At 41.0% G+C, this 57,671-nt stretch carries 52 protein-coding genes (2 of these 52 cut by a window edge); 16 read left to right on the top strand and 36 right to left on the bottom strand.

What is annotated here, in order from left to right; genetic code table 11:
- The 10 genes in view from CWC04_RS10545 to CWC04_RS10500 are tightly spaced (at most 5 nt apart) and all read right to left on the bottom strand, a layout consistent with a single transcriptional unit that may run on beyond the window.
- Nucleotides 1–450, bottom strand: partial view of an agglutinin biogenesis protein MshB gene (locus tag CWC04_RS10545; RefSeq protein WP_126005698.1) — the 5' portion only. 135 nt of this gene lie to the left of the window's left edge; 450 of the gene's 585 nt are visible here — the first part of the coding sequence; it begins with the start codon at nucleotides 448–450; its stop codon lies beyond the left edge, outside the window.
- A gap of 5 nt (nucleotides 451–455) precedes the next feature.
- On the bottom strand, nucleotides 456–1,673 hold the full coding sequence (locus CWC04_RS10540) for a type II secretion system F family protein (RefSeq protein ID WP_096041080.1): 1,218 nt from the start codon (nucleotides 1,671–1,673) through the stop codon (nucleotides 456–458).
- On the bottom strand, nucleotides 1,660–3,387 hold the full coding sequence (locus tag CWC04_RS10535) for a GspE/PulE family protein (protein ID WP_138685378.1): 1,728 nt from the start codon (nucleotides 3,385–3,387) through the stop codon (nucleotides 1,660–1,662). The genes CWC04_RS10540 and CWC04_RS10535 overlap by 14 nt, the downstream gene beginning before the upstream one ends.
- Nucleotides 3,384–4,574, bottom strand: a complete 1,191-nt coding sequence (locus tag CWC04_RS10530; protein ID WP_138685377.1) for a tetratricopeptide repeat protein — start codon at nucleotides 4,572–4,574, stop codon at nucleotides 3,384–3,386. Before CWC04_RS10530 ends, CWC04_RS10535 begins: the two co-directional genes overlap by 4 nt.
- A complete protein-coding gene (locus CWC04_RS10525; protein WP_138685376.1) occupies nucleotides 4,571–5,473 on the bottom strand; it encodes an ExeA family protein in 903 nt (300 codons plus the stop codon). The genes CWC04_RS10530 and CWC04_RS10525 overlap by 4 nt, the downstream gene beginning before the upstream one ends.
- Before the next feature lie 2 nt (nucleotides 5,474–5,475).
- Nucleotides 5,476–7,134, bottom strand: coding sequence for a pilus (MSHA type) biogenesis protein MshL (gene mshL / locus CWC04_RS10520; protein ID WP_138685375.1), 1,659 nt, complete (start codon nucleotides 7,132–7,134; stop codon nucleotides 5,476–5,478).
- On the bottom strand, nucleotides 7,118–7,441 hold the full coding sequence (locus CWC04_RS10515) for an agglutinin biogenesis protein MshK (RefSeq protein WP_138685374.1): 324 nt from the start codon (nucleotides 7,439–7,441) through the stop codon (nucleotides 7,118–7,120). The genes mshL and CWC04_RS10515 overlap by 17 nt, the downstream gene beginning before the upstream one ends.
- Nucleotides 7,419–8,099 carry a hypothetical protein gene (locus tag CWC04_RS10510; protein ID WP_024032505.1) on the bottom strand — a complete coding sequence of 227 codons (681 nt, stop codon included), beginning with the start codon at nucleotides 8,097–8,099 and terminating at the stop codon, nucleotides 7,419–7,421. The genes CWC04_RS10515 and CWC04_RS10510 overlap by 23 nt, the downstream gene beginning before the upstream one ends.
- Complete coding sequence (locus tag CWC04_RS10505) at nucleotides 8,096–8,695, bottom strand: PilN domain-containing protein (RefSeq protein ID WP_096738994.1); 600 nt, start codon at nucleotides 8,693–8,695, stop codon at nucleotides 8,096–8,098. The genes CWC04_RS10510 and CWC04_RS10505 overlap by 4 nt, the downstream gene beginning before the upstream one ends.
- Nucleotides 8,692–9,624: a hypothetical protein gene (locus tag CWC04_RS10500; protein ID WP_054982911.1), complete on the bottom strand. Its 933-nt coding sequence runs from the start codon at nucleotides 9,622–9,624 to the stop codon at nucleotides 8,692–8,694. Before CWC04_RS10500 ends, CWC04_RS10505 begins: the two co-directional genes overlap by 4 nt.
- 77 nt (nucleotides 9,625–9,701) lie before the next feature.
- On the opposite strand from CWC04_RS10500, the gene CWC04_RS10495 reads away from it, so the two are divergent.
- On the top strand, nucleotides 9,702–10,610 hold the full coding sequence (locus CWC04_RS10495) for a 1-aminocyclopropane-1-carboxylate deaminase/D-cysteine desulfhydrase (protein WP_138685373.1): 909 nt from the start codon (nucleotides 9,702–9,704) through the stop codon (nucleotides 10,608–10,610).
- Between the two features lie 138 nt (nucleotides 10,611–10,748).
- Here the strand turns inward: CWC04_RS10495 and CWC04_RS10490 are convergent, their stop codons facing one another.
- The 6 genes from CWC04_RS10490 to CWC04_RS10465 form a co-directional block, all read right to left on the bottom strand.
- Nucleotides 10,749–12,422, bottom strand: a complete 1,674-nt coding sequence (locus CWC04_RS10490) for an EAL domain-containing protein (protein WP_138685372.1) — start codon at nucleotides 12,420–12,422, stop codon at nucleotides 10,749–10,751.
- Between the two features lie 145 nt (nucleotides 12,423–12,567).
- Nucleotides 12,568–12,984, bottom strand: a complete 417-nt coding sequence (arsC, locus tag CWC04_RS10485; protein ID WP_138685371.1) for an arsenate reductase (glutaredoxin) — start codon at nucleotides 12,982–12,984, stop codon at nucleotides 12,568–12,570.
- 9 nt (nucleotides 12,985–12,993) lie between these two features.
- Nucleotides 12,994–14,010, bottom strand: a complete 1,017-nt coding sequence (arsB, locus tag CWC04_RS10480) for an ACR3 family arsenite efflux transporter (protein WP_029773089.1) — start codon at nucleotides 14,008–14,010, stop codon at nucleotides 12,994–12,996.
- 9 nt (nucleotides 14,011–14,019) lie between these two features.
- Nucleotides 14,020–14,742, bottom strand: coding sequence for an arsenical resistance protein ArsH (gene arsH / locus CWC04_RS10475; RefSeq protein ID WP_024032512.1), 723 nt, complete (start codon nucleotides 14,740–14,742; stop codon nucleotides 14,020–14,022).
- A gap of 171 nt (nucleotides 14,743–14,913) precedes the next feature.
- Nucleotides 14,914–17,640, bottom strand: coding sequence for a response regulator (locus CWC04_RS10470; RefSeq protein ID WP_138685370.1), 2,727 nt, complete (start codon nucleotides 17,638–17,640; stop codon nucleotides 14,914–14,916).
- Nucleotides 17,641–17,810: 170 nt separating this feature from the next.
- The gene (locus CWC04_RS10465) at nucleotides 17,811–18,722 is read right to left on the bottom strand and encodes a LysR family transcriptional regulator (RefSeq protein WP_138685369.1); all 912 of its coding nucleotides are present in this window, start codon (nucleotides 18,720–18,722) and stop codon (nucleotides 17,811–17,813) included.
- Nucleotides 18,723–18,860: 138 nt separating this feature from the next.
- Here CWC04_RS10465 and CWC04_RS10460 point away from each other — a divergent pair, with 138 nt between their 5' ends.
- The 4 genes from CWC04_RS10460 (at nucleotide 18,861) to CWC04_RS10445 (ending at nucleotide 22,271) form a co-directional block, all read left to right on the top strand.
- Entirely contained in the window at nucleotides 18,861–20,033 is a 1,173-nt protein-coding gene (locus CWC04_RS10460) for an MFS transporter (RefSeq protein ID WP_138685368.1), read from the top strand.
- 69 nt (nucleotides 20,034–20,102) lie between these two features.
- Complete coding sequence (locus CWC04_RS10455; RefSeq protein ID WP_138685367.1) at nucleotides 20,103–21,251, top strand: MFS transporter; 1,149 nt, start codon at nucleotides 20,103–20,105, stop codon at nucleotides 21,249–21,251.
- A gap of 164 nt (nucleotides 21,252–21,415) precedes the next feature.
- Nucleotides 21,416–21,796: a redoxin domain-containing protein gene (locus CWC04_RS10450; RefSeq protein WP_249326119.1), complete on the top strand. Its 381-nt coding sequence runs from the start codon at nucleotides 21,416–21,418 to the stop codon at nucleotides 21,794–21,796.
- Between the two features lie 64 nt (nucleotides 21,797–21,860).
- Nucleotides 21,861–22,271 (top strand): hypothetical protein, encoded by a 411-nt coding sequence (locus CWC04_RS10445; RefSeq protein WP_138685365.1) that lies wholly within the window; start codon nucleotides 21,861–21,863, stop codon nucleotides 22,269–22,271.
- Nucleotides 22,272–22,392: 121 nt separating this feature from the next.
- On the opposite strand, the gene ssb is transcribed toward CWC04_RS10445, so the two are convergent.
- Together ssb and CWC04_RS10435 are read right to left on the bottom strand one after the other, a co-directional pair.
- On the bottom strand, nucleotides 22,393–23,097 hold the full coding sequence (gene ssb, locus CWC04_RS10440) for a single-stranded DNA-binding protein (RefSeq protein ID WP_138685364.1): 705 nt from the start codon (nucleotides 23,095–23,097) through the stop codon (nucleotides 22,393–22,395).
- Nucleotides 23,098–23,117: 20 nt separating this feature from the next.
- Complete coding sequence (locus tag CWC04_RS10435) at nucleotides 23,118–24,485, bottom strand: MFS transporter (RefSeq protein WP_024032520.1); 1,368 nt, start codon at nucleotides 24,483–24,485, stop codon at nucleotides 23,118–23,120.
- 163 nt (nucleotides 24,486–24,648) lie between these two features.
- Between CWC04_RS10435 and uvrA the strand changes: the two genes are divergently transcribed.
- Both uvrA and CWC04_RS10425 read left to right on the top strand, forming a co-directional pair.
- Nucleotides 24,649–27,471, top strand: coding sequence for an excinuclease ABC subunit UvrA (uvrA, locus tag CWC04_RS10430; protein WP_138685363.1), 2,823 nt, complete (start codon nucleotides 24,649–24,651; stop codon nucleotides 27,469–27,471).
- 93 nt (nucleotides 27,472–27,564) lie between these two features.
- The gene (locus CWC04_RS10425) at nucleotides 27,565–28,536 is read left to right on the top strand and encodes a hypothetical protein (protein WP_249326117.1); all 972 of its coding nucleotides are present in this window, start codon (nucleotides 27,565–27,567) and stop codon (nucleotides 28,534–28,536) included.
- Between the two features lie 92 nt (nucleotides 28,537–28,628).
- Here the strand turns inward: CWC04_RS10425 and trpS are convergent, their stop codons facing one another.
- Genes trpS through rpe form a run of 3 tightly spaced genes read right to left on the bottom strand, consistent with a single transcriptional unit; the run spans nucleotide 28,629 to nucleotide 31,015 of the window.
- Complete coding sequence (gene trpS / locus CWC04_RS10420; protein WP_029771853.1) at nucleotides 28,629–29,633, bottom strand: tryptophan--tRNA ligase; 1,005 nt, start codon at nucleotides 29,631–29,633, stop codon at nucleotides 28,629–28,631.
- A gap of 33 nt (nucleotides 29,634–29,666) precedes the next feature.
- Complete coding sequence (locus CWC04_RS10415) at nucleotides 29,667–30,332, bottom strand: phosphoglycolate phosphatase (RefSeq protein WP_138685361.1); 666 nt, start codon at nucleotides 30,330–30,332, stop codon at nucleotides 29,667–29,669.
- The gene (rpe, locus tag CWC04_RS10410) at nucleotides 30,332–31,015 is read right to left on the bottom strand and encodes a ribulose-phosphate 3-epimerase (protein ID WP_029771856.1); all 684 of its coding nucleotides are present in this window, start codon (nucleotides 31,013–31,015) and stop codon (nucleotides 30,332–30,334) included. The genes CWC04_RS10415 and rpe overlap by 1 nt, the downstream gene beginning before the upstream one ends.
- Before the next feature lie 425 nt (nucleotides 31,016–31,440).
- Here rpe and CWC04_RS10405 point away from each other — a divergent pair, with 425 nt between their 5' ends.
- Together CWC04_RS10405 and CWC04_RS10400 are read left to right on the top strand one after the other, a co-directional pair.
- Nucleotides 31,441–31,737, top strand: a complete 297-nt coding sequence (locus CWC04_RS10405) for a hypothetical protein (RefSeq protein WP_029771857.1) — start codon at nucleotides 31,441–31,443, stop codon at nucleotides 31,735–31,737.
- 3 nt (nucleotides 31,738–31,740) lie between these two features.
- Nucleotides 31,741–31,926, top strand: a complete 186-nt coding sequence (locus CWC04_RS10400; RefSeq protein ID WP_024032525.1) for a DUF2970 domain-containing protein — start codon at nucleotides 31,741–31,743, stop codon at nucleotides 31,924–31,926.
- On the opposite strand, the gene CWC04_RS10395 is transcribed toward CWC04_RS10400, so the two are convergent.
- From CWC04_RS10395 to CWC04_RS10355, 9 genes are all read right to left on the bottom strand, one after another.
- Nucleotides 31,874–32,740 (bottom strand): Dam family site-specific DNA-(adenine-N6)-methyltransferase, encoded by an 867-nt coding sequence (locus CWC04_RS10395; protein WP_024032526.1) that lies wholly within the window; start codon nucleotides 32,738–32,740, stop codon nucleotides 31,874–31,876. The two genes, CWC04_RS10400 and CWC04_RS10395, sit on opposite strands and share 53 nt — an antisense overlap.
- Nucleotides 32,741–32,793: 53 nt before the next feature.
- On the bottom strand, nucleotides 32,794–34,200 hold the full coding sequence (locus CWC04_RS10390; protein WP_138685360.1) for an AAA family ATPase: 1,407 nt from the start codon (nucleotides 34,198–34,200) through the stop codon (nucleotides 32,794–32,796).
- Nucleotides 34,200–35,270 carry a 3-dehydroquinate synthase gene (gene aroB / locus CWC04_RS10385; RefSeq protein WP_138685359.1) on the bottom strand — a complete coding sequence of 357 codons (1,071 nt, stop codon included), beginning with the start codon at nucleotides 35,268–35,270 and terminating at the stop codon, nucleotides 34,200–34,202. The genes CWC04_RS10390 and aroB overlap by 1 nt, the downstream gene beginning before the upstream one ends.
- A 28-nt stretch (nucleotides 35,271–35,298) precedes the next feature.
- Nucleotides 35,299–35,817, bottom strand: coding sequence for a shikimate kinase AroK (gene aroK / locus CWC04_RS10380; RefSeq protein WP_004589350.1), 519 nt, complete (start codon nucleotides 35,815–35,817; stop codon nucleotides 35,299–35,301).
- Between the two features lie 184 nt (nucleotides 35,818–36,001).
- Nucleotides 36,002–38,092 carry a type IV pilus secretin PilQ gene (locus CWC04_RS10375; RefSeq protein WP_138685358.1) on the bottom strand — a complete coding sequence of 697 codons (2,091 nt, stop codon included), beginning with the start codon at nucleotides 38,090–38,092 and terminating at the stop codon, nucleotides 36,002–36,004.
- On the bottom strand, nucleotides 38,079–38,615 hold the full coding sequence (locus CWC04_RS10370) for a pilus assembly protein PilP (protein ID WP_138685357.1): 537 nt from the start codon (nucleotides 38,613–38,615) through the stop codon (nucleotides 38,079–38,081). Before CWC04_RS10370 ends, CWC04_RS10375 begins: the two co-directional genes overlap by 14 nt.
- Nucleotides 38,612–39,217, bottom strand: a complete 606-nt coding sequence (locus CWC04_RS10365) for a type IV pilus inner membrane component PilO (RefSeq protein ID WP_004589347.1) — start codon at nucleotides 39,215–39,217, stop codon at nucleotides 38,612–38,614. The genes CWC04_RS10370 and CWC04_RS10365 overlap by 4 nt, the downstream gene beginning before the upstream one ends.
- Complete coding sequence (locus tag CWC04_RS10360; protein ID WP_024032531.1) at nucleotides 39,207–39,779, bottom strand: PilN domain-containing protein; 573 nt, start codon at nucleotides 39,777–39,779, stop codon at nucleotides 39,207–39,209. Before CWC04_RS10360 ends, CWC04_RS10365 begins: the two co-directional genes overlap by 11 nt.
- Nucleotides 39,767–40,846 (bottom strand): pilus assembly protein PilM, encoded by a 1,080-nt coding sequence (locus CWC04_RS10355; protein ID WP_004589345.1) that lies wholly within the window; start codon nucleotides 40,844–40,846, stop codon nucleotides 39,767–39,769. Before CWC04_RS10355 ends, CWC04_RS10360 begins: the two co-directional genes overlap by 13 nt.
- 131 nt (nucleotides 40,847–40,977) lie before the next feature.
- Between CWC04_RS10355 and CWC04_RS10350 the strand changes: the two genes are divergently transcribed.
- The gene (locus CWC04_RS10350) at nucleotides 40,978–43,494 is read left to right on the top strand and encodes a penicillin-binding protein 1A (protein ID WP_138685356.1); all 2,517 of its coding nucleotides are present in this window, start codon (nucleotides 40,978–40,980) and stop codon (nucleotides 43,492–43,494) included.
- Nucleotides 43,495–43,548: 54 nt separating this feature from the next.
- On the opposite strand, the gene metL is transcribed toward CWC04_RS10350, so the two are convergent.
- On the bottom strand, nucleotides 43,549–45,894 hold the full coding sequence (gene metL, locus CWC04_RS10345) for a bifunctional aspartate kinase/homoserine dehydrogenase II (protein ID WP_138685355.1): 2,346 nt from the start codon (nucleotides 45,892–45,894) through the stop codon (nucleotides 43,549–43,551).
- A gap of 6 nt (nucleotides 45,895–45,900) precedes the next feature.
- Entirely contained in the window at nucleotides 45,901–47,148 is a 1,248-nt protein-coding gene (gene metB / locus CWC04_RS10340; RefSeq protein ID WP_126005655.1) for a cystathionine gamma-synthase, read from the bottom strand.
- A gap of 268 nt (nucleotides 47,149–47,416) precedes the next feature.
- Here metB and metJ point away from each other — a divergent pair, with 268 nt between their 5' ends.
- Nucleotides 47,417–47,737, top strand: a complete 321-nt coding sequence (metJ, locus tag CWC04_RS10335) for a met regulon transcriptional regulator MetJ (protein WP_004589341.1) — start codon at nucleotides 47,417–47,419, stop codon at nucleotides 47,735–47,737.
- A gap of 61 nt (nucleotides 47,738–47,798) precedes the next feature.
- Here metJ and CWC04_RS10330 read toward each other — a convergent pair whose 3' ends face one another.
- Nucleotides 47,799–49,040 carry a malic enzyme-like NAD(P)-binding protein gene (locus CWC04_RS10330; protein WP_024032535.1) on the bottom strand — a complete coding sequence of 414 codons (1,242 nt, stop codon included), beginning with the start codon at nucleotides 49,038–49,040 and terminating at the stop codon, nucleotides 47,799–47,801.
- A 520-nt stretch (nucleotides 49,041–49,560) separates the two neighbouring features.
- Complete coding sequence (rpmE, locus tag CWC04_RS10325; RefSeq protein WP_004589339.1) at nucleotides 49,561–49,776, bottom strand: 50S ribosomal protein L31; 216 nt, start codon at nucleotides 49,774–49,776, stop codon at nucleotides 49,561–49,563.
- A 232-nt stretch (nucleotides 49,777–50,008) separates the two neighbouring features.
- Between rpmE and priA the strand changes: the two genes are divergently transcribed.
- The 5 genes from priA (at nucleotide 50,009) to CWC04_RS10300 (ending at nucleotide 55,108) form a co-directional block, all read left to right on the top strand.
- Complete coding sequence (gene priA, locus CWC04_RS10320; protein WP_138685354.1) at nucleotides 50,009–52,195, top strand: primosomal protein N'; 2,187 nt, start codon at nucleotides 50,009–50,011, stop codon at nucleotides 52,193–52,195.
- 11 nt (nucleotides 52,196–52,206) lie between these two features.
- A complete protein-coding gene (locus CWC04_RS10315) occupies nucleotides 52,207–52,734 on the top strand; it encodes an SPOR domain-containing protein (protein WP_004589337.1) in 528 nt (175 codons plus the stop codon).
- 79 nt (nucleotides 52,735–52,813) lie between these two features.
- A complete protein-coding gene (gene hslV / locus CWC04_RS10310) occupies nucleotides 52,814–53,332 on the top strand; it encodes an ATP-dependent protease subunit HslV (protein ID WP_004589336.1) in 519 nt (172 codons plus the stop codon).
- Nucleotides 53,333–53,343: 11 nt separating this feature from the next.
- Entirely contained in the window at nucleotides 53,344–54,672 is a 1,329-nt protein-coding gene (gene hslU / locus CWC04_RS10305; protein ID WP_004589335.1) for an ATP-dependent protease ATPase subunit HslU, read from the top strand.
- A gap of 61 nt (nucleotides 54,673–54,733) precedes the next feature.
- Complete coding sequence (locus CWC04_RS10300) at nucleotides 54,734–55,108, top strand: gamma-butyrobetaine hydroxylase family protein (protein ID WP_138685353.1); 375 nt, start codon at nucleotides 54,734–54,736, stop codon at nucleotides 55,106–55,108.
- A 31-nt stretch (nucleotides 55,109–55,139) separates the two neighbouring features.
- On the opposite strand, the gene CWC04_RS10295 is transcribed toward CWC04_RS10300, so the two are convergent.
- Both CWC04_RS10295 and CWC04_RS10290 read right to left on the bottom strand, forming a co-directional pair.
- Nucleotides 55,140–57,020, bottom strand: coding sequence for a methyl-accepting chemotaxis protein (locus tag CWC04_RS10295; protein ID WP_138685352.1), 1,881 nt, complete (start codon nucleotides 57,018–57,020; stop codon nucleotides 55,140–55,142).
- Between the two features lie 89 nt (nucleotides 57,021–57,109).
- On the bottom strand, nucleotides 57,110–57,671 hold the 3' portion of the coding sequence (locus tag CWC04_RS10290) for an MJ1255/VC2487 family glycosyltransferase (RefSeq protein ID WP_096738977.1). Its footprint extends 476 nt past the window's final position; only the last 562 of its 1,038 coding nucleotides appear in the window; its start codon lies beyond the right edge, outside the window; it ends in the stop codon at nucleotides 57,110–57,112.

The following is a 57,671-nucleotide window of genomic DNA, read 5'->3' as shown; positions in this document are numbered from 1 at the left end:
TTTAGTGTTATAACGCACTAAATAACTCACCTTGGTTATTATAGAAACCTCGGTACTTAATGTGCTTGTAGGCGCATCTTGTAAAATTACACTTAATACTTTTTGGCATTGCAGTGCAGTCATTGCGCTGGCCCGCGTATCAGTATTAGTCGTTTTATCACCCGTTGGTGTGCCTCTCTCTCCATCGACACCAACAATGACACCTCCGTAATTAATATGTGTTGTATTATTAACGCCCTTTGGACGCCCCGATAATTCCCACTGACCTTTGACCATCAACACAGCAGAGGCAAACCCACCAGCCACCACATCCACACTCGCATTGTGTGCCTGATTTTTAATGCCTATGTATTGAGGTATAGCAAAAGCCATAATAACTGCCAGTAAAACAACTACTAAAACGAGCTCAAATAACGAAAAACCTGTTGCACGAACACGACAGTTAGTCACAATGGCTACCCTTTAATAGCCGACATCATGTTCCACATCGGCATAAAAATACCGAGTGCTAAAATAAGCACCATAATGGCAACAAACACCGTCAAAATGGGCTCTATTTTTGCGGTTAAACTGCGTAAATCGTAATCGACTTCTCGTTCATAAAAATCAGCCGCTTCTTGTAATAACTCATCTACGCGACCGGTTTCTTCACCCACTGCCACCATTTGCAGTACCAACTGTGAAAATAGCTCGCTACTTCGCGAAGCCCGCAACAAACTGTCGCCTTTTTCGATATCTTGACGCATGGTGATAATGGCTTTTTCCATGTAGCTGTTATCAACTGCATGGGCCGTTAACGACAGCCCTGTCGTCATAGGGACGCCCGAGCGCAGCACCATGGCTAAACTTTGGCTATAACGGCCGAGTAAGGTGCGTTTTAAAATATCGCCTACAAATGGAATTTTAAGTTTGTGGTGATCCCACTTAAAGCGCCCAGCCGACGTATTTAAATACCGACGCCATGCAACGACTCCCCCCACTAACATTAGCGCTAGCAGCCACCAATAATTGACAAAAAAGTTACTGGTGCCAATGAGGATCTGGGTCATTAAAGGCAGCTCTGCATCAAACTTTTCGAACATGCTGGCAAAGGTTGGGATCACAAAAATATTTAATATGATCATCGCAACTAAAAGTGCCAAAATAACAAAAGTGGGGTAACGCATAGCGGCTTTTATGCGCTTACGAGTCTCTTGCTCTTTTTCAAAGTAAATAGCCAGCTGATAAAATGCATCTTCTAATCGTCCCGAGCCTTCTCCGACTTTAACCATAGAAATAGTTAAGCGGCTAAACACCTTGTTGTGTATAGCTAACGCACTAGATAGTTCACGGCCTTGTTCGAGCTGGCGTGTTACCTCAAGCAATACACTTTTAAACTCTTTATTTTGCGTGGTATCAGCAAGCCCTATCATTGCCCTAATAATGGGGATCCCGGCTTTAAGTAAAGAATACATTTGCCGTGAAAACATGATCATGTCATCAAGGGTTATTTTTTCGCTAAATAGGTTATCGAATAACTTTATATTGTTTTTTGTTTCAACTAACGAAATTGAAATAGGTATGTACTGGCGCTTTAATAAGCTATCGGCAACACCGGCCTCATTATTTGCCTCAACACGCCCTTTAACCAGCGCACCTTTTGCGTCTTTGGCTTTGTAACTATAAAGCTGCATCGTCATCACCTACCACTTCAGGTACATATTCAGCCACTTTAAATACCTCATCTAACGAGGTAATGCCTTGCTTTGCATACGTTAAAGCCATATAAGAAAGCGGTGCAAAATTAGCGCTATTTTTAGCCGCTTCGGCAAAACGCTGCGTGTCGTTAATACGCAGGGCATCCATCATAGCGTCGTTCATTTCTAACAGCTCAAAAATCCCCACCCTGCCTTTGTAGCCGCTATGGCTACATGCTGTGCAGCCTTGGCCTCGCCAAAACTGTGTGCTGCTAATATCTTCGCCTAAATAGGTAAGCCAGCTTTGTTCTTGTTTATCTGGGTGATACGGTGTTTTACATTCATTGCAAATACGCCTAACTAGGCGCTGAGCAATAATAGCGCGTAGTGAGCTTGCAACTAGATAAGCGGGTGCTCCCATATCAATTAAGCGCATTGCGCTTGATATGGCATCGTTGGTATGTAACGTAGAAAGTACTAAATGGCCTGTTAATGCAGCCCTTAGGCCTATATCAACGGTTTCTTGGTCACGCATTTCGCCAACCATAATAATATCGGGGTCTTGGCGTAACGTGGTTCTTAATACACTGGCAAAACTTAAGCCTATTTTGTTGTTTATTTGCACCTGGTTTACCCGTCCAATGCGGTATTCAACCGGATCTTCTACGGTAATAATTTTACTTTCTTGTTGATTAAGCTCACTTAAAGCGCCATACAAGGTGGTCGTTTTTCCTGAACCGGTAGGCCCAGTCACTAACACCATGCCATGAGGGCGTTTTATAATGCTGCGCAGGCGTTTTAAAATATGCACCGGCATGCCTGTTTCGTCTAACGATAAAAGCCCTGCAGATTGGTCGAGCAACCGCATCACAACTGACTCGCCATATTGCACTGGCATTGTCGATAAACGTACATCAATGCTGTGCGCGTGCACTTTTATATTAAAACGGCCGTCTTGCGGTAAACGCTTCTCCGATATATCTAACCCCGACATAAGTTTTAGCCTAAGTACTAAAGCAGAGGCTATTTTTACTTGGTTTAATGTGTGCTCTTGCAATACACCATCAACTCGTTGGCGAATGCGTAATAGCCTTTCATCGGGTTCTATGTGGATATCTGAGGCACGTACTTGTACTGCATCTTCAAATATAGATTGCAGTAGTTTTACTACGGTGGCGTCAGAGGTTTCATCTGCTAAGGAATTAAGGTCAAACTCTTCTACGTCTTCGTATTCTTCGTGTAGCTTTTCAGCAAAGTTAGTAATCTCTTCTGTTCGGCGGTACACATTATCAAACGCTGCCATAAGCTGGCTTTCTTGCACAACAGCAAGCTCAATTCGCTTAGGGGCTAGCATTGGCGCTAACTGATCCAACGCTCTCAAATCAGCGGGGTCACTCATTCCGACTAACACAGAATCACCGTTATCTTCTATTACTAATGCTCGGTAGCGCCTGGCATAAACCTCTGAAAGTAATTTAGATACATCTGAAGATATTTTGCGCTGCGAAATATCTAAAAACGGTATTTGTAATTGTTGGGCTAAAAAGCGCAATAATTGCGGCTCACTTATAAACTCAAGCGCAATTAATGTAGCCCCTAACTTTCGCCCTAACGCAGCTTGCACATTAAGTGCTTCACTTAGCTGTGCTTCGGTGATCATTTGCTCATGAACGAGTAAGTCCCCTAAACGCATTTTTAAACTGGGTCTCATACAGCCTCCTTCAATGCGACTAAGCGCTGTAGTGCATGTTGCGTCATTGCGGCATTTAAACCGCCTAAATCTAGGGCAACTTTATAAAGGTGCTTTGCATCAGCAAACTCCCCTAACGCATCTTTTGAAGTAGCTAACGCCAGCCACCATTTAGCCTGCTGAGGCTGAAGCTGTGTAAGCTGTGTAAAACTCGCAAGCGCTATTTGATGTTGCTGCGCATTTTGTGCTGCAGTGCCTTTTAATACCCAAAACTCCAAGTTTGCTTGCGGCTCAAGTTCGGCTATGAGCAGTTTAAGTACGCCTTCGTACTCTTGTTGCATAATTAAAATTTTACTGAGCATTACACGCCACTGCACAACCTCAGGGTTTATTTTTATGCCAGCAACTAATAACTGCTGAGCCATAAGTACATCTTGTTGCTGAAAATACGTTGCCGCGAGTAAATTACGCGCCTCTATATGCTCAGGTTGTGTTTGTAAAATAGCGGTTAAATCGTTAATCGCATCATCATATAAAGCAAATTCCAACGCTTGTTTAGCACGCTTTAATTGCTGTGCTATGCGCTGGGCTTTGCTTTGTTTAACACTGGCAGTTTTTACTAATTTATTTTCAGCGGGCGGCTGCTTAGCCTGTGTAATGCTTTTTACTGGTGCACTGCTTTTTGCTTCAACTGGGGCATTTATTTCTGTGCTAGTGGCTACTTTAGCGTTTACTTCTGTGGGGCTTGCTTTTTTGCTTAGTAGCGCGGCTTTGTCTGCAGCGTGTAGCTGTATTACTTCGTCTTTTGCCTGATCAGGCAATGCGTTATTGCTTTGTACCTGCGCCAGCTCTTTTTGCGTATCTGCATTAATATGAGCTGCTTTAGCGCCTGTGTTTTCTTCGCTTAATTGTTTTAAGGGCTTAATTACGGGGGTAATTTTAGCTTGGGCAATTTCAATCGGCTGGCTGTTATTATTAACCGCATATGCTTTTTCAGCCGTGTCCTTACTCGCTTGTGGTGCCTGTGCAAAAGGTAAATAAAGGTAGGCTGTAAAAATTAGTACAATCGCTAATAAAACACTCAGCACTTTAAATAATACATCGTGGTAGTCGCGTACAGGGGGAATAGCGACCCCGCCACTTTGCTGATTACGCTGTGCAGTTTGGCGCTGGTCGATATTTTTTAGCATGTTATTAATAACACTCATAACCATTGCCTCCATACCCACATAATTGCAATAACAAAAACACTAATAGCTAATAAGCTGTAAGCCCAGTAATGGTTAGCATGGTGCTTTTTGCAATCTTCGGTGTCTGCAATGGCAAGATGTATATGGCGCGGTGTTACTTTATTAAGGCCTTCACCGTATGCCTGCAGTAAAACTTTATGGCATAAAATATTGACCAAACGGGGAATTCCTCGACTCGCTCGCGCTATTTTTAATCCTAAACGATTCGTAAATAGTGGTGGCTGATTAAAGCCTGCCACTTGTAAACGGTGATTAATATAATAAATAACTTCACTGGCGGTCATTGCACGCAATGAGTAGGAAAAACTGATCCGCTGGCGTAGTTGCCTCACTTTACTATTAGCAAGTTTTTCATCTAATTCAGGTTGGCCAAATAGCACCACCTGAATAAGCTTTTCGGTTTCGGTTTCTAGGTTTGTAAATAATCGAAGCGCTTCAAGTGTATCCCAACTCAGGCACTGCGCTTCATCTATCAGTAGTACAACCCGTTCGTTATCTTCTTGCAGCTCTAATAAGTAATGGTTTATTTGCTGGCTTAACGATTGTTGATCTAGGCTTTTATCTACCTCCATGCCAAGTTCTACAGCAATAGCCCAACGTAATTCTTCAGGGCTTAAATAAGAATTAGGTAAATAAGCCACAAAGTAGTCTTCTTCAATTTGATTTAAAAGTTTTCTGCATAGTAAGGTTTTGCCTGTCCCTACTTCTCCTGTTACTTTTATAAATCCCTCCCCCATTTTTAGCGCTGTGGTAAGTACTTGCATCGCTTCGTGGTGCGGCTCAAGTGCACAAAAAAACTCGGTGTTTGGGGTTAAGGTGAAAGGCATTTCACTTAAATTAAAAAAGCTCAAATACATAGTTAGTTCTCATACCATGTATTTAATAGCGCGCGGCTATGAGCTTGTTGCTTTTTCCACGTGTCGGGCATCACCACCGTTGGCTTGATTAAAATAACGAGCTCTTTTTTCTCTTGACGCTTACTAATACTTTTAAACAAATTACCTAATATTGGCACATCGCCCAAAATAGGTGTTTTCGACTCTTCATCTTCTGTGGTGGTTTGCATTAACCCACCAATTACGACTATTTCACCACTTTGAGCGCGGATCACCGTATCAGATTCACGAATATTGCTTTGTGCAAGCGGCAACTCAAAACGCTGATCATCTAATGTAATCACCTTGAGCTGCTCTTCTGTTTCAGTTACCGATGGGTGAACGTGCAAAATAACTGAGCCATATTTATCGATTTGTGGTGTGACATCTAAGGCAATTCCCGAAAAAAACGGAGTTAGATCTATTTCTGGTGACGTAGTCGTTGAGGTGCCCGTTACTGTTGTGCTCGAAACGTTAGTAACAAAGTACTCATCTTGCCCCACTTTAATCACGGCTTTTTGATTGTTTGTTGCAGTTACACGCGGGTTAGAAAGCATTTGCAGGTCGCCCTGCGTTTCAAGCAAACTAATTACGCCGCTAAAGTCGCCTTTTTCAATCGTTAACGAGGAGACCCCTCCTAAAGTAGCTGAAATAGAATTACCTATGCTGCCTGCTGTAGTTGCAAACGACACCCCACCTTCTAACCCTCTAGAAATTCGCTCCCAGTTAACCCCTTGTTGGTATTCATCTTTTAAGGTTATTTCGACAATTTTAGCCTCAAGAATAACTTGTCGCTGAAGGTTTTCTTGGCTTTGACGTAAAAAGTCTTTTAACTGGTTTATTTCACTGGGTAATGCATTAACCGTAACCAAGCTTGCCTGTGGGCTGGCAACCACATAACGGCCATCGTTTGAACCAATAAGCGATTTAAGAGCAACTTCAAGCTCCTTCCAAAAGTCGTTTTGGTTAATTGTTTGGATGCGAGAGCCATTTAGCTCGGTATTTTGATTATCGCTGCCAAACTGATTATTTTGGCTCGAATTATTACTACTGTTTGAGCTTGAATTTGAACTTGAGTTGTTTTGTGAAAACTGGCTCACTCCACCAGCAACTACACTTACCGTTGATTGCCCATGGCGCTGCATCATTAAATAATTAACCGGTATAGTTTCTGTGCGCATGACCGCAGGTAACACCTGCACAATACGACCTTCTTGGACAATATCTAACGGGTACATGCGTTTAATAACAGCTATAACTTCCTCAAACGTTACGTTTTTTAAATTTAAAGAAATAACTCCGCTCACCTTTGGGTGTACTGCCACGCTGTATGGAGTATCAGCAGTTAATCCATTAAAAAATGAGCTTATTTCTACCCCTTTTGCGGCTACATCAAAACGCTTTACAGCTAACTCATTTGTTAAACTTTGCTCGCTATTAAGTGACGAAAGTAAGCTTTGTGTAAGCGCGCTACTTACCTCTACTGGGGCAACACTTTTAGCATTGTTGCTTATAGGAGCAAGCTCTTGTGCTATGTGTGGCTGAATCTCTTTTCCGGGCTTAAAACTATGGCACGCCGTTAAAAAAGGCGGTATTAAAATAAGCGCAAGCCATGGCTTTGTTATATTATTTTTTAATTTCATAGTCGTATAATTCTAATTTTATTTGCTTATCATCATTCGCTAACAACACTGAATTGGCGTTTATTGTTAGCACCCGAAATTCACCTATTACATCTCCTGGCTTATACACCTGCTTAGAAATAATCGCTTTGTATTGCTTTTCGGTTTTAATAATTGACTGTAACGACAGCGCTGTATTGCTAACTGCAGCGCCTTTTAGTATTGGAGCATTGCTTGGCTGAGTAGGGTCGCGCAGTATTTCAGCTGAACTAACAGAGAAAAAACACACGCAACATATACACAAACTATAAAGCGATAAATTTTTCATTGGCACTCACCGTTGCTATTTGTAATGTTAACTCTGCATTAGGGTATGTTTGCACCTGATAGTTAAACTGCTGTATTAACAACTTTTGTTGGCTAGCTTTAAGGCCTTCTAAATACTGCTGTAAGCTAAAATAACGCCCCTGCAAAGTAACCACCATTTGATGTTCGAAAAACAAGGTTTGCGTATCGTGCTCACCGAGTTTTTCTACATCAATTGCTTTTGCTGGGTTTACTCTAAAGCCAACCACTTGCACATCGGGGGTATTTACTAATAAATCCTTTAATACAGCAGGTACTTTGTTTGCTGAAATAAAGCCTTGGCTAAACGTGCTTAACTTATTATTTATATCTTCTAGCTCGCGCTGGGTTTGCCCTACCTGATTTCTGAGTACTTTAGTGTAGTCATGCTCTAATGCCTGGGTAAGCATAGAGAGCTGTGCTTCATTTTGATTAAGTTTTTGCCACAATGTATTTTGTTCAACGCGTAAACTATTTACTGCATCTTGCTGTGGAAACACCACAAACCATAAACCTAAATAAACAATAAGAAATAAGCCAACAAACAGCACAGAATACTTTTCCCGCTGCTGTAACGCCGCAAATTGTGCTTGGTATTTAACAAATAATGGCCAGCCTTTATTTTCATTTTGCTCATTCATTGTGTTACCTCACTTGAACTAAGCTCTGTAGCCACATTAAACTCGCTCACGCCATCACTGCTCGACAGCTCCAGCACTGAAAACTCCTTCCCTTTAAAAAAGCTCGATTGCTTGAGATTAGCAAGCCAAATAGGTAAAAATTTGGCTTGCTGAGTACGCCCTTTGAGCATTACTTTTTGACCTTCAAACTTTATCTGATCAAGCCAAATTTGCGGTTCGTGGTACGCTGCCAAATCGCGCATCACATCGGCATAATCCGTTTTCGTGTGCATGGATGTGTTTTCTAAATAATCAAACACCTGCTGTTTATGCAAAATTTCTTGTTGCAGTACTTTTAGCTCATCTATCAAATGCGATTTATTTTGTTTATCAGCTAATCGCTGCTTTACCACGTTTAATTGCTGTTGCGTTTGCTTTAGATACGCTTGGCTTTGTGTAAGTAATTGCTGGCTATTGTGCTCTTCGTATAAATAAAACAACCAGGTTAATGCAACCACTAACAATGTACCTAGCCACAGCAACAGCATTCCTTTAAAGGGCACGGGGTCGCGCCTAACCCTAATGGCTTTTTGGTAAAAATTAATCCGTGTTTTCATAGTACTGAATCCGGATCGGTTAATTGGTACGCTGCGCCTAATGCGTAATAAAAGCTGGGTTCGAGATCCTGTGCTAAATCTATATTAGGTTTAAAATCAACAACCTTTACTTGCAAAAATTCTGCAAGACCTGCCCTTAACGTCAAAGACGATAAATCATCGCAATGCAGCTGAATGCTTCTGATAGGAGGCTGTTTTAGTTGGCTTTCAAAAAAATCCATTGATCGTTGGATCTCAAGCCCTAAGGCTTCAACCAAACCGTGTGTGCGCTCTTTATCTGAAATGCCTAAAAACCCGTTTAAACGCCTAGCTAATAAAAGCTGACCATCACGAATAATTAAAATACGCGGCTCATGCCCTGCATGTTGCACTATAAGCATGTGCGCGCTTTTATCTTCGCCAAACAAGGTCACTAAAATCATTTCTTCCGAGGTCATTGCTCTGAGCACAGGCTTTATTTTTGAAAAGCTATCAATAAAAGGCAGTAACTGTAGTTTATTAGTAATAAACACATTCATTTTACTGCTTTGCATAGGCTGAATAATTGGGTAATCGATAAAGTCGGCAACAATGTTCTCTGGTGGAATATCAACTAAGTCTTTTGTTGTCCAAGGTAGGGATTGAATGATCTCTTCGTCACTCAGCATGGGTTTATCCATTTGCACTATTTGATAAAAATAATGAGGAACCACTAAATTTACAGGGCACACCTCAGCGCAAACTTCATTTGTGCAAGTTGCAATAGCGACTGTATAATCCGTTTGGTCCTCTACATTCACACTGTGTGAGTTATGTACGTACCACTGCCCTTGATTTTTTTTTAAACACACCGCGTTTACTGTATCTGCATAAGTAGCAATACCAATCGCTGTGCTTGAGTCTAAACTGCGATTTAACCAAGATAACAACGAAAACAGCTTTTTTTTCATATAGCTACTATTGTTAATAAGAGATTAATTAAGTGTCGTACAAGATTGTTAGTTTGCAAGTTTAAACGCGAGAAATAATGCTTAACTTATTTAATATTGAAAAAGAAAGTCCAATACAACAAATAGATAGCGACTGTCTAAAAAAGAGAAACATACGGTTAAGTATAAAAAGAGATGACTTACTTCACCCGCTAATAAGTGGTAATAAATGGCGTAAGCTAAAATATAATTTACAGCAAATGCAAGCCCTTAATAAAACACAACTACTCACCTTTGGGGGGGCTTTTTCTAATCATGTTCACGCCTGTGCAGGGGCGGGTAAACTATTTAATATAAAAACCCACGCCATAATTAGAGGGCCACACTTAGATACTCAAAACCCCACCCTGCAATTTGCTAAACAGTGTGCTATGGATTTACATGCGGTTACTCGTATTGAATATAAGCAGCGCCATGACCCAGATTATTTAGCCCATTTGCAAGCACGCTTTACACAAGCCTATATAATCCCTGAAGGTGGAAGTAATACATACGCCCTGCCTGGGTGTGCTGAGCTTGCTAAAAGCTTACCAAAGCATGATTACTTAGTATGCCCCACCGGGAGTGGAGGAACACTTGCAGGCTTAATTGAAGGTAGCTATGAGGCCACACAGCTGTTAGGAATTGCGGTATTAAAACAAGCCGAGTACTTGAACAAAGAAATTACAGCACTCAGTAAAAAAGCAGCTCAGCAATCCAATTGGCAGCTACTTACTGAGTTTCATGATGGCGGTTATGGCAAATTTAGTAATGACTTATGGCAGTTTTGCCAACGCATGCAACAGCAACATAACTTACCTCTTGAACCTATATACAGCGGTAAAATGATGTATGCACTATGGCAACTTATCGAGCAAGATTACTTTGCTGCTGGTAGTCATATAATGGCGATTCATACAGGCGGTTTACAAGGGCTCAATGGGCTAAAATATCGAGGCCTGATCTAAGGCTATTAACCTCTGGGTATTAAAACATGCTTACTTAGGGCCAGTTTAACCACGGTGCAATGTGTAACCTAGTGAGCTCTACAACCGCTGCTAGAGTGGCCCTTTTGGCTGTACTTAGCTTAAAAGGATTAACTGGCCTTAGTAAAACGTGGCATGCGTGTATTCCTGCAAGGGCTCAGAAAAGTAAAAACCTTGTGCGGCAACTACGCCTAGTTTAGCCAACATAAGTAGCTCTTTTTGGGTTTCTACACCCACCGCGTATACAGGTATATTGAGCAACTTGCTTTGCGCCACAATGTTTTTAACTTGTTTTTGCTGTTGTGTTTTTTCATCCACATTATGAACAAGCGGATAACCCAGTTTTATACCGCTAACTAATTTTTGAGAAGCAATTTGGTTAATGTGCTCCACATTCTGTACATTATCAATCACCAGCAAACTTTGTAGGGCTGTCAGTTTTTCAAAGGCGCCTGCTAGTTGCGCTTGGTACTTAATAAAGTCTGCTTCGCTAATTTCAAACTGTAACTTTCGCTTTGTCGTAAAATCTTTCATATTAGTGACAAACCAGCTCCAAAACTGCTCGTTAAACCAATTACTTATATGCAAATTAACGCTCACCGTTAGAGCACTGGGCTCAGCTAAAATAAGCTTTTTAACTTGAAGTAGCACCGCTTTATCTAACTCAAATGCTTGGTGATTGTTAAAGTCTTGATTAATAAAGTAACGCGCAGCTAATAAACCGTGCGGTTGCTGCCTAATTCTTATTAGCACTTCATGTTGTACAATATCGCCGCTGGTGATCATAAATAACGGTTGAAAGAACAAGATAAATTTATTCTTTTTAATATTTTCAATAACCTGCTTACTTGAAATTAAGTTCCCTTGCTCGTGCTGTAACGCGAGCCTATGCCAGTGCTGAATTAAGCTTTTTTCTGAAAATACTAAGGCCGACTTAGCGAGTTTAAAAATAACGGGTTGCTCAGCCGCATATCGATAATCGCACAAACCAACCTTTATGTTTTTACGCGTTACTGTGCTTCGATAACGCTTACAAATTTGATAAACGCATTCGTGTAGGCTTTCACTGTATGTATCTAGCTTTGCTACGGGGATATTATTTAAAGTAATAGCAAGGTTGTTAGCATCAAATACATTAACTGATACTGCAGGAAGCTCTTTAAAATATTTTGCTATCAATACCTTAAAGCTTGCTTGGGTATCGGTATTTTCATCAAACACACAATCACATTTCACTATGGCAAATAAGCTATGTCGCGCTGCACTAACACCGTACATAGACTTTACTTCGCAGTTTAATGTGGTGATTTGCGTAGAAAGTTTTTTTGCAGCTTTAGTTTTGCTGTAAGGCAATGGCAGGTTCGCTGCCGGTTTTGTTACTAATACTTTCCACCATCTAACCCACCAGCTAGTGGCACCTAATATAATGATATTTAATAGTAAAAATAAGTAAGCTTGCTCCACCCAGGCAGGCCAGTGGTATAAACTTATGCTGAGCGTTTTATAGCTAAATACATCGTGCTGTATATCAACTAAGTATTTGAAGTGTTCGGCATTGGAGTGTGCAGCCAGCATAAAGCCCTTACTTTGCACCAATGCCTGCACTATTTCTTTATCGGCATTGGCATTAATTTGCAGCTCAAAAATTTGCTGTGTTAACTGCTGACCATTTTTATGAATTTTTTTATGGAGCGTATCATTTAAAAGCACATTAAAAATAATTACCACCAGCGTGAAACTGGTTAAGTAAATTATTTTTTTTTGCTCAGCAATTTTTATTAAGGCTTTATGCATAGTGCTCTCTGTGGCAACGCGACTATTTAAAGTGTTGTTCAAAATAGTCATTAGCACAAGCAGGCAAAGCAAGTTTAAATGTTTATAATTTTGCTAAACAAAAAAACCCCGTGTAAACGGGGTTTTGGCAAATAGTTTATTACTTTTAGGGTTGCTCGCCCTGCGCGTTTAATATCATTTCGCCGTCTTCTTTGTATAGCTCGCCTTTAGGCCATTGCGCTAACAACGTTAAAACTTGCTCACTAGGGCGACATAGCTTAACCCCTTTTTCGGTGCACACTATAGGTCTATTAACCAGTATAGGGTGCTCAAGCATGGCCTCTAAAATAGCTTCGTCTGTTACATTTTCATTTAACAAGCCTAGTTCTTCAGCAGGCGATTTATTCACTCTCAGCGCTGTTTTTGGTGTTAAGTTTGCTGCGGCAAATAACGCTAACAATTGAGGTTTTGTCCAGCCCTCTTTAAGGTATTCAATAACCGTGGGGTTATAACCAGCGGCTTTAATAATCTGCAATACATTGCGCGATGTACCACAATCAGGATTATGATGAATAACGACCATGACACTCTCCTAGTTAAACCAATGACGCGTTTTATTAGCAAAATAAACTAAGCTAAGCATAACAGGTACTTCAACAAGAACGCCCACAACGGTGGCAAGCGCAGCACCAGAGTGTAAACCAAATAATGAAATGGCTACGGCAACAGCGAGTTCAAAAAAGTTAGAAGTTGCAATCATGCAAGCTGGAGCTGCAATATTATGAGCTAGGCCCATTTTTTTTGCGGCTATATAGGCTATTGCAAAAATACCGTACGTTTGAATAAGCAGCGGAATAGCAATCAATACAATGGCTTCTGGGTTATCTATTAATGTTTGAGACTGAAAACCAAATAAAAGTGCCACCGTTGCCAGTAAGCCAATTATAGAATACGGTTTCATTACCTTTAAAAAGTGATTTAACCGTGTGTGATCTTCACCCTTATCTAACTTTTTGCGGGTAATAGCGCCTGCTATTAATGGAATAAGTACATACAAAACCACCGAGAGTAATAACGTGTCCCACGGTACCGTTATGTCTGTTACCCCTAGTAATAAACCTGCGATGGGCGCAAAGGCAAAAATCATAATAATATCGTTGATAGATACCTGCACTAACGTGTAATTAGCATCGCCTTTTGTTAATTGGCTCCACACAAACACCATTGCAGTACATGGTGCTACTCCTAATAAAATCATACCGGCTATGTATTCTGTTGCCGTTTGAGGGTCAACAAAGTCTGCAAAAATGCCTTTAAAAAATAGCCACCCTAGTAAGGCCATGGTAAAAGGTTTTATGAGCCAGTTGATAACGACTGTCAGTACTAAGCCTTTAGGCTTTTTGCCTACATCTTTAATAGAAGAGAAGTCAATTTGCACCATCATTGGGTAAATCATAAACCAAATGAGTACAGCGATAACAATATTTACATGTGCATATTCTAAGCTTGCAACAACACTAAATACATCGGGTACGGTGTAACCGGCGACAATCCCTACCGCGATTGCCAGCGCAACCCACACCGATAAAAAGCGCTCAAATAACCCCACAGTAACCTCCTAAATGTCTTTTTGATTTACGCGTTTACTGAGCTGCTCTGCTGTTTCTACTCGCTCAGAGTATCTATCAACAAAGTAATCTTTTTGGTCGCGCATTAATAAGGTAAATTTTACGAGCTCTTCCATTACATCCACAATTCGATTGTAAAAAGCGGAAGGCTTCATTCGGCCATTCTCTTCAAATTCTAAAAACGCTTTAGGCACCGATGACTGATTAGGTATTGTTACCATGCGCATCCAGCGCCCTAATACGCGTAACTGATTAACCACATTAAATGACTGCGAACCACCACAAACCTGCAGCACAGCCAGCGTTTTTCCTTGTGTAGGTCTTACGCCACCCAGGTTTAATGGAACCCAATCAATCTGGTTTTTAAATACACTCGTCATAGCACCGTGTCGCTCCGGCGAGCACCATACTTGCCCTTCAGACCAGAGCATTAAATCACGTAGCTCTTGCACCTTAGGGTGCGTCTCATCTTCACTATCTGTTATGGGTAAACCTTCAGGGTTAAATATTTTAACCTCAGCACCAAAGTGGGTTAGCAAGCGTGCACTTTCTTCTATAACTAACTTGCTATATGAGCGGGCTCTTAGCGATCCGTATAACAATAAGATTTTAGGTTTATGAGATGAAAACGTTAGCGTGAAATCCTTAACGGTAGGAGGAGTGCTTTGTGAAAGTTCTAAATTAGGTAGCTCGTGTTCAATTGATTTACTCATAATCCTTAACCTTGTAGTTCTATAGCGAACTAAATATATATGAAAAAACGAATATATGAAATTTCACATATTAAAAGGTGTGAGTCAAACCCTATTTATATAAATTTTGCGTTTGGTTTTTTAACGTTGCAGGCGTTAAAGCCTGCTATTAAAGGTAGGTAATTGATAAGTTTATTTATTTAAGCAGCTAATTATTGTATCGCGTAATGTTTTAGCTTTTATTGGTTTAGCAACATGTGCATTCATACCAATAGATAGGTAGTGAGTAATATCATCTTTCATTACGTTTGCAGTTAACGCAATGATAGGCATAGAGGCAAGCGCAGTATTGCTATCACTGCGTATTACTTTAGTCGCTTCTACACCGTCCATAATGGGCATATGAATATCCATTAAAATAATATCAAACGTTTCTAATTTTACGGTTTGTATGCATTCTAAGCCATTTTCAACTACGTGCACTTGCGCCCCACTGGCGGCTAATATATCGGATACAATTAACCTGTTTATGGCGTTATCTTCCACAACGAGTATTTTTACCCCTTGCAGTGGCTTTTCGGTGGCAGGTTTATGGGTATTACTTGTAGAAGGGCTAACCACTTTGCTTTTCATCGCTTCAAATAACACGCTGGTAAGCACAGGCTTATGCAAAATAGTTTTAATGTTTATTTTTTTAGCTATGTCGTAAATTGCGTCGTTTTTGCTTGCTGTAAGTACAATAATATTGTTGCAAAGCTGTGGGTTCACTTTGTAAATGCGGGTAAAAAACGTTTCACTGCTCATGGTCGGCATTTCACAATCAACAATAATAATTTTATAAGTGTTTATATTTTTTTTAATTATCTCTATTGCATCACTTGCCTGCGTGCAAGGTGTACAACGCAGCCCCATTGCACTAAGCTGACTTTTAATTAAGCTTAAATCATCTTCGTTATCATCTATTAGTAATACATCAAATGGTTCAGCAAATGATAACTGTGGGCTGTCTTCTATTAATGCTTGGGTGTTTACCTCAACGTTTATGGTAGCAATAAACTCACTGCCTTCACCTTGCGTGCTGCTTACAGAAATATCGCCACCCATTGCTTGGCATAAACGTTTACTAATGGCTAAGCCTAACCCCGTTCCCCCGTATTTTCGGGTTGTAGAGCTGTCGGCCTGAGTAAATGATTCAAACAAGTTAGGTAAGCTTTTTTCATCAATACCTATGCCGGTATCTTTAACACTAAAGCGTAAAACAGTACTTTTGGTGTCATGGGGGGCTTCTTCTGCGTCTATTTGCACCGAAACAGCTCCATTAGAGGTAAACTTAATCGCGTTAGAGCACAAGTTAATTAATACTTGGTTTATACGCACCACATCGCCAACTAAGTTATGTTTCACGTTATCACTAATATTAATCTCAAACGCAATACCTTTACTCCGCGCCCTATTTTCAAATGTGGTCGTTATATAATCGACAACCGCGTTTAACGAAAATGCAAAGGCCTCGAGTTTGATATTTCCTGACTCGATTTTTGAAAAATCTAAAATGTCATTAATAACCACAAGCAATTGATCTGACGAGTACTTTATTTTTTCTAAATATTGTTTATCTTCTTCAGGTAAGTTTTTGCCCAATAAAATATTTGTCAGCCCTATAATGCCACTCATTGGGGTTCTGATCTCGTGACTCATATTGGCTAAAAATTCAGATTTTGACGAGGTAAGTTGCTCAGCTTCTTCTTTAGCTTGTAATAGCTCTTTAGTGCGTTGCTCTACACGCGATTCAAGTCGTAGCTTTTCTTCATCAAGCGCGTTTACAAGCTGAATGCGGCGGCGGTTTAATCGTAATACAAACACTAAAAAAGCGCTCAATACAAAAATAGTAATGGCGGCGCTGTAAATTAACACTTTATTTTGTTCAAAGTAACTCGGCTTGTAATAAGCAATAATCGATTTTTCTGGCAGGCTTTGCGGGGCAACATTATATTTTTTTAGCTGTCGCCAATCGTATTTATGAACACTTAATTTTTCATCGCTTATAGTAGGTAACACGTTATTTTCACTGTAAGAAATAATAGCTTCACCCACGCGTTTACCTATTTTCTCACCTGATAAAACATAACCACCCACTACACCTGAGCCCAACAAAACTTCCCAGTAGCTAAAAATGGGGGCGTTACTGTGCTGAGCGAGTAAGCTGACGAGCTGATACGGGCTAATCGACTTATTTTCGTAATTTCTAAATATAGGGGTAAATAAAATAATAGCGTCTGAAGGCGCATTTTTTATTTTTGTCATCAGTTCAGCAGCCGGAAGATCAAACCATTGCTCAACTTCTAAATACGAAAAATCTTGGCTGATAATATTAAACAGCCCCGTATAAAAGTTTATACCTATTTCATTTTTAGTATCTAAGATGACTATGAGCTTTTTAGGTTTCATTAAATTAACCGCGCTAGCGGTTGCTTGCTTGTAGTCTAACTTAGCCTGCATTGAGGCATTATTAGTGTTTGCCGGTAGCCTAAACTGTTCGCCAGGTTCTAAATAAATTTTTGCTGTGCTAGTAAAAAAATCATTCAATTGCGATATTAACGTGGCAGCTGAGGGGGATTGCGTGACAATTATATCAATGTGCTTATTTTTATATTTTTGCTTAAGGTAGTCGCTCATTAATTGCGTTTGAGTGGCCTCATCAAAGCGCCCTACATCAATGTTTTCAACAAAAAGCTCATAGTCAAAAGTCCGTGTTGATAGCTCGCTATTTAAGCCCTCTTCAACACTTTTATGCCAAGGCATATGTTGGTTGGTAGAATTTATAAATAAGACATTGGTAATTTTAGAATCCGGTTGAGCGCTTACCGGCAAACTGGCAAATTGAAAAACAAGAAATAAAAATAAAATAATGGCTTTCATGTTTCTCATAGTTGCTTGAAGTAATTAGTACCACTAGAGTAGATGTTAATTAGTTACAAATCAATTAAATGAGATGTAAATTACAAAGGTGTATTTGCGTTTTTTCGCATTTACGCCTCGCTAATTATTGCGGCGCATAAGTTAGCTAAAAGCGCTTTTATAAAGCCAACTCAATTACGCATGCTAAGCTGAATTTCTGCTTGGGCATTAAGTGCCATTTCTACAAACGCTTGCGTGGTAGCACTGCTGTTAATTTGCTTGTATTGCAGCTGCAAATAAATTTGTGTGTCGACCTTTTCTAACTCTATAAAATGGCATCCCTCGCTATATAATTTACTTACACAATAAGGCGCTATAGCTAACCCTAAACCAGCGGCAACCTCTGTTACTAAGGTTTGCATATGCCTTGGTTGACTAATAATGTTAGGTGAAAAGCCAGCGCGCTTGCAACGAGTAATAATTTCATCAAACAACCCTAAGGCTTCGTCGCGATTAAAAAGAATAAATGGCTCATTTTTAAGGGTTTTCAAATCAATAGTTTGCACCGATGCAAAGGGATGATTTTTGTTGACCACCGCTACGAGGCGGTCGACGTACATAGTTTCACTTATAAACTCATCGGCTATGGTGCTTGGTAACGGCCGAGAAAACGCGACATCTACCCGTTCGTTTTTAAGGGCCTCTATTTGCTCGGTCGCGGTCATTTCTAGCAAGGTAACGTGAACATTAGGAAACTGCGACTTATACGTTCGGATTAATTTGGCCAAAAATGTTAAACATGCAGAGCTTAAATACGCAATACTCAGCGAGCCTAACTGCCCGCTATCGACCAGTTTAACCTTATTTTTAGCCCGCTCTGTAAGCTCTAAAATTGCCGTGGCATCTTTAACTAACTGCTCTCCCGCTTGCGTGATCGACACCTCCCGAGAGTTACGGGTAAACAAGCTAACACCTAGCTGCTCTTCTAACGAAGAAATATGGCGACTTATAGCGGGTTGAACTGTATGTAGCTCTTGAGCCGCTTCGGAAAAGCTCAGGTGCTTAGCCACTGCAATAAAGCTTTTTAATATTTTTATATCCATGTGCGACTCAAATTTGCTCTGTGTGAGAGGTATAGCAATAACTATACGTTATTTGTATAGATTCCATCAAATTTAAACATTTCTAATATCGATAATCTCTCTCTATCATTCGCCTACCTTTTAATGTTGGAGAGCAAAATGTCCCAAGTAACGCAAAGCGCCTCGTTAAGTCGCTTTATTTTATTGTTGATGACAACCGCCATTGCAGCAACCGCTGCAAACCTATATTACAGCCAGCCAATTTTACCCCTGATTGGTAACGAGTTTAATTTAACGGATTCACAACTTGGTAGCATTCCCGCATTTACTCAATTTGGTTACGCTTTTGCCCTATTGTTTATTTCGCCGCTGGGGGATTCTATTGCGCGTCGTCGCTTAATAAGCATTTTATCGGGCTTACTGGTTATTGCATGTAGCTTTGCCGTATTTACACCTAACTTACCGCTGTTATTAATGTCGGTATTTTTAATAGGGGTAAGTGCCAACATTACCCAGCAATTAATCCCTTTTGCGGCATCACTTGTATCTGCTGAAAATAAAGGGGCGACATTGGGCACCTTAATGATGGGTCTAACCATTGGTATTTTACTTTCACGCACGTTAAGCGGTTTTGTAGGAGAGCACTTTGGTTGGCGTGGTGTATTTGTTATGTCTGCAATATTAGCTGCGCTATTTGGTGTACTACTTAGGCTCTTTTTACCTCTAAATAAACCACACACTAGCTTATGTTACTGGCCGCTACTTAAAAGTACAGTGGCGTTATTTAAACAGCACAAACCATTACAAGTGTTTACTTTAACTGGCGCGCTTTGGTTTGCTGCTTTTAATGTACTGTGGGCTACTTTAGCTATTTATGTCAGTGATGCACCTTTTAACTACAGTGCCCAAGAGACCGGATTATTTGGCATCATCGCATTAGCTGGCGTAATAGGGGCTAAGTCTTCGGGTAAGTGGGTCAATGCGTTGGGCTCTAAAAAATTAGTCATGATAGTACTCACACTTGCCGCAATTGGTTTTGCTATTACAGCCGTTTTTTTAGGAAACCTAATAGCCCTAATTATCGGTATTATTTTAATCGACTTCGCTATTTTTAGCGCACAAGTAGCTAATCAAGTCCGCGTATTTAGCATAGACCCAAGCGCACAAAGCCGTATTAATGGTGTTTACATGCTCGGCTACTACTTAGGCGGCGCCTTTGGCTCAATTATTGGTGTGAAAGCCTTTGCTTTGTACCAGTGGCCTGGCGTAGTCGTCCTTAGTGTAGTGTTAATTACCATCAGCGCTGCTTTTAACTCTCTCGCAAAAAAATAACCGCCATTAACTCCTTGCAACTAAGCGTAAGTCCCCCTTAGTTGCCCCATTTAAAAACAGAGAATACTTATGAATAAACTCAATAACGCAGGAAGCTACACTTTGCTGTGTATAGCTTGCTTAACAATCATGGTGGGTGCATTGGTTGCACCTGGTTTAATCAGTATATCAACAGCCCTCAATGTTGCTGACAGTGCGGTATTTTTAGTGACCTTACCGGCTTTAGGGGCTGTTATATTTGCGCCTATTGCAGGTAAATTAATTGATAAATATGGCGCTTACCGTTCATTAATTATTGGCTTATTTTTATACGGCTTTTTAGGTGCAAGCGTGTATTGGTTACAAGGGCCGTTATTGGTTTTTGCTAACCGTATTTTGCTTGGCGGTGTTACCTCAATTGTTATGGCCGGTTGTACCGTTTTAATATCACAGTGGTACTTTGGTAAAGCGCGCCTAGGCATGCTTGCTAAGCAAGGCATGGCACTAGAGCTCGGTGGCGTTATATTTCTATTTATAGGTGGCCTACTTGCTGTGCAGCATTGGGCTTTACCATTATCGTTGTACCTTATTTCTTGGGTATTTTTAGCCATGTTGCTACTTTTTGTGCCGCGTAATCACCCTCAAGCACAAGAGGCACAAGAGGCACAAGCAACACAAGAGCACGTAATATCAAATAATGGCTTGTCTCTTAAGCATGTGTATTCGCTGGCTGTGCTTGCAATGGTCACGTTTTTTAGCGCAATTGTTTTACTACCCAGCACAATGCATGCGCAAAATTATAATGAAGAACAAGTAGGGTTTTTACTCTCTTTCATTTCGTTAGTGGCTGTTGTTGGGGCACATTTTATGCCTCAGTTAACTAAAAAAATGGGCGAGCAAAAAGTACTTGCACTGGCATTTATAGGCTATGGGGCATCATTTGCTTTCTTTTTACAAACGGGTACAGCGTTATTGGTAATAGGCGCTGTGTTTAGCGGTATTGGCTTTGGTTTTAGCATCCCACTATTAAACCATATGACCGTAGAGCGTAGCGCAGCCTCTGTTCGCGGTCGTAACCTCTCTTATTTCACAATGGCTGTTTTTTCTGGGCAATTTTTAACATCGTTTGTTGAATATATCCCAGGAGGCACTCGCAATATTTTTATTAGCTGTATCAGCTTATGTGCACTCACTGCGCTGTACTTATTTGTTAAAAAAAATCATTCACAATCAGTATAAAAGAGGTTTTTATGTCAGAGTCATTTAAATTAATAGCCGGTAATTTTTTTTCCAACAGTTACCGCACACTTGCTCGATGGGACAACCGCAGATCTAAGTAAGCCCACGGTGGCGCCGAGTGGCAAATGCTCGTGGTATACAGAGGCAAGCACTGCCCGCTTTGTATGCGTTACTTAAATTTACTAGAAGCGCAATTACCCGCATTAAAGGAACTTGGCGTAAGCGTTTGTGCTGTTTCTGCAGATAACCGCGCACAGCTAACACAATGCATGGACACGCTCTCGGTTAGCTTTCCTATAGCTTATGGTTTAACACAGCAGCAAATGAAACAACTTGGGCTGTATATTTCCTCACCTCGCTCTGAGCAAGAAACCGACCACAACTTTGCAGAGCCCGCTATTTTTGTCGTAAATGAGCAAGGGATATTGCAAGCAGTAAATATTTCTAATGCCCCGTATTTACGCCCTGACTTAGACGTGGTTGTAAGAGGCCTAAAGTTTATTAAAGAGCAAAATAACTACCCTATTCGCGGCACTGTTGTGTAACCATTTAAATTGCAGCCGTGGCGTTTATTACCTTACGGCTGCTTTATTAAGGCAATAAGCTTTCATGAAAAACTTATTTAGTAACCTTTTAAATTTAGCCAGCGCGCTTTTTATGTTTCAGTTTGCCCTGCCAAAATTATTAGCAGCGCAAGTAAGCGTTAAAACCTTTAGCTACTTTGCGCAGGTACTGCCCGTTAACGCTAAAATTTATATGTATAGCGTTGGTTTACTGGAGTTGGTAGTGGGTTTAATGATGCTTGCTCTTTTGTTTATTAAAAATGAAAAGCAAAAAGCACTGTTTACCTATGTTGCATATGTTTTATTGGCGGGTACGTTAATTGGGGCACTGTTACATGAATATTTTGTTCGCCCCGAGCCAATTGCTCAGTTAGTCACTTACTCAGGCTGCTTTTTAGTTATATGTGCCATACAATTTTTAGCCTATAAAAAGGCGCTAATAGCACGTTTTGAGTGACTTTAAAGTGTTAAATGGTAGATAGAAACAGCACCTTTTGTACTAAAACGTGTAGTTACAAAAAAGCCGCTTAATAGCGGCTTTTAATATTATTTTTCAACATTTGACGTTTTGTCTTTGGTTAGAACGGAATGTCGTCATCAAAATCTATTGTTGGTTCCATAGGATTTGATGCACCGCCCTGAGGGCCGTTTTGCGGCTTAGGTGCAAAACCACCTTGCTGCTGTGGCGCATTACTTTGCCCAGGAGCAAAGCCACTGTTGTTTGATTGTTGGTATTGGTTATTTTGCTGTGGAGCAGGTGCTGCAGCTGGGCGTTGTGCTGGTGCAGCTTGTTGCTGTGGTGCATAACCACCTTGCTGGCTGTTTTGAGCTTGGTTGTTTTGACCATAGCCACCGCCTTGTTGATTATTTTGGTAACCGCCACCTTGTTGGCCGCCTTGATTACCTTGATAACCACCACCTTGCTGATCGCCACCGCGAGCGCCTAGCATTTGCATTTGACCCGTAAAGCCATCAACAACGATTTCTGTTGTGTATTTTTCTTGGCCTTGTTGGTCGGTCCATTTACGTGTTTGAAGTTTACCTTCAACGTAAATTTGCGAGCCTTTACGGCAGTACTCACCAACAATTTCAGCTAGCTTGCCAAAAAATACTACACGGTGCCATTCAGTTTTATCAACCATTTGGCCAGTGTTTTTGTCTTTATAGCTGTCTGACGTTGCTAAGGTAATATTTGCTACACCATTGCCATTAGGCATGTAACGAACTTCAGGATCTTGTCCTAAATTACCAACCAAAATTACTTTGTTCACACCGCGTGCCATGGAACCATCTCCTATAAACGTTAGATTAAACCAGCTACTTTACGTGCTTGGTCTAGGTCAAATTCTTTATCATTAATCTTTAAATAGCTGCGGCTTTCGTCGCGTACTACTGTTGCTTCTATTACGCCAGGTAAAGCAACTAGCTGAGAAGCAAGTGCTTGAGCTTGCTCTTCAGAACTTAAATTGGTCATTAAACTAATAACTTTACTTTTCGGTGGGACTTGCATTTTCCACGCAATAATAAGCCATATTAACCCAACAAGTGCCGCTGCCGCAAACACAGCTTGCGTACTTGTAGTTTGGGCAACATAACCCCCTAAAATACCACCTAAAAAAGCCCCCAAAAACTGGCTAGACGAATACCCACCCATTGCCGAACCTTTTTGGCTAGCGGGCGCAATACGCGATACAAGCGCAGGCATAGTGGCTTCTAAAAAATTAAATGCTACAAAATAAAGCAACATACAAATGGCAATGCCAACCACGCTATTCACCCAAATAGACATAGCAAACATACTAATAGAAAGCAGTGCTACTGAGCCAATAAACGCTTGTTTTTCTTTTTCTTTTTTAATGGCAATAATCATAATAGGGACCATTAAAATAAACGCTAACAGCAATACCGGAATATATAAATACCAATGGTGGTTTGCCACTAAGCCATCTTTTATTAGTTGGCTGGGTAGCACCACAAAAATAGTGGTTAGCGTTAAATGTAGCAGTAATACGCCTGCATTTAAGCGCGATAATTGCGGATGCTTAATAAGCTTTTTAATATCACTAAAGCTTGCCAAGGTATCGCCTTTGGGCGCTTTGTTTACTGCGTTGGGCACTAAAAATAAAATAATACCAATACCGAACACGGCAAGTATTGCTGTTAACCAAAATACCCCCGCTACACCCCACGACGCGGCAACAATAGGCCCAAGTAACATAGCAAAAGCAAAGCTCATGCCTATACTCATACCAATTACGGCCATTACTTTAGGGCGCTGTTCGTCGCGGCTTAGGTCGCTGGCAAAAGCAAGCAGCGCACTGGCTATAGCGCCCATACCTTGCAATGCACGGCCCACTGTAACCATTTGAATAGATTCAGCAAGGGCTGCAATAACAGAGCCCAACGCAAACACAACTAAGCCACCAACAATGACTTTTTTACGGCCTATTTTATCTGACAAACGCCCCATAGGAATTTGCAGTACCGCTTGCGTTAAGCCATACGCGCCAATAGCAAATCCTATCCACATAGGCGAAAAACCATCAAGCGATTGGCCATAAATAGCCAATACAGGCATCAGCATAAACAAGCCGAGCATTCTAAATGCAAACACACTCGCCAGCGATACAGCGGCGCGCTTTTCTCGTGAATTAAGTGAAGATGCGGTCATTATCTGCGTATTCTTACGATATGAAAAATTTAGGCTGGGATTCTACCACAAGCTTGGCAATAATTAATCGCCTATAAGTAAGGATTTTTTCGTTGATCATTGATTAATAATGTTTCGTATTATGCGATACTGGACAAATAATTTTGGTAATAAACGAGATAGCATGGAAAACATTGAAGTCCGAGGCGCCCGTACGCACAATTTAAAAGACATCAGCCTAACCATCCCACGTGATAAATTAATTGTTATCACAGGCCTATCTGGTTCGGGAAAGTCATCACTGGCATTTGATACTTTATATGCAGAAGGACAGCGTCGTTATGTTGAGTCACTTTCTGCCTACGCAAGGCAATTTTTATCGTTAATGGAAAAGCCTGACGTTGATCATATTGAAGGCCTCTCTCCCGCCATTTCTATTGAGCAAAAATCTACATCGCACAATCCTCGCTCAACAGTGGGTACCATTACCGAAATATACGATTACTTGCGTTTAATGTTTGCCCGCGTGGGCGAACCACGGTGCCCAACCCACGACTTACCACTTGCAGCACAAACAATTAGCCAAATGGTTGATACCGTTTTAGCACTGCCAGAGGGCACTAAGCTGATGCTTTTAGCGCCAGTGGTTAAAGATCGTAAAGGTGAGCACGTTAAATTACTTGAGCAACTTGCAAGCCAAGGCTACATTCGCGCTCGTATAGACGGCGAAGTATGCGACTTATCAGATCCGCCAACACTTGAGCTTCATAAAAAACACACTATTGAAGTGGTTGTTGACCGCTTTAAAGTAAAAGATGGCCAACAGCAGCGTTTAGCAGAGTCGTTCGAAACCGCACTAGAGATGTCTGGCGGTGTGGCAAATGTAGCCTACATGGACGACAGCACGATAGAAGAAATGCTGTTCTCGGCAAATTTTGCCTGCCCTACCTGTGGCTACGCAATGACCGAATTAGAACCGCGTTTATTTTCGTTTAATAACCCTGCCGGTGCGTGTCAAAGCTGTGATGGTTTAGGCGTACGCCAATACTTTGATCCTAACCGTGTGGTGCATAACCCAGAGCTCAGCCTTGCCGGTGGTGCTATTAAAGGATGGGATAAACGCAGCTTTTATTATTTTCAAATGCTACAGGCGGTCGCCGAGCACTATAACTTTGATTTAGATGTGCCATTTGAAAAGCTGGCTAAAGAATCGCAAAAAATTATTTTAGAAGGCTCAGGGCAAACAAAAATAGCCTTTAACTACCGTAACGACAGAGGCGATTTAATAACACGCAACCACGAGTTTGAAGGCGTGTTAAACAACATGAACCGTCGCTATCGCGAAACTGAGTCAAACTCAGTGCGTGAAGAGCTCGCTAAATATCAAACTAGCCAAGCGTGTCCTAGTTGTCATGGCTCGCGTTTACGCCAAGAAGCACGCCACGTATTTATAGGTCAAACAAACCTACCTGCTATTACAACTATGAGTATTGGCGAAGCGATGGACTTTTTTGAAGGGCTATCACTAACAGGCCAAAAAGCCCAAATAGCTGAAAAAATCCTGAAAGAAATTCGCGACCGCTTATCGTTTTTAATTAATGTAGGCCTTAATTACTTATCGCTTGAGCGCAGTGCCGATACCCTCTCCGGTGGTGAAGCCCAGCGTATTCGTTTAGCCAGCCAAATAGGTGCAGGCCTTGTAGGCGTAATGTACGTACTGGATGAACCATCAATTGGTTTACACCAGCGCGATAACGACCGTTTATTACAAACATTGGTGCATTTACGCGACTTAGGCAACACCGTGATTGTAGTTGAGCATGATGAAGATGCCATTCGCGCAGCCGATCACATTATTGATATTGGCCCAGGCGCGGGAGTGCACGGCGGACATATTATTGCACAAGGTACACGTGACGATATTTTAGCCACTAAAGACTCGGTAACTGGCCAGTTTTTATCAGGCGTGCGCAAAATAGAAGTGCCACAAGAGCGTAACCCAACCAGCGACAAATGGCTTGAGCTATTTGGTGCCACAGGTAATAACCTAAAAAATGTAGACTTAAAAATTCCATTTGGCTTATTAACCTGTATTACAGGGGTATCAGGCTCAGGTAAATCAACGCTCATTAACGATACACTCTTTAAGCTTGCGCATACCGAGCTTAACGGCGCGACCACAGCAGAAGCCGCGCCTTACAAGTCAATTAGTGGCCTTGAACATTTTGACAAAGTGATTGATATTGACCAAAGCCCAATTGGTCGTACACCGCGCTCAAACCCTGCAACCTACACAGGTATTTTTACCGGTATTCGTGAGTTATTTGCAGGGACACAAGAAGCCCGCTCTCGCGGCTATAAAGTAGGTCGCTTTAGCTTTAACGTAAAAGGCGGGCGCTGTGAAGCTTGCCAAGGCGATGGCGTAATTAAAGTAGAAATGCACTTTTTACCTGATGTATATGTACCGTGTGATGTATGTAAGGGCGCGCGCTATAACCGCGAAACCTTAGAAGTACAATACAAAGGTAAAAACATTCACCAAGTGCTCGAAATGACCGTTGAAGACGCGCACGACTACTTTGATAAAATACCTGCAATAGCGCGTAAACTTAAAACGCTAATGGACGTTGGTTTATCGTATATTCGCCTAGGGCAAGCTGCTACCACGCTCTCTGGTGGTGAAGCACAACGTGTAAAACTGGCTCGTGAGCTTTCTAAACGCGATACAGGTAAAACATTGTATATACTTGATGAGCCAACAACCGGCCTTCACTTTGCCGATATTGAACAACTACTTGTGGTATTACATCGCCTGCGCGATCATGGTAATACCATTGTGGTAATTGAGCATAACTTAGATGTGGTTAAAACCGCAGACTGGGTGGTTGATTTAGGCCCTGAAGGGGGCGCTGGCGGCGGTGAAATACTCATTGCAGGCACGCCTGAAGTAGTAGCCGAATGTGAACGCTCGCATACTGGGCATTACCTAAAGCCCCTATTAAAATAACTGGGGTTTATTACCTCATACGATAAGGAAAGTCGGTGTTAAGGCGTTATAAAATGGCGAGCCAGTAGGCTATTTAAAAAGCTGCAAAAAAAATTGCAGCCTCTTAAAGCTGATATTGATAAGCATATTAAACCCATATGGTTTAGCCTTAGCACCGCGCAAAAGCTTTACTTAGCAGCGCTTATATCTGTGATTTTCTTTAAATCCTGGTCACTTTGCGCGCTTTTAACAATGACTGCCTTGGTAATTGAATTTTGGCCAAAGTTTAATAAACTATGGCACTCTTTAGCAGGCAAAGCTTTAATTTTGGTTTTTTATGCAACCATTGCTAATTTTGTTTTGGCAAATGCAAGCAGTATTGTTAACGATGTAACTCACGTATCAGCTGCAAACATGAGCTACACACACAATTTTGCAACTTTGATATATTTACCCATTTGGGCATTAGGAATTACACTCTGTACATTACTAATATTTCAATTTATTTTACCCTTTTATATCATAATGCTGTTACTTATAAAGCCATTTGGATCGCAAAGCATTAAATATATAAGTCAAAGCTACTCTCCCTTACTTACCGCATCTATTAGATTAATATTAGCCTTCATAACTTTAAGTACCCTCTATCCTTTATTGGACGATAGGGATGAAGCAACATTTCTATCAGATATAGAAAACGGTTTCTATTTTGGAAGAGAGCTGGCTAGTGACTCTCCTGAAGTGAAGGGGCATGCTATGGTCAACCTAAATGAAAGGCTGGCTAAACAGGAAACAAAAACTCAACCCAGCTCGCCAAAAGCAGAAGAAATAAATGAATTCGCCGAATCTGCAAGTTCATTTGTTGCTACTGAAGGTTATTTTGGGCGTAGTAAACACCTTATAGCGATGTTTGCATTTAATTACGAAGCGGATGAATACTCAAGGTGTAAAAAAGCCAAAAATAGCAAAGTGGTAGAGTTGAACGATTACGAAATAGTAGAGATTACGCCAAATGAAACTATGCCTTATGGCTATTCTTTTATTGTAAAAGCCTGCGAATCGCCTGCGTTTAAGTCCACTAGCTAATAAATTATAGCTTTTTTAAGTGATGAATGAAGTATTAGAAGTTATAAAAAATGCCGCTAAATTTAGCGGCATTTTTATTTGCTTATACTAATTTATGTACGAGGAATAAACCCTAGTGCATCGTAAACCGATTTAAGTGTTTTTTCTGCACGTACACTGGCTTTTTCTGCGCCTGATTTCATGATGCTATCAAGTAGGTTTTGATCTTCTCTGATCTCTTTAAAACGAGCTTGGATTGGCTCAATCATGCTAACAACTGCATCGGCTGTGTCTTTTTTCAGGTGGCCATACATTTTATCTTCGTACTCTGGCACTAAGTCTTCAATTGAGCGCTTAGTGGCTACGCTTAATAAAGTAAGTAAATTAGAAACGCCTGGCTTTTCAGTACGGTCAAAGTAAATACGCGCTTGCTCGTCTGAATCGGTTACTGCTTTTTTAAGCTTTTTCTCAATCTTTTTAGGCTCATCTAATAGCATGATGTAGCCATTAGGGTTTTCATCAGACTTAGACATTTTTTTGAGCGGATCTTGAAGGCTCATTACGCGTGCGCCAAATTCTGGAATATATGGCTCAGGTAACTTAAATACGTCACCGTATAAATTATTAAAGCGTGTCGCTATATCACGCGTTAACTCTAAGTGCTGCTTTTGGTCATCCCCTACTGGTACTTGGTCTGCTTGGTATAATAAAATATCCGCTGCTTGCAATACTGGGTACGAAAATAAACCGACGTTTACATTGTTAGCATGCTTAGATGACTTATCTTTAAACTGAGTCATGCGGTTAAGCTCGCCCATTTGTGCGTAACAATTTAGTACCCATGCTAACTGCGCGTGTTCTGGCACTTGCGACTGTACAAATAAGGCCGATTTTTCAGGATCTATGCCACATGCCGCGTATAACGCTATACCATCTAATACACGAGAGCGAAGAAGTTCAGGCTCTTGGCGAACAGTAATCGCGTGTAAATCAACTAGCATAAAGAAACTTTCGTGGTCTTCCTGTAGCTTTAGCCACTGGTTAATAGCGCCAACGTAGTTGCCTATTGTCATACCACCGGTTGGCTGAATGCCACTTAAAACTACTGGTTTACTCATGATTTTCCTTTAGTGTTTAGTTAATTAAAAATTTTAATGCTGTGTTAGTGTTGGTATTATATCTAAGAAGTTATCGCATAGGTACTGTGGATTATAATCCTCAAGATTTTCGCCTTGGTTATAACCATAATCCACCGCTATTACATCAATTTTAGCGGCATGTGCTGCCAATATATCGCTTTTTGAATCGCCAATCATAATAGCCTTACTCGGCTCAACATTCAGCTTGTTACATGCATACAATAAAGGCGCTGGTGAAGGCTTTTTAGCCATATCGTCTCCACACACTATCACTTCAAAGTGACTGGTAAGGGAAAGCTTATCAAGTAGTAGCTCGGTAAATAGGCGCGCCTTATTAGTAACAAGTGCTTTTGGCATGCCCCGCAAAGCACTGAGCCCTGTTTCTACATGCTGATACAACACACTATACTTGCCCACTAGCTGCTCATAATGTTGGTAAAATAAGGCAATGGCTTTTGCACTAAGCGCTTCATCTAAATGTTCGCTAATTTGCATATCGCCGCTGAGTGCACGCTTGACTAGGGTTTCAATACCGTTACCTATCCAGCTTTCAACCAAGCTTTGGCTAACAATAGGAAACGCTAAATCACTCAGTGTTAAGTTTACTGCTAGGTATAAATCGTAAACGCTATCAACAAGTGTGCCGTCAAGGTCGAACAAAGCTACATCATATTTCATTACTTTACGTTTCCTAACTGCTCACGCATTTGATCAATAACAACTTTGTAATCAGGCTCATTAAAAATAGCAGACCCTGCTACAAACATATCGGCACCTGCTTGCGCTGCTGCGGCTATGTTATCAACCTTAATACCACCATCTACTTCTAGGCGAATATCACGACCCGACGCAACTATACGCTGCTTAGCTTGAGCTAGTTTTTCAAGGGTGTGGGGAATAAAGCTTTGGCCGCCAAAGCCTGGGTTTACCGACATTAATAAAATAGTATCTAGCTTATCAATAACGTGATCGAGGTAGCTAAGGCTAGTGGCAGGGTTAAATACTAAGCCTGCTTTACAACCATGGTCTTTAATGAGCTGTATGGTGCGGTCTATATGCTCGCTGGCCTCAGGGTGAAAAGTAATTATTGATGCGCCGGCCTCTGCAAACAAAGGAATTATACTGTCGACTGGTTTTACCATTAGGTGCACATCTATAGGGGCTGTTACACCGTAATCTCTGAGCGCTTTACACACCATAGGCCCAATAGTGAGGTTAGGCACGTAGTGATTGTCCATGACATCAAAATGTACTACATCAGCGCCTGCAGCGAGTACTTTATCCACATCTTCGCCTAATTTTGCAAAATCGGCTGACAAAATAGAAGGCGCAATTAAGTATTTTTGTTCAGGGTTTAACATAGTAATCCGTCAATCAGTAAAATATGCCTTAATGTACCGTAAATGCTGAGGTTTCCCAAGTAATACACTGTAAATTAGGCATAACTAAAAATATCGATTTAAATATATAAGTATTTATTTATAAAAAGCTTTAGGGCGTGTTGAGCTTTAGTGGTTGAGTTTTGGGCAGCATGTTTAATTTTGGTAAGGCCGTGAGTAGACGCACAAGCTTTGCTTACATGATGTAAGCTATTAGATTAACGCAAGAGCAGTTATTGTGCCCACTCGATTACAAACTTCGGGGCGCGCTTTAAAAACTCTTAGCTTGAGAACACACTTTAACTCGCAAGTTTCAACGGGCCTTAGCTATTACAGATAAATATTAGTTTGTTATTTATACAGCTTTTGTTATTATTAAAGGAGTAACTTAATTTTAGGCTAATATTATGCGTGCATTTAAAACAGGGATCTTAATTGCGTCGGCATTGTTATTTATTGGGGCATTTAGTTTTGCGCCAAGTTCTGAGCAAGATTTAAGCTTAGTTAGCAATTGTCAGCATCAGGCAAGTAGTAAAAACGCTTCAAACACCTTAACGTGTGCGAAAGTAGAAGAAGACTCATCGTGGTTTTCGTGGCTAACAGGCGATAGCCGCAGTGCGCAGTTTCATTATTTAGATTTATTAGAGCTATTAACCAGCTCAGAAGACGCTAAGAATACGCCTTCAATAAAACCTCTATTTTAAATAATGCTGCACTTTATTAGCGCGTTGCAAAGTGTGCTAGCAGCATTTTTTGGTGTGCAATCAGAGCACAAACGCCAAGCCGACTTCCAACAACACTCCCCTCTTTTTATTATTGCTTTAGCTGTGCTGTTTTTTGTTATTTTTGTAGTGACAATTTACGCAGTGGTTGCTTGGGTGCTAAATACATAGCCATTAGCTCGTCGACCTTATTGCGTGACCCACCTTTAGGGCTGATAGTACGTTTTACCTGAATTTTACCAAGTGTAGCTTGGCTATAAATTTTTCGCGTCCATACGGTATCGTGGTTAGATATAAGCACTGGGGTATTGTTTTCAAACGCGGCTTGCTCGGCTAAGTTTGCCAAGTTTGCTTGATCGTCTAAATTAAACCCGCCTTTAGCATAAGAGGTAAACGACGCTGTTTTACTTAGCGGCACATAAGGCGGATCGCAATAAATAACCGCATTGTTTGGCACAAGCTTAAATACATCATCGTAGCTTAGGCAGGTAAATGTGGCTTTTTGTGCTTTTTCGGCAAAAAAGTACATTTCTTTTTCTGGAAAATAAGGCTTTTTATATTTACCAAATGGCACGTTAAAAATGCCTTTGAGATTATACCTACACAGCCCATTGTAACCATGGCGATTCATGTATAAAAAGAGCATTGCGCGCTCATACACATCACTGCTTTTATTAAACTGTACACGGTATTCGTAGTAAGCGTCTGGGTGGTTATTTAAATCAACAAATAGTTTTTTAGAGTCACTAATAAACTCATCAGGCGAGCGCTTGAGCTCTTTGTATAAGTTAATTAAATCAGCATTGATGTCGTTGAGTAAATAGTGCTTAAAATTACTATTTAAAAATACCGAGCCTGCACCTACAAAAGGTTCTACCAAGGTTTCAGCGTGTTTGCTGGCTTGAGATAAACGTGCATTAATATCTTCAACTAGGCTGTATTTACCGCCAGCCCATTTAAGGAAGGCTCTACTCTTTTGTTGCATTGGTTCTTAACTTCAATCTGCTGTAGCGCGATTTTACACTAAAGTGAGTCAGTTTACTGATCAAGTCGTGCAATTTCTTGTTTTATTTTGCTGATTTTTTTATAAAAAGGCTTGTTCTTTCTAAGCGCACTCGACAAGGCAGACAACGCACTTTTAGCATCAGCGAGTGATGCATAACTGCCAATAGTAACCACCCACCACACTTTATTATTTCGCTTAGTTTGATATACCTTAGCGCGCTGGCTTAAATTATGTTCAATAATAAACTCACGGGTGATTTTTTCCTGTGTAACGGCTAGCAGCTGCACAGTTGTATTATTATCTGGCTGAGCTAAATACCAAGCGTTATCTGATACGTTATTTGAGGTTTTAGGCTGCGGGCTTTCTTTATCGCCACTTTCAATTGGCTCAATAGTCTCAGGAGTGTTTAAGCTTTGTGGTAACGCCTCGCTTTGCTCACTTTGAGCGCTTTGCTCACTTTGCTCACTTTGCTTACTTTGAGCGCTTTGTTGAGCCTGACGCGTTAGGCTTTGCATTATCGCCGGCACATCGTTTTTATGAGGCGCTACATTCTCTTGTGATTTATCGCTGACCGGCTCTAACGGCAAATCCGCTTTTGAAATATCAGAATTAGCATTACTGACTTCTTTATACGCGCTTGGAATAGCGGTAATTTTAGAAGCAGGAATAGCGGTATCTATGTCCTGGCTTTGTTGATTTTGATAGTACGTTTGCCACCACTGGGTCATGTCATTTTTATACAGCAACCCAATGATAAGTAGCATAATTATAATTAACAACGAGATTAAGTGTACTCGCCACGACACTTTATCTTTTTTTACAATATCAGCCACATGCTCGGTTGGTTGCCATGCTAATAATAAGCTGGGGTTGCCTTTCGCTTCATTTAAAAATGCACTAAATACGGGGTCTTCATCGTACGGTAAATTAGGAAAATACCAGCTCATTAGCTGTTTAGATTCATGTGCAGATAAAGGCTCTAAGTAAATTTCAACGGCATTATTAATAGCTAGCTTTGATTGCGAAGCTAACATGATATAAAGCGTTATAGGGCTGTTTTTGGCAAGTAACTCTAACTCCTGTAATAGCTCTTCAGATAAGTGCCTTGCATTATCGAGCACCCACAAACAAGCCTCACACGGCTGCTGCTGCAACAATTGGTAAAAGTTTTCACTTAACGATAAATCGTGGTCAATCAGCGGAGAGTTAAAGCTTTGCTCTAATATATCACTCATCAGTGATACATCATTTACACTGGCACTTACTTGTACAAATGCTTTATTAAAACTGTTGTATTTGTCGGTGATGAAGGTTTCGAGCATATAACTTTTGCCTAGGCCAGAGGTGCCTAGTAATACAATTAAGTTTTGCCCGTATTCAAATTGCAGAGCGATTCTATCCACCAACGCCGCACGGCTTGGTAAAATTTGCGCCTGCATTATTGCTCGATTAACGCTCTAACTTGGTCGTCTGATACGTCATCTACCAATGCGCATTGACCAAATTGAGTAGGTAAAATAAAGCGGATAGTGCCTTTTTTATTTTTTTTGTCTTTACGCATATGCATTAAAAACTGCTCAGCAGTCATTTCACTGGGGATCTCAGTCGGTAAATTATAAAGCTTGAGTAGCGTTACAATTCTATCTACTTCAGTTTGCGATAAATCACCGCGTGTATGCGCTAATTTAGCAGCAAGTACCATTCCGGTAGCAACAGCCTCGCCATGTAGCCATACACCGTATCCCATTTGCGCTTCAATTGCATGCGCAAAGGTATGCCCTAAGTTGAGTAATGCACGAAGGCCATTTTCTTTTTCATCTTGCGCCACGATAAGCGCTTTAATTTCACAACATCTATAAATAATATGCTGCAAACTTGCTTCATTTAGTTGCTGTAGCTTTTCTACATTTTGCTCAATAAAAGCAAATAGCTCGGTATCGTAAATTAAACCATACTTAATAACTTCGGCCATACCCGCTGCAAATTCGCGCGCTGGTAAAGTGTGAAGTGAATTAGTATCAATAAAAACCGCTTGCGGCTGATAAAACGCCCCAATCATGTTTTTACCCAGTGGGTGATTTACCGCTGTTTTGCCCCCTACAGAGGAGTCAACTTGTGATAGTACCGTGGTCGGAATTTGAATAAACGGTACACCGCGCTGATAACATGCAGCAACAAAGCCTGTTAAATCGCCAATAACGCCGCCACCTAGTGCAATTAAGCATGTGTCTCGGCCGCAATTATTTTGCAATAAAAAAGCAGATATTTTCTCAAACCATTCAAGTGACTTGTATTGCTCACCATCGGGAATGACAAAAGAAAGAGGGTTTAGATCAGCTAACGAATCAAGCAGTCCTTGTAAATATAAAGGCGCAACTGTGTCGTTAGTGATAATGATAGGCCGACAATCACCAATGTGGTGAACAAGGCGGCCATTATCTTGAAGTGCAGATTGACCAATAAAAATAGGATAACTTCGCTCGTCCAAATTAACAGTTAATTCAAGCATGCTTTGTTATTTCCTTAATTATTGGTTTTTAAAAATCTAATTTCTCGATGATTTGGTTAGCAACAACTTTAGCGCTTTGCTCATCGGTGCGTACAACAAAATCGGCAACTTCTTTGTATAGTGGCTCGCGTTCTTCTGCTAAGCGCTCTAGTACATTACGAGGTGCTTCTTCAGTTTGCAGTAATGGGCGACGCTTGTCGCGTTGCGTGCGTGCAACTTGCTTTTCTATAGGTGTCTCTAGGTATACAACGATACCACGAGCCGAAAGCTTGTTTCGAACTTCTTTACTCATTACTGAACCACCACCGGTTGCAAGTACAATACCTTGCATTTCGGTTAAGTCGCCAATAACAGATTCTTCACGAAGTCTAAAGCCTTCTTCACCCTCAAGATCAAACACCCAGGCAATATCTGCACCGGTACGGCGTTCGATTTCTTGATCAGAATCGACAAATTCAAGGTGTAATTGGTCAGCGATGTGACGACCAATCGTGCTTTTGCCAGCCCCCATGGGGCCAACTAGAAATATATTACGTTTCTCAGCCATATCTTTTAGTACAAACGAACTCTAAAATTTGAAATAAAACCCCGCCTAACGACCTGGCCCCAAAATTAAGGAGGGGATTATCTCAGTAATTGGCCGGGTATTTCAAGTCTATTACAATAAAAAGCCATATAACGAGCAATTATTATCAATAAACACTCGTTGACGAACATAAAACCACTAAATTTTAGTCTATTTGTATTTTCGGTGTCACGAAAATAAGTAATTCACGTTTCTCATTAAACTCGCTGGTGCTCTTAAATAAGCGTCCAACATATGGAATATCACCAAGTACAGGTACTTTATTTGTGGTATTAATTATTTGCTGCTGAAAAATACCACCCAGCACAACGGTTTGGCCGTTATCAACCAGCACTTGTGTTTCAATTTGTTGAGTGTCTATCGAAACCGCTTCACCTGTTCCAGTTTGAACCGTTTCGCCACGAGTATCTTGTGTAATAACTAAGTCTAAAATAACTTTGTTATCAGGCGTAATATGCGGTGTAACCTCAAGGCTCAATACCGCTTTTTTAAAGCTTACAGTAGTAGCACCACTTGAGGCTGATTCGGTATAGGGGATTTCAGTACCTTGCTCAATACGTGCTTTTTGCTGATTAGCTGCAGTAATCCGCGGACTTGCGATAATCTCAGCCTTATTTTCTTCCTCTAAAGCACTTAGCTCTAAATCAATTAAAGTGCCATTAGCCAACTTAGCTATGTGTAAACCAATACTTGCCGCAGGGTTAGTAATAGGTAGGTTTACATTAAGACGGTCTGATAAATCAGGAATAATGCCATTTGAGATAGACTCAGCTCCTTCAAGCGAGCCAGAGATACCATCACTATCTTGTTGATCACTAAATCCCCAACGCACGCCTAAATCTTCTGTGACGTTATCGCGCACCGTTACCATACGTGATTCAATAATAACCTGTTGCACTGGGATATCGAGTGTTTCAATCATACGGCGAATGCTCTCAATGCTCTTCGCTGAATCTTTAATAAGTAATGTATTGGTACGCTGGTCAACCGATACACTGCCTCGGGCAGAAATGATGCTGTTAGTGTCGGTTTTCAGTAAATCCGCAAAATCTTCAGCTTTAGCGTAGTTTAAACGAATATACTCACTGTAAAGCGGCTCTAAATCCTCGACCTTTTGTTTTGCTAGTAAATCTTTAGCTTCACGAGCGGCGAGCTCTTCAGCTGGCGCAACCATCAATATAGAGCCATCCATACGCTTATCAAGGCCTTTAATACGTAGTACAACATCTAAAGCCTGATCCCATGGAACGCCATCTAAACGAAGCGTAATATTGCCGGTTACTGAGTCACTCGTTACTAAGTTAAACTCGTTATAACCCGCTATGATTTGCAGTACAGCTCTAACCGAAATATCTTGGAAGTTTAAGGTCATTGGACGACCTTGATATTCCTTGCCGCCATCTAAATAGGCATTTTGCGTTTCATCTTTTTCAATGGTTAACGTTAAAATGTTATCTATTTGCTGGTAGGTAAAGGTAAAAGCAGCATTAGGCTCAATAACTACACGGCTTAAGCTATCTTCTTTAAAGGTTTCAATGCTACTTACTACAGTACCAAAATCTAGCACATCTAATTCATACAGTAAGTCGTCTAAAATATCTGTGTGATGAAACTCTGCAATTATTTTTCCACCACTTTCATGTACTTCTATTGCAGCTTGCGTGTCTTGTAAAAATACTAAAACTTTTGCTTCGCCTTTTTCACCACGGCGAAAATCAATAGATTGAATCCGATTAATATAAGCGCTTGAGGCATCATAACTATTGCTGCTTTCATCAGAAGCTTGCTCAGTAAGCGGGTTATCAGATACGCGCAACGACACTAAGTTATTATTAACTTGTGTTTCGTATATTTTTAAACGCTCTAAATTTACCGTAACTTTTAAGCCTTGCTCTGTCAGTACGCTGCTTACACTGTTAATACCTGCGTGATCGACCGGCACATTTTCAAGACCCTGTTCTAGTTCTGCACCATCAAATAGCATTTCTATGCGCGCTGGTGTGTTGTGTACTTGAATTTTAGGTTGTTGTGTTAGCTCTTCGTCAAATACAAGTTGTAACTCTGTCTCGCCTTTTAGCAAGGGGTTATAACGTACATCATAAAGTAGCGGCGCTGCACTGGCTGTTTTTGCAACAAAAAGAGCCAATATGACAAATAACACCGTTTGAAAACGATGATGCCAAAGTACATCCTTATGCATGTGTGTTTTACCTTTTTTATTATTAATTTGCGCCATTATTTGCCGCCTCTAACATTTCCAATTTAGTCAGCCGCTCTTTCCAACAACCCGACCCATCAGGGATTAATTCAACTAGTTCTACATAATCACTACTTACAGACTTAACTTTACCGTCATACGTCCCTAAGTAATTATTTACCGTTACCCTATGCAGCGTTTCATCCGCTGCGGTGATCAGTGCCCACATTTGCCCGTTAGAGCCTAATGTACCTTTCATTGATAGGTTATCGAGCGGATACTTTTCTAGTGGCTCTCTCACTCTATCAGGGTCAGGGTGTAAACAATTTTTAATTTGCGTTAGTTTATTTTGAATAATTTCAGGCTGCGGAGCCACAAAAGGACTACGTAACTGCGATGCATTATATTCAAAATGTTCAAACTGCGTTAATTCAGGTATTTCCTCAACTTTAGGCGTGGTGCTGGCCTTAACTTGGTCAATAAATTCTTTTTGCTCCGACGTATCGTCGTTACAACCTGTCAACAATAAAACAGACAATGATAATAAAGGGACTAATCTCACTTTTTAACCCCTTCTTCATAACGATATGTTTTTGCTACCACACTGAATGTTAGTTGCTTTTCGCCAGATGATACAATCGAAAAGTCGTGTAAACTTACAATTCGTGGTAATTGGGCTACTTTTCCTACAAATTCACCAAATTCATGGTAAGTGCCTATTACTTCAATTTTAATTGGCAGCTCAGTATAAAACTCTTTTTCGACTTCAGGTAACCAGCCAATTTTCAAAAATGTTAAACCGCTAGTAGTACCTACATAAGATAAATCGTCTAACAGGCCTGGGGTTTCATTTGATGTAGGTAATCGCTTTAGTAGTTGTGAAAACTTATCTTCCATTTCAACCATTTGCTGGCGGTATATATCAAGCTTACTGGCTACGGCATACTTTGTTCTGTAGGTACTGCGCAGCTCTACTTCTTTAGCTACCGCGCTGTGATAGCTGTCTATTTCATCAGATACCAATAGGCTGTAACTAAAAAACAACACTAAACCGGCTATAAATAAGCAACAAATTGCTTTTACCGCAACGGGCCACTCGCCAATGTTGTCGAGCTCAATTTCATTCCAATCTATTTCATTTAAGGCTTTTAAATCAAGGTTCATCACTTACCTCACCAATTTCATCAAATGGTTTTACGTAAAACTCCATATTAAAATCACTGAGTAACCGTGATGTTTGATCGCCTGCCACAATGCCTTGCATGGTAGGTCTTTCTAATAAATATGAGCCTTGCACCTGACGCAGCATAGTAGATAAACGGTTGTTTGATTCACTGCGCCCTAGCACATGTATTTGACTACCGCGGCGCTCAAGCTTAGTTAAATACACGCCTTGAGGTACAATTTTAGCTACTTCATCCATAATTTGAGTACCTAAATTACGGCTGCTTTGTAGCTCTTCAATTAATCGCATACGTTGTTGTAAATTTTCTTTTCGCTTATCAAGATTTCTAATTTCACTGATTTTTTTATCAAGCATGCTTATTTCTGAGCTTAAATAATTATTTTTTAAATTTTGGCCATCTTTTAAACCCGCGTAAAAAGAGCTAAGTAAGTACATACTTGCAAAACAGCCAATAACAACCGCAACTAAAATTGTTATAAATTTCTTTTTTGATTCTTCACGCTGCAGCTCTCGCCACGGCAATAGATTTATATGTGGCATGATGAAAAGCTCCTTAATGCCAAACCAGTAGCAATTGCAAACTGCGTTCTATTTCGCTGCATTACATTTCTGTCTACTTTTGGCGAAACTTCCATATTTGCAAATGGTTCAGCAACCACAGCATGAATACCTAGCTCTTCAATTAACAACCTATCTAAACCGTCAATCATCGATGTACCGCCGGTTAGCACAATATAATCTACTTGATCTTTACCTGTGGTTGTTAAAAACATTTGTACCGCACGGCGCACTTGTTGCAATAATGATGTTTGAAACGGCGCCAGCACTTCAAAAGTATAATTAGGGGGTAAGTCACCCGTTGTTTTGCCTATTTCAGCCTCATCAAAGCCTTTATTATAGTAAGACACAATGCTGTTAGTGTATTGGTCGCCACCAAACACTTGGTCACGGGTATAAATTGTTTCACCTGCTTGAACAACACTCACCAACATTAAAACAGCGCCAATATCTACCACAGCAACACACTTATTAAAGGCGTCACTTGGTAATTGCTGATAATACACATCCATTGCTCTACTTAACGCATAGCTTTCAACATCAACCACTTTAGCGGTTAAGTTTGCCGCCTCAAGTGCGCCCACACGGGCTTCAACACTTTCTGTACGTGCAGCAGATAACAACACATTCATTTTACTCGGGTCGGCTTCGTTGGTAGAGAGCTTTTCAAAATCTAAACTCACTTCATCAAGGGGGTAAGGTATTAAGCTGTCAGCTTCTATTTCAATTTGCGACTCTAATTCAGCGTCACTTAATGAAACATCCATAAAAATAACTTTAGTGATAACGGTTTGCCCTGATACAGCCACTGCCGCTGATTTTAAAGATTTTGGTAGTTTTCTTTTTAATTTTGTAATTATGTTACCAATTGCTTCAATATCCTGAATAGAGCGCTCGCTCATTGCCCCTTTTGGCATAGGTTCAATTGCAAGTGCTTCTAGTCGAAATCCCGTTTCAATTTCACTTAAAAGCACTGCTTTGATAGAGTGCGATCCGATATCAATTCCGACCATCGCAGTGGATGGCTTTTGAAATAGTTGACTTAGCATGTTTGCAACTTGACCTTTGTTTTAATAATAAACAAGTTATAATTTTTTTAGTAAAAAATATTATTCATTTTTTAATCAATATATACTAGCAGTCTAAACTCGCAATTGGGAGTCCATTTAGGGAAATATAAGTGATTTTATTAAAACGAACATTACAATTTTTTATCATTTGCACGTTATTTGGTCTGATCACTTTAATCAGCCTTTATTATTACGTTAAACCTGATATCCCCAGTGTGCAAGTTTTAAAAGACGTGCAATTACAAACCCCTATGCAAGTCTTTACAAAAGATGGACTCTTAATTAATCAATTTGGTGAAAAACGCCGCATCCCCGTCACTATAGACGAAATTCCCCAGCCTTTAATTGATGCTTTTTTAGCAACAGAAGACAACCGTTTTTATGACCATATTGGTATAGACCCTATTGGTATTGTCCGTTCTGCTATTGTGTTAATTTCAACAGGTGAGAAAAAACAAGGCGCGAGTACCATTACTATGCAGCTTGCTCGTAACTTCTTTTTAACACGAGAAAAAGCGTATATTCGTAAAGTTAAAGAGATTTTTATAGCTCTACATATTGAAAGTGTATTAACAAAAGACGAAATTCTTGAGCTGTATCTTAATAAAATAGAACTAGGTAATCGTGCATTTGGTATTGGTGCTGCTGCTCAAGTTTACTATGGCAAAGAACTAAAAGACCTCACTCTTGCACAAATGGCAATGATTGCCGGTTTACCTAAAGCCCCTTCGGCGCTTAACCCGATTCGTAACCCAATTAGAGCTAAAGCACGCCGCAATGTAGTGCTTGGTCGCTTACTTACTGAAAACTATATTACGCAAAAACAATACAACGAGGCGGCTAACCAGCCTATCACTGCTTATTTTCACGGTGCTGAGATAGACCTTTACGCCCCTTATATCTCTGAGATGGTTCGTGCTGAGATGGTTGAGCGCTACGGTGTAGAAAAAGCATATAACTCTGGCTTTAAAATATTTACCTCTGTGGAGTCTAAAGTTCAAAAGGCTGCGCAAACAGCTTTAGTTAATAATTTACATAACTACGATATGCGTCATGGCTTTCGTGGGCCTGTAGACGTGTTATGGGATCCAGAAACACAGCCTGCCTTAAGTGAGCAGCAAATTATAGAAAAGCTAAAACCTGTTAAAGAAATAGCTGATTTGCATGCTGGCGTGGTGTTAAATGTGACAGAGAAAACCGCTGACGTTATTTTAAAAAATGGCCAGCGCACCACACTTGATTGGGATAATTTAAAATGGGCGCGCAAATACATTACTCGCTACCGCCAAAGTTTTGCCCCTAAAGCCGCTACTGACATTCTTACCCCTGGCATGCAAATATGGCTGCGTAAAAATAACGACAGCAGTTACCTACTAAGCCAAATACCAGAAGCTGCCAGTGCACTTGTTTCACTCGACCCACAAGATGGCCGTATTAAAGCTATAGTAGGCGGTTACAGTTTTGAGCAAAGCCAATACAACCGAGCGGTACAAGCTAAACGCCAAGTTGGCTCTAATATTAAACCGTTTATATATTCTGCTGCGCTCGAAAATGGCTATACATTAGCCTCTATTTTAAACGACGCGCCAATAAACCAGTGGGATAAAAGTTTAGGTGTAGCGTGGCGACCAAAAAACAGCCCAGCAGTTTATAATGGCCCTATACGTATTCGCCGTGCACTTGCACAATCTAAAAACGTTATTTCTGTGCGCTTACTTCGCGGTGTAGGGTTACAACGCACCGCCGATCACTTGCTTAAGTTTGGTTTTAAAGATGCTGATATTAACCGCAGTGAATCGTTAGCATTAGGCAGTGCATCAATCACGCCATTAGAGCTTGCTCGCGGCATGAGCGCATTTGCTAATGGCGGTCACTTAATTGAACCTTACTTTATATCTGAAATTCAAGATGCCTATGGCAATGTACTATTTAAAGCAAACCCGGCTCTTGCTTGCGATGAAGACGAGTTATTACCCGTCTCTCAAGCAATGGATAGCTTTGCCAACAATAACCTAGATACCGACATAACAGATGATACAGCCACGCAAGCACGTTGTGCACCACGTGTTATTTCAAAGCAAAATGCTTTTTTAATTGCTGAAGCAATGCACAGCGCAGTATGGGGTGGCGGTAGCTGGACCCATAAAACAGGCTGGAGCGGGACAGGCTGGCGTGCGCAAGCATTAGATAGACGCGATCTATCGGGTAAAACAGGCACAACCAATGACTCTGTTGATACTTGGTTTAGCGGCTTTAACCGCAATGTAGTAACGTCTGTATGGGTTGGTTTTGACAACCCAGGTAACTCGTTAGGACGCTCAACCTATAATAACAACCTAGATAGCAGTCAAATCTCTGGTGCTGAATCGGGCGCCAAAACGGCACAGCCTGCTTGGGTTGATTTTATGAAAGTGGCGCTTGAGGGCACACCAGAAGCGCCAATAGAGCCTCCTGAAGGGCTAGTTTCAATTCGTATCGATTTAAAAACAGGTTTGTTAAGTCATAAAAACGACTACACCAGTCGCTTTGAATATTTTGAAAAAGGCACTGCGCCTACAAAATATGTGCTGTCTCAGCCAACTGATATTTTTGAAGAAGATACAAAAACAGAAGAAGAGCTATTCTAAAAACAAAAACGGCAGCTTACACAAGCTGCCGTTTTACTATTAATATTTGCTGCGCTATTTTAGGTTTTTAACTAACCAATATAAATCAGAGTGCACTCCCGCGGCGGTCACTTCTTTGCCTGCCCCAGGGCCTTGTATTACTAAGGCGTTTTCGTTGTACCACTGGCTATTAATAACAAAGATATTATCGCCAGGTGTTAAGTTAGCTAAGGCGTCCCCTTTAGGCGCGTAAGTTATACCTACCTTCGCCGATACTTTACCCTGCTCTAATGCCAATAAACCGGTATACCTAAGTACAGCATCTTGAGCATTTGCCGCATCGGCATGGTGTTTAATAAAGGCATTTAGCTTATCTTTATTCGCTAAAAAGTCATCCCATGAACCTTGGGCTAGCTCATCAGGCATTAATGCTTGTAAGCTTATATCATCTAAATCTAATTCAATACCAAGCTCGCGCGCAAGTATTAGCAATTTACGTTGCATATCGCGGCCAGATAAATCCTCGCGAGGATCAGGCTCTGTAAAGCCCATTTTTTGCGCTTCAAGAACAAGGTCAGAAAATGCCACACTGCCATCGTACTTACTGCATAGCCACGAGAGTGTGCCCGAGAAAACACCTTCAATACGGGTAATTTTATCGCCACTATTTTGTAAATCGGCCAACGCAAAGTTAATTGGCAATCCTGCCCCAACACTGGTGTTGTAGCGCCAATGCAAGTTACGCTCGCTAATACTTTGGCGCAGCGCGTTATACCAATTAGATGCAGCAGTGCCTGCGTACTTGTTAGCACTTATTAAATGGCAGTCTCGCTCTACAAAGTCGGTGTATAATTGGCTAAATTGCTCGCTTGCCGTTATATCAACAACAACTTTGTGCTCGTAATCAAGTTCGTTTAATGCACTTAATAAATCCGCCTGCTCATAAGCAACGGCATTATGCTGCCATTGTTTTTTCCACTGTCCGAGTGTAATACCCGAGGCATTAAATAGCATATGTTGCGAGCGAATTAACCCAACTAGCTTAATACTATAATCGCCCGACAAACGCTTAAATTGAGCATCTAGCTGGCTTAAAAATTCATCGCCTACATTACCTAAGCCAGCCACAACCAGAGCAACTTCTTGACCTTTATTAATTAATTTTTCGTGCAATAAACTAAGTACATCGCTTTCTATTAACTGATCTGTTAACAGCAATGTATAGCCTGTATCTTGATGAATAAAACGAGGGTGAATACTTTGCTGATTTAAAACCTCAGCCGCTAATGTACTTAATGTGTAAACATCTTGCGTAGGCGCAACCACCGCGCAGCCATTTAAATTAGACTCGCTTATATTTGCTCGCCCAGCGAAATAACTCACTACTTGATGCGTTGCACCCGCGGGCACAACTAAGTATGTATCGCCGTTGTGTATAAAATGATGAAGGCTGTGCTGAATAAGCTGGCTAACATGCGCCACTTCTCCCGCGTTAAGGCCTTCAACGAGCAGTAAATCAACGTTTTGTAATGTAGTAATAAAACGTTTTTGCTTAGCTTTGCCTTGTTTTACAATATCGGTAGGGGCAGTTTGCACATCAAAACTACTACGTACAGCCAGTTTAATATTACTGTTTTTTAAAGGCGAAAGCGTTTTAGCATGTAAAACCGGGTTACCCAATCGAGCTAATAAGTTAGCTTGTTCACGGCACACCTTGTTGTACTTAATCGCCTTTTCAACTTTACGTGGGTCGGCACTAAATACCCCTGGCGTATCAGTCCAAATACATACATTTTGTGCGTCGCAATAATTGGCTAATAAGGTGGCGCTGTAATCACTGCCATTGCGCCCAAGCGTAACTGTTTTACCATCAGCACTTGCTGCGATAAACCCTGTTACTACGTTAATTTTATTTGCTTCAATAACTTGGCTGCATTGCTGTTTGTTTTGCGCATGCAAAAGCTCCCCGCTTGTTACACTAAACAGCGCTCTAGCATCATGAGCACACGCTTGAATGTTTAATTGCGTTAAATAGGCTGCCAATAATCGCGCAGACCACAGCTCACCATGCGCCAGTAAGGCCGCCTCTTGCAACTGCTGCTTGCTGGCTTGCTCTGCTACGTCACTTAGCTCTTGCGCCAACACAGCTAAAACCGTGTGTTTAGCATCAGCTTTTAATAACTCTTCAATTAATGCCGTTTGGTGATTACTCAATTGCAGCAAAATATCAGCAACGGCTTGCTTATCTTGTTGTTGATAACTTTGCCACAGCGATACCAATGTATCGGTGGTTTTACCCGCAGCAGATACAACCACGCAATCGCCAGGCTGTGTGTGGCCAATAATTATTTTTGCCACACTTTGATAGCGCTCGCCCGAGCTTAAGCTCGAGCCGCCAAATTTATGTACACTTTTTACCATACTCAATCACCACAAAGCTGGATGAGCAGCCTGCTGCTTTACATCACCATTGGCATTGCCTGCAGCTTTACCAACACGCCCTACATTTTTATTTTGACCAGGTTTAACTAAGTTAAATACACGTTCAAAATCAGCCAGTAGGTCTTCTACATCTTCAATACCGACCGAAATACGAATTAGCGTATCGCCCACACCCGCCTCTAAACGTGCTTGAGCTTCCATACCTGCGTGAGTCATGGTCGCAGGATGACAAATTAAACTCTCAACCCCACCTAACGATTCTGCTAAGCTAAATTCTTTAAGGCTCGTTAAAAACGCCGCTGCATCATCTACATCGCCTTTAATATCAAAACTAACCATACCACCAAACCCAAGCTGTTGGGCTTTAGCAAGCGCATGTTGAGGATGCGATTCAAGGCCTGGGTAGTAAACTTGGCTAACATACTCAGAGCTTTCTAAGTATTTAGCAATTGCCAGGGCATTTTCTTGGTGCTGTTTTAAACGCACATTTAAAGTACGTAAACCACGTAACGTTAAATAGCTATCAAATGGTGCGCCGGTAATACCAATGTTATTGGCCCACCAAGCAAGCTCATCACCAAGCTCTTGTGTTGCAGCAACAACTGCACCGCCTACAACATCAGAATGGCCGTTTATATATTTAGTGGTTGAGTGCACAACAATATCTACGCCAAACTTAATGGGGTTTTGTAATGCCGGTGATAAAAAGGTGTTATCGGCGGCCACTAATGCACCGCACTGTTTTGCTATATCCGTCACGGCTTTAATATCCGTTAGGCGCAGCACAGGGTTACTTGGTGTTTCTATCCAAATTAATTTAGGTTTAATGGTTAAAATTTGTTCTAGGCTTTCTGGTTTAGTTAAATCAAGTACTTTAAGTTTAAGCAAGCCGCGCTTTTCTAACGACGTAAATAAACGGTAGCTGCCGCCATAACAATCGTGAGGAATAACCAATGTATCATCGTTATTTAATAACTGTGTGGCTAAGTGCACTGCTGCCATGCCCGTAGCAGTAATAATTCCGCGTGCGCCACCTTCAAGTTCTGCTAAAGTTTCAGCTAAAATATCGCGATTAGGATTACCACTGCGTCCATAGTCGTATGCGCGCTTAGTATCAAAATCGGCAAACGAATAAGTCGTCGATAAATAAATTGGCGGTACAACGGCGCCATGATGTTTATCGGCATCAACCCCATTTCGTACAGCAATGGTTGCTTTGTTTTTTTCGCTCATATTCGTCACCTGATTAATTTGGATGTTTAGACGTCTAAAAGAGTAAGTTATCCATTATAATAAGTCAAAGCTTTTAAAGCTCTAGATGGCTAAAAATAACAGATGTGTAAAACTTCAATGAGGCTGTATTTACTATTACAGCCAGCTTATTAAGATAGATTGCTATCTATTATTTGACTATCTTTTTTAAAACGATAGAATTTCACGCATATTTACACGCTTTTTACGCCGTGTGAGAAATTAATAATCTGAGGCAACGATACATCTTATGGCTAAATGGAATGGTGAGTATATTCACCCATACGCAGAACACGGGAAAAAATCAGAGCAAGTTAAAAAGATCACCGTTTCGATCCCGCTAAATGTATTAAAAGTATTAACTGATGAGCGTACACGTCGTCAAATAAACAACCTGCGTCATGCAACAAACAGCGAGTTACTATGCGAAGCGTTTTTGCATGCTTTTACAGGCCAGCCATTACCTAATGATGATGACCTACGTAAAGATAACGCAGAAAAAGTACCTGAAGAAGTAAAAAAAATAATGCAAGAAATGGGTTTAGAAGTGCCTATTTTAGACGAAGAATAAAACGTCTTTTTAAACAAAAAAACCTCAGCATGCTGAGGTTTTTTTGTTTCAGCGCTATAGATTACGCCATATAATTTTCCGGTAAGTCAATTTGTGCCACGCCCGATTCAACAGCAGCAATAGCAACCGCCTTGGCTATACGTGGTAATAAACGCGGGTCCATCGGTTTAGGAATAATGTAGTCTGCACCAAATTCGAGCTTTTCTACACCCGCTGCTTTTAATACTTGCTCAGGCACTGGCTCTTTAGCAATACTACGAATAGCTTCAACAGCGGCTATTTTCATTTCATCGTTAATTGCGCTTGCACGTACATCAAGTGCACCACGGAAAATAAACGGGAAACATAAAACATTATTAACTTGGTTAGGGAAATCAGAACGGCCCGTTGCCATAATTAAGTCTTTACGTGCACTGTGCGCAAGCTCAGGTGCAATTTCAGGATCTGGGTTTGAACATGCAAACACCACTGGCTTATCGGCCATTAGTTTTAGATCTTCAGGTGCAAGTAAGTTAGGACCCGATACACCTACAAACACATCAGCATCAGCAATTACATCTTGTAGAGTACGTTTATCTGTATTGTTAGCAAAAAGCTGTTTGTATTCGTTTAAGTCATCGCGGCGAGTATGAATAACCCCTTTGCGGTCTAGCATATAAATATGTTCGCGCAGTGCACCACACTTAATTAACAGCTCCATACAAGCAACCGCTGCAGCGCCTGCACCTAAACATACAATAATTGCATCTTCTATTGATTTGCCCTGCACTTCTAAGGCGTTAAGCATACCTGCTGCAGTTACAATAGCGGTACCGTGTTGGTCATCATGAAAAACCGGAATACTGCAACGCTCAATAAGTGCTTTTTCAATTTCAAAACACTCTGGCGCTTTAATATCTTCTAAGTTAATACCACCAAACGTATCGGCAATATTAGCCACTGTATTTATAAAGTCTTCGGTGGTGCGATGCTTAACTTCAATATCAATAGAATCTAAGCCAGCAAAACGTTTAAATAAAAGCGACTTACCTTCCATAACAGGTTTAGAGGCTAACGGCCCTAAATTACCCAAACCTAAAATTGCCGTACCATTACTGATCACCGCAACCATATTACCTTTACCGGTATATTTATATGCATTGGCTGGGTCTGCTGCAATTTCGCGCACAGGCTCTGCAACACCAGGGCTGTATGCTAATGCTAAATCTTGCACCGTTTCGGCTGGTTTTGTTAGCTCAATGCTGATTTTGCCTGGAACGGGGTGAGAGTGGTAGTGTAATGCTTGTTCACGAAAATCTGACATAACGCGATGGTATCCTGCAATTTAAGTTAAGTGAGAGGGAGTATGGGGCTAAGATACTCTTATTATTTTTAAATTCCAAGCAATATCAGGTCTATCCTGTTATATGCTATATCCGTTAATTTTAAGTGATTTATCAGCAACTTCGCTAAAAGTTATCAATATTAAACAAATAAAAATTCATTCAAAAAGTGCTTTTTGAGGTTCATTTTGCCCTGCCAATATTTTTCTAAAATAGCAGAATATTAAAATAGTAAAATGCACCAATATGGCGCGTTTATCACCGTTAAAAACAAATATCGCCACGATAAGCACTTTTAGCAGCTTGGTTAAAAATTAACGTATAAAAAATATAGAGAAGAATTGTGAGTTTGTCTGCAAAGGTTTATGCATATTCAGAATAAGAACAGGAAATAGTTATGCACACGTAGTACGGCAATAATCGGTGGTTTTTCAGTAAAAATGATGAATTTTAGGCACAAAAAAAGCACCCGAAGGTGCTTTTTTTACTAAACAGCAATAATTACTTCTTGCTGCTAAGTGCACCGAAGCGCTTGTTGAAGCGATCAACACGGCCGCCAGTGTCTAAAATCTTTTGCTTACCAGTGTAAAACGGGTGACACGCAGAACATACGTCTAGGTGAATGTCTTTACAAAGAGTAGAACGAGTTTCGAATTTGTTTCCGCATGAACATGTTGCAGAAATTGCTTCGTACTTAGGGTGAATACCTTCTTTCATAGGAACCTCTAGTTAAGGCCGCATCGCTCTCCAAACCCGAAGTCTGGCACCATACGTCGTTAAAACAAATTTATAGGCCGCGGATTTTATCCAACTAGCTTGCCCCGCACAAGCTTTAATTACGCTTTTTGCCAAAAAAGTAACCAACCAGCGCTACCGCATCCATTTGTATGTAGGTTTTTAGCCTTATTTTTAGTACATTAAGCTATTACCCTTTATCACATGAGTTGTTATGCGTTTTGTTGAAGTTGCTATTAAAGTTCCGTTACCACGCACCTTTGATTATAAAATAGATGAACAACTCATCTCGCCCTCGGCGCCTATTATGCCAGGGATGCGTGTTTTAGTGCCTTTTGGCAATCAAAAGAAAGTAGCGGTTGTTCTTGCTCTTAAAACGCATACCGACGTGCCAGAGAACAAAATTAAAGCGGTTACTGAGGTTATTGACCAAACTCCTATTTTATCATCACAGCATTTAGAACTGCTTAGCTTTACTGCACGCTATTATTGCTATCCGCTCGGCGAAACCATACACATTGCACTGCCAGGTGCACTTCGCCAAGGTGAAAACCCAGATAAAACTAGCATTAACATGGTTAGCCTTACCGAAAAAGGCGCAAAGGTTCCATCATTAAAAGCAAAAACTCAGTTAAATTTACTAAAGCAACTCGCGCAATCGGGTAAGTCGTCGGTAACCGAGCTAAAAGCGCTCGGCTTTAGTAAAAAAACAATAGATGCCTTAATAGATAAAGAGCTTATAACCCAAAGCATTGAGCATGATAATCAATGGCAAAGCGTTGCCCCCACAGTTGGCACTAAGCCAGTACTTAATAAAGAGCAAGCCGTAGCGTGCACTACAATAAATCAAAGTGTTGGCTTTAAAAGCTTTTTATTAGAAGGTGTGACAGGCAGTGGTAAAACCGAAGTATATTTACAATGCCTAGAAGAAGTCCTTAAACGTGGCGAGCAAGCCTTAGTATTGGTGCCTGAAATAGGCTTAACGCCACAAACTGTTAACCGATTTCGTCGTCGCTTTCCCGATACGCCAATTATGCTATGGCACTCTGCCCTAACCGATAACGAACGCTTGCAAACATGGCGTTTTTGCGAAAAAGGCAGCTGCGCAATTGTAATAGGTACCCGTTCGAGTATTTTTCTACCTTTTTTAAAGTTAGGAATGATAGTGGTTGATGAAGAGCATGACTCTTCATTTAAACAGCAGGATACCTTACGCTACCACGCACGCGATTTAGCCGCTTATCGGGCATTTCAGCACAAAATACCGCTTATTTTAGGCAGTGCCACCCCTGCGCTCGAAACACTGCACAAAGCTATAAACAACAAATACCAACTTTTAAGCCTTACAGAGCGCGCTCAAACTGCGACCGATAATCAGTTTATGTTGCTCGATATGAAAGGCCAGCCCGACCAAGCCGGTATTGCACACGCAAGCCTTGCCACTATGCGCCAACATTTAAACCGTGGTAAGCAAGTTATGGTGTTTTTAAATCGTCGTGGCTTTTCTCCTACGCTAATTTGTCACGAATGCGGTTGGCTGAGTGAGTGTAATCGCTGCAGCACCAGCGCAACTTTTCATAAAGCCATTGGCCAAATGATTTGCCACCACTGTGGAGAGCAACACCCAGTACCTCACCAGTGTCCTGATTGCGGTAGCACACAAATTTTTCCAAACGGTAAAGGCACCGAACAAATTGAAGAATTTTTATCGAGTGAATTCCCCGATACACCCGTAACCCGCATCGACCGCGATTCAACCCGCCGTAAAGGGAGCTTAGAAAAAGCCTTAGAGGAGATAAACCAAGGCGGGGCGCGTATTTTAGTGGGCACACAAATGTTGGCTAAAGGTCATCATTTTGCCGATGTTAGCTTAGTGCTTATATTAGATGTAGATAGTAGCTTGTACTCGTGCGATTTTAGAGCCACAGAGCATTTAGCCCAGCTGGTAACTCAAGTTGCTGGGCGCGCGGGTCGCTCTGGTGAGCCAGGCCAAGTATTACTGCAAACCCACTTTCCTGAACACCCTTTATTGCAAGACTTAGTAAATAATGGCTACCAAGATTTTGCCCGTTTTGCTTTAAGTGAGCGTGATGATGCCGACCTTCCACCCATTACCAATATGGCTATAGTTAGAGCACAAGGGCACAGTATTAAGCTCGTTGTCGATTTTTTGACGGATTTGGTTCCTGTTAACGGTGTATCTGGTATACAATTGCTCGGTCCAATCCCTGCCCCACTAGAAAGAGTGGCGGGTATGTACCGGTTTCAATTGCATATTCAAGCGCAAGACCGCAAAGTATTGCATCAGTATCTTGCGCAAATGGTCGACTATTTAAGCACCAGCAAACTTGCACAAAAAGTGCGCTGGAGCCTTGATGTTGACCCTATAGACATGATTTAGGTTAAAGCCAAATGGCACAGCACGATTATATTAATAAAAAACCAGCGGGTAGAAAAAACACCAAGCAAGCCCCTGCTAAAAAACCATTTCCTATACTTTTAGTTGTTATTACTGTTTTGCTTGTAGGCGGCTTTGCTTACGGCTTATGGTTTATTAAAAATAACGCCGACCCTGAGCTGGTTGAGCAGCAGGCGCACCCTAAAACAGCTGAAAAAGTAGAAATAGCTAAACCTCGCGCTCCTAAGTTCATTGAAGAAATTAAAGAGCACGAGATCCAAGTTGAAGTAAGAGAAATTGAGCAAAAAGGCCCCTATGTTATGCAGTGTGGGTCGTTTAGAACACACGCACAAGCCGAAACCCTCAAAGCTAAAATTGCCTTTGCGGGCTTAATTTCTGAAATTAAAAAGACCACAGGTACTAATGGTGTTTGGTATAAAGTGCGTTTAGGTCCTTATAAAACAAAGCGTCAAGCCGAAAGCGACAAAAACAAACTCAAACGAGTGCATGTTGTTAGCTGCGGAATTTGGGGCTGGACTTGAAATTAGTCCATTCACCCATATAACCTCATCATAATCGTTTTTTACAAGCTGCCCCCGCAGCTTGATGATGAGGAATAACATGACCACTATCGTAAGTGTACGCCGCGACAATAAAGTAGTAATTGGTGGCGACGGCCAAGTTTCACTTGGTAATACCGTAATGAAGGGCAACGCCCGTAAAGTTCGACGCCTTTATAATGGCAAAGTAATTGCTGGTTTTGCCGGCGGTACTGCTGATGCCTTTACCCTTTTCGAACGCTTTGAAAGCAAACTAGAAATGCACCAAGGTAACCTCACTAAAGCCGCTGTAGAAATGGCCAAAGACTGGCGTAGCGACAGAGCCTTACGCAAGCTTGAGGCACTCCTTGCGGTTGCAGATGAAACTGCTTCACTAATTATCACCGGCAATGGTGATGTAGTGCAGCCAGAAAACGATTTAATTGCCATTGGTAGCGGTGGTAACTTTGCTCAATCAGCAGCCACTGCCCTATTAGAAAACACCGATTTAAGCGCTCGCGATATCGTAGAAAAAAGCCTGACCATTGCTGGCAACATCTGTGTATTTACCAACAACTTCCAAACAATCGAAGAATTATAATAGGACCCATTATGTCTGCTATGACCCCAAGAGAAATTGTACACGAGTTAGATCAGCATATTATTGGTCAAGCTAATGCTAAAAAAGCCGTGGCTATTGCCCTGCGTAATCGCTGGCGCCGTATGCAACTAAACGATGACTTACGCAGCGAAGTAACCCCTAAAAACATTTTAATGATTGGCCCAACCGGTGTCGGTAAAACTGAAATTGCCCGCCGTTTAGCTAAACTCGCTAATGCGCCTTTTATTAAAGTAGAGGCGACTAAATTTACTGAAGTGGGTTATGTTGGTAAAGAAGTAGAGACTATCATTCGCGATTTAGTTGATGTATCAATTAAAATGACCCGCGAGCAACAAACTAAAAAGTTTAAACACCGCGCAGAAGAAGCAGCAGAAGAGCGTATTTTAGATGCACTTTTACCACCGGCTAAAGATCAATACGGTGAAACGCAGCGCGATGACAACTCATCTACTCGTCAAACATTCCGTAAAAAATTACGCGAAGGTCAGCTTGATGATAAAGAAATAGAAATAGATCTAGCGCAAGCACAGCCAAATGTAGAGATTATGGCGCCTCCTGGTATGGAAGATATGACCAACCAGTTGCAAAGCATGTTCCAAAACATGGGTGGCGACAAACGCACTAAGCGTAAGTTAAAAATTAAAGAAGCCTTTAAGTTATTAACCGAAGAAGAAGCCGCTAAATTAGTTAATCCTGAAGAGCTAAAAGAGCAGGCTATTTTTGCAGTAGAGCAAAACGGCATTGTGTTTATTGATGAAATAGACAAAATTTGTAAGCGTGGCGATTCGTCAGGCCCAGATGTTAGCCGTGAAGGTGTACAACGCGACCTACTTCCTTTAATTGAAGGCTCAACCGTTAATACTAAGCACGGTATGGTGAAAACCGACCACATGCTATTTATTGCATCAGGTGCGTTCCAAATGGCTAAACCATCAGACATGATCCCTGAGCTACAAGGTCGTTTACCTATTCGTGTAGAGCTTGAAGCACTAAGTGCTAATGACTTTAAACGAATTCTTACCGAGCCGCATGCTTCACTTACTGAGCAGCAACGTGAATTGCTTAAAACTGAGCAAGTAAATGTTGAGTTTAACGATGATGCAATAGAGCGCATTGCTAAAGCCGCTTGGCAAGTAAACGAGAAAACCGAAAACATTGGTGCTCGTCGCTTACATACGGTAATGGAAAAGCTAATGGAAGAAATTTCATACGATGCGTCTGAACAAGCAGGCTCTACCCTTACTATTGATGCCGCTTATGTAGAAAAACATTTAGGCGCATTAGTTGAAGATGAAGATTTAAGCCGCTTTATTTTATAAGGTAGGCAAAATACTATACTAAAAGCCTCCATATTGGGGGCTTTTTAATGGGATATATAAAATGAAACACGTAACAAAAGTGCATTATCATAGCGTGAGTAAAAACCTAGATGTTTACTTTGATGATGACAGTATGGCTGTATTTAGCTGCGAGTTTTTACGCGTTCACTCTCCCTCGGCCGAAGTGCAAGGGCATGGTGCAGAGCCAATGAAGTTGGTACTTAATAAACAACATGTTGGTATAAAAAAGATTGTACCGGTGGGGCATTACGCACTTAGATTAGACTTTGATGATGGCCATAACAGCGGGCTATTTAGCTGGAGCTACTTTGAAACACTACAAGCGCAGCACGAAACCTTGCGGGATAAATACCAAGCGCGTCTTGCCGAGCACGAACAAAACAAAGATAGCGTACCAATAAAGTTTGTTCCCTAAACCTTATTGGCTTTTTAAACGCTACACTGTATTACACTTTAAACTTATCAATAGCCGCAAATAACACGCGCGCTTGTTCAGAGACTTCTTCACTGGTTTGCGCATTATTAACTGCATGCTCAGAGGCATCTTGGGCAATGTCTCTAATGCGTACTACATTTTTGTTCACCTCTGATGCCACCTGACTTTGCTCATCAATAGCAACGGCAATTTGAGTGCTCATTTCCATTATGGTTTGCACATCTTCGGTAATAGCACCCAGTAAATCACCCGCTTTAATTGCTTGTGAAGCACTTTCATCACCTTGCGAGCGACATTGATGCATAATACTTACTACCTCTTGCGTGCGCTGCTGAAGCGTATTAATAATGCCTTCAATTTCACTGGTAGACTCTTGTGTACGTTGCGCAAGCGAGCGTACTTCATCCGCCACAACAGCAAAGCCTCGCCCTTGCTCACCAGCACGAGCGGCTTCTATCGCGGCATTCAATGCAAGTAAATTAGTTTGCTCTGCAATGCCTCTGATTACATCGAGCACAGAACCTATGGTTTCACCGTCTTTTTCAAGTTGCGATACCACACTTGATGCGTTACCTAACGATGAAGATAAATCGCGTATGTGCTTAACCGTAGAGTCTACTTCATTACGCCCTTGCTGCGCGCTTAGATTGGTTGACTCTGCTTTTTTAGCAGCAGCTTCGGTATTATGAGAAATATCTTGAATCGTTGCCTGCATTTGCGTAGCCGCAGTGGCAACCATATCCGCCTCATGTAACTGCTCTTGCATGCCTGAACTTGTTGCAGAGGTACTTTCAGATAAGTGCTCTGTTGCCACATTTAACGTATTAAGCGCGGTATTTACTTCGTTTATGAGGTTTTTAAAATCGCCTATTAAACTATTAAAGTCCGAGGTCATAATGGTAACTTCATCATTACCTGTTTGCTCTATCATTACGCTTAAGTCGTTATTACGGCGTATGTCGTTTATGGTGTGATATACCCGCTCAATAGGCACAATAATCGAGTGGCTAGTAAAGTACACCAGCGCCAACACTATAATGCCCGAAATAACAAATACAACGATGGCAATAAACTGCGCTTGGTCAACGCTTTTCTCAACTTCCAGCTTGGTTGACTCAACAATTTGACCAACAACTTGATCGCTTTTTTCTACGTTAATACGCATAACGCCTAGTGCACCAGAGTCTAAATCGAGCCCTAACTGCGTTTGTGCCTTTACAAGATTTTGAAAAGCACTTTGATACGTATCTATTAAAGGGCTTATTTGCGACTTATAACTACTTTGTAAATCAGCTTGGGTAATTTTTTGTTTAAACGTACTAATAAGTTCGTTAAAGCGAGTTAAGTATTTTGCATCAAAGCGCAGCATAAAATCTTTCTCAGCGCGTCGCAGCTGTAGCATTGCCGATAAAAGCTCAAAGTTATCTTGCTCTTTTAATAGCACCTCAACTTCATGCACTGCAGTTCTGAGCTTGCCATATAACCCATCTTTAGGGTTTAAACCTATCTGTTGCTGTAACCTAACAACCTCTGAAAAATTGTTGTTGTAGTTAGTAATAAGCGTATGAAAATGCTCAATTTGCGCTGTGGTAATGCCCTGCTGTTGCATTACCTCCTGCAGCTTTTTGATTTTAGTGCTTAGCTGTTTAAAATCCTTATCAAATAATGTAAGTGCTTCCTGCTGCTTGTAAAAAAGAAAGTTTTTTTCATGCTTTCTAAGCTCTAGTGCATGTACGTTGAGCTCTTCTGCAAGCTGAATTGTTTTATTCAGATTGAGTGTTACGCGTGACTCATAAATTATCACACACAACAAAATGACCATTGCCAGACCGACTACCACTGCATTAAGTTGCAAACGCCTTTTAATGGTTAAGTTTTGTAAAAAATTCATTGAAAACACCTATATTTAATATGCACTAATAGTGTAGTACGTTCTGGCGCTTTATATTGAACTTTTTATTAACTTTTTATACATATAACTCATGCTTTTAGATTAACATTCCCCCATAAATCTTTATGCAATGAGTGAGTGTCATGCCACTGTTTATTAAGTAGCCATTTAACCAAAGGGGCAGGATCACTGGGAAAATTAATTTGTTTGTTTTGCGGGGCACTATTCCAATCATCCAGCGCTTGCGGGTTTAAATAGTTCATTACATGGGCCATTTTCATCGCCCGCAATGTTTGTGCATTTGCATCTTGCTCAAACTGACCATCAAGAGGTTTAAGTAATAATTTTTTCCCAAGCTTTAAGGCCTCACTTGCCAGCTCAAAGCCTGCATTACCAATTACGCCACTGGTATTTGCTAAGTCGTTTAAAAACCCCGCTCGTGAAGGAGTGCGCAAATGAATATGCCCAAGGGATTTATCCTGCGCGTGCGGGTGGTAACAGTAAAACTCTTTTTCTGGGAAGTCCTTTAAATAATCAATAATGTTGTCGAGGTTTTCAAAGGGTAAATACACCAGCACTTTATTCATAACGGCGACAGGATTGCCATGGTTATGGTTTGCAATAAAGGGCGGTATGATATTATCTGCAAAG

The sequence above is a fragment of the Pseudoalteromonas sp. S2893 genome (assembly GCF_005887105.1).
In the GTDB taxonomy this organism is placed as follows: Bacteria; Pseudomonadota; Gammaproteobacteria; order Enterobacterales; family Alteromonadaceae; genus Pseudoalteromonas; species Pseudoalteromonas atlantica.
This window is presented reverse-complemented; position numbering and strand designations above follow the sequence as displayed.

Coding starts and splice junctions, on each gene's coding strand:
- CWC04_RS10540 (WP_096041080.1), bottom strand. CDS start 1,673: ATGCAGCTTTATAGTTACAAAGCCAAAGACGCAAAAGGTGCGCTGGTT.
- CWC04_RS10535 (WP_138685378.1), bottom strand. CDS start 3,387: ATGAGACCCAGTTTAAAAATGCGTTTAGGGGACTTACTCGTTCATGAG.
- CWC04_RS10530 (WP_138685377.1), bottom strand. CDS start 4,574: ATGAGTGTTATTAATAACATGCTAAAAAATATCGACCAGCGCCAAACT.
- CWC04_RS10525 (WP_138685376.1), bottom strand. CDS start 5,473: ATGTATTTGAGCTTTTTTAATTTAAGTGAAATGCCTTTCACCTTAACC.
- mshL (WP_138685375.1), bottom strand. CDS start 7,134: ATGAAATTAAAAAATAATATAACAAAGCCATGGCTTGCGCTTATTTTA.
- CWC04_RS10515 (WP_138685374.1), bottom strand. CDS start 7,441: ATGAAAAATTTATCGCTTTATAGTTTGTGTATATGTTGCGTGTGTTTT.
- CWC04_RS10510 (WP_024032505.1), bottom strand. CDS start 8,099: ATGAATGAGCAAAATGAAAATAAAGGCTGGCCATTATTTGTTAAATAC.
- CWC04_RS10505 (WP_096738994.1), bottom strand. CDS start 8,695: ATGAAAACACGGATTAATTTTTACCAAAAAGCCATTAGGGTTAGGCGC.
- CWC04_RS10500 (WP_054982911.1), bottom strand. CDS start 9,624: ATGAAAAAAAAGCTGTTTTCGTTGTTATCTTGGTTAAATCGCAGTTTA.
- CWC04_RS10495 (WP_138685373.1), top strand. CDS start 9,702: ATGCTTAACTTATTTAATATTGAAAAAGAAAGTCCAATACAACAAATA.
- CWC04_RS10490 (WP_138685372.1), bottom strand. CDS start 12,422: ATGCATAAAGCCTTAATAAAAATTGCTGAGCAAAAAAAAATAATTTAC.
- arsC (WP_138685371.1), bottom strand. CDS start 12,984: ATGGTCGTTATTCATCATAATCCTGATTGTGGTACATCGCGCAATGTA.
- arsH (WP_024032512.1), bottom strand. CDS start 14,742: ATGAGTAAATCAATTGAACACGAGCTACCTAATTTAGAACTTTCACAA.
- CWC04_RS10470 (WP_138685370.1), bottom strand. CDS start 17,640: ATGAAAGCCATTATTTTATTTTTATTTCTTGTTTTTCAATTTGCCAGT.
- CWC04_RS10465 (WP_138685369.1), bottom strand. CDS start 18,722: ATGGATATAAAAATATTAAAAAGCTTTATTGCAGTGGCTAAGCACCTG.
- CWC04_RS10460 (WP_138685368.1), top strand. CDS start 18,861: ATGTCCCAAGTAACGCAAAGCGCCTCGTTAAGTCGCTTTATTTTATTG.
- CWC04_RS10455 (WP_138685367.1), top strand. CDS start 20,103: ATGAATAAACTCAATAACGCAGGAAGCTACACTTTGCTGTGTATAGCT.
- CWC04_RS10450 (WP_249326119.1), top strand. CDS start 21,416: ATGCGTTACTTAAATTTACTAGAAGCGCAATTACCCGCATTAAAGGAA.
- CWC04_RS10445 (WP_138685365.1), top strand. CDS start 21,861: ATGAAAAACTTATTTAGTAACCTTTTAAATTTAGCCAGCGCGCTTTTT.
- ssb (WP_138685364.1), bottom strand. CDS start 23,097: ATGGCACGCGGTGTGAACAAAGTAATTTTGGTTGGTAATTTAGGACAA.
- CWC04_RS10435 (WP_024032520.1), bottom strand. CDS start 24,485: ATGACCGCATCTTCACTTAATTCACGAGAAAAGCGCGCCGCTGTATCG.
- uvrA (WP_138685363.1), top strand. CDS start 24,649: ATGGAAAACATTGAAGTCCGAGGCGCCCGTACGCACAATTTAAAAGAC.
- trpS (WP_029771853.1), bottom strand. CDS start 29,633: ATGAGTAAACCAGTAGTTTTAAGTGGCATTCAGCCAACCGGTGGTATG.
- CWC04_RS10415 (WP_138685361.1), bottom strand. CDS start 30,332: ATGAAATATGATGTAGCTTTGTTCGACCTTGACGGCACACTTGTTGAT.
- rpe (WP_029771856.1), bottom strand. CDS start 31,015: ATGTTAAACCCTGAACAAAAATACTTAATTGCGCCTTCTATTTTGTCA.
- CWC04_RS10405 (WP_029771857.1), top strand. CDS start 31,441: ATGCGTGCATTTAAAACAGGGATCTTAATTGCGTCGGCATTGTTATTT.
- CWC04_RS10400 (WP_024032525.1), top strand. CDS start 31,741: ATGCTGCACTTTATTAGCGCGTTGCAAAGTGTGCTAGCAGCATTTTTT.
- CWC04_RS10395 (WP_024032526.1), bottom strand. CDS start 32,740: ATGCAACAAAAGAGTAGAGCCTTCCTTAAATGGGCTGGCGGTAAATAC.
- CWC04_RS10390 (WP_138685360.1), bottom strand. CDS start 34,200: ATGCAGGCGCAAATTTTACCAAGCCGTGCGGCGTTGGTGGATAGAATC.
- aroB (WP_138685359.1), bottom strand. CDS start 35,270: ATGCTTGAATTAACTGTTAATTTGGACGAGCGAAGTTATCCTATTTTT.
- aroK (WP_004589350.1), bottom strand. CDS start 35,817: ATGGCTGAGAAACGTAATATATTTCTAGTTGGCCCCATGGGGGCTGGC.
- CWC04_RS10375 (WP_138685358.1), bottom strand. CDS start 38,092: ATGGCGCAAATTAATAATAAAAAAGGTAAAACACACATGCATAAGGAT.
- CWC04_RS10365 (WP_004589347.1), bottom strand. CDS start 39,217: ATGAACCTTGATTTAAAAGCCTTAAATGAAATAGATTGGAATGAAATT.
- CWC04_RS10360 (WP_024032531.1), bottom strand. CDS start 39,779: ATGCCACATATAAATCTATTGCCGTGGCGAGAGCTGCAGCGTGAAGAA.
- CWC04_RS10355 (WP_004589345.1), bottom strand. CDS start 40,846: ATGCTAAGTCAACTATTTCAAAAGCCATCCACTGCGATGGTCGGAATT.
- metL (WP_138685355.1), bottom strand. CDS start 45,894: ATGGTAAAAAGTGTACATAAATTTGGCGGCTCGAGCTTAAGCTCGGGC.
- metB (WP_126005655.1), bottom strand. CDS start 47,148: ATGAGCGAAAAAAACAAAGCAACCATTGCTGTACGAAATGGGGTTGAT.
- metJ (WP_004589341.1), top strand. CDS start 47,417: ATGGCTAAATGGAATGGTGAGTATATTCACCCATACGCAGAACACGGG.
- CWC04_RS10330 (WP_024032535.1), bottom strand. CDS start 49,040: ATGTCAGATTTTCGTGAACAAGCATTACACTACCACTCTCACCCCGTT.
- rpmE (WP_004589339.1), bottom strand. CDS start 49,776: ATGAAAGAAGGTATTCACCCTAAGTACGAAGCAATTTCTGCAACATGT.
- priA (WP_138685354.1), top strand. CDS start 50,009: ATGCGTTTTGTTGAAGTTGCTATTAAAGTTCCGTTACCACGCACCTTT.
- CWC04_RS10315 (WP_004589337.1), top strand. CDS start 52,207: ATGGCACAGCACGATTATATTAATAAAAAACCAGCGGGTAGAAAAAAC.
- hslV (WP_004589336.1), top strand. CDS start 52,814: ATGACCACTATCGTAAGTGTACGCCGCGACAATAAAGTAGTAATTGGT.
- hslU (WP_004589335.1), top strand. CDS start 53,344: ATGTCTGCTATGACCCCAAGAGAAATTGTACACGAGTTAGATCAGCAT.
- CWC04_RS10300 (WP_138685353.1), top strand. CDS start 54,734: ATGAAACACGTAACAAAAGTGCATTATCATAGCGTGAGTAAAAACCTA.
- CWC04_RS10295 (WP_138685352.1), bottom strand. CDS start 57,020: ATGAATTTTTTACAAAACTTAACCATTAAAAGGCGTTTGCAACTTAAT.